Annotated in this window: 55 protein-coding genes and 1 tRNA gene (2 of these 56 running past the window's edge); 30 read left to right on the top strand and 26 right to left on the bottom strand. The window is 64.0% G+C overall.

The genetic code is table 11. The features are described 5' to 3' along the window. From thrS to NCS03_RS06090, 8 genes are all read left to right on the top strand, one after another. Positions 1 to 1,576 carry the 3' portion of a threonine--tRNA ligase gene (gene thrS / locus NCS03_RS06055; protein ID WP_008350308.1) on the top strand. Its footprint begins 332 nt before the window's first position, so the window shows 1,576 of its 1,908 coding nt (coding positions 333-1,908); its start codon lies beyond the left edge, outside the window; it ends in the stop codon at positions 1,574 to 1,576. A gap of 47 nt (positions 1,577 to 1,623) precedes the next feature. Beyond that, the gene (gene infC / locus NCS03_RS06060) at positions 1,624 to 2,151 is read left to right on the top strand and encodes a translation initiation factor IF-3 (protein ID WP_075583511.1); all 528 of its coding nucleotides are present in this window, start codon (positions 1,624 to 1,626) and stop codon (positions 2,149 to 2,151) included. 234 nt (positions 2,152 to 2,385) lie between these two features. Next, complete coding sequence (gene rpmI / locus NCS03_RS06065) at positions 2,386 to 2,583, top strand: 50S ribosomal protein L35 (RefSeq protein ID WP_004191477.1); 198 nt, start codon at positions 2,386 to 2,388, stop codon at positions 2,581 to 2,583. Positions 2,584 to 2,608: 25 nt separating this feature from the next. After that, the gene (rplT, locus tag NCS03_RS06070; protein ID WP_008350196.1) at positions 2,609 to 2,968 is read left to right on the top strand and encodes a 50S ribosomal protein L20; all 360 of its coding nucleotides are present in this window, start codon (positions 2,609 to 2,611) and stop codon (positions 2,966 to 2,968) included. Positions 2,969 to 3,171: 203 nt separating this feature from the next. Further along, positions 3,172 to 4,185, top strand: a complete 1,014-nt coding sequence (gene pheS, locus NCS03_RS06075; RefSeq protein ID WP_250439586.1) for a phenylalanine--tRNA ligase subunit alpha — start codon at positions 3,172 to 3,174, stop codon at positions 4,183 to 4,185. Positions 4,186 to 4,262: 77 nt separating this feature from the next. Then, the gene (gene pheT, locus NCS03_RS06080) at positions 4,263 to 6,695 is read left to right on the top strand and encodes a phenylalanine--tRNA ligase subunit beta (RefSeq protein WP_250528927.1); all 2,433 of its coding nucleotides are present in this window, start codon (positions 4,263 to 4,265) and stop codon (positions 6,693 to 6,695) included. Between the two features lie 65 nt (positions 6,696 to 6,760). Beyond that, positions 6,761 to 7,165, top strand: coding sequence for an integration host factor subunit alpha (locus tag NCS03_RS06085; RefSeq protein ID WP_008350190.1), 405 nt, complete (start codon positions 6,761 to 6,763; stop codon positions 7,163 to 7,165). An 89-nt stretch (positions 7,166 to 7,254) separates the two neighbouring features. Next, a complete protein-coding gene (locus NCS03_RS06090; protein WP_008350188.1) occupies positions 7,255 to 7,635 on the top strand; it encodes a MerR family transcriptional regulator in 381 nt (126 codons plus the stop codon). Between the two features lie 166 nt (positions 7,636 to 7,801). Here the strand turns inward: NCS03_RS06090 and NCS03_RS06095 are convergent, their stop codons facing one another. From NCS03_RS06095 to NCS03_RS06110, 4 genes are all read right to left on the bottom strand, one after another. Next, positions 7,802 to 8,149, bottom strand: coding sequence for a hypothetical protein (locus NCS03_RS06095; protein ID WP_250496803.1), 348 nt, complete (start codon positions 8,147 to 8,149; stop codon positions 7,802 to 7,804). 330 nt (positions 8,150 to 8,479) lie between these two features. Continuing rightward, positions 8,480 to 8,556: transfer RNA gene (locus tag NCS03_RS06100), tRNA-Pro, on the bottom strand. An 89-nt stretch (positions 8,557 to 8,645) separates the two neighbouring features. Continuing rightward, positions 8,646 to 9,056, bottom strand: coding sequence for a hypothetical protein (locus NCS03_RS06105; RefSeq protein WP_250528928.1), 411 nt, complete (start codon positions 9,054 to 9,056; stop codon positions 8,646 to 8,648). Between the two features lie 141 nt (positions 9,057 to 9,197). Continuing rightward, a complete protein-coding gene (locus NCS03_RS06110) occupies positions 9,198 to 10,088 on the bottom strand; it encodes a LysR family transcriptional regulator (RefSeq protein WP_250528929.1) in 891 nt (296 codons plus the stop codon). A gap of 103 nt (positions 10,089 to 10,191) precedes the next feature. Between NCS03_RS06110 and NCS03_RS06115 the strand changes: the two genes are divergently transcribed. After that, positions 10,192 to 10,632, top strand: a complete 441-nt coding sequence (locus NCS03_RS06115; RefSeq protein ID WP_034472040.1) for a DoxX family protein — start codon at positions 10,192 to 10,194, stop codon at positions 10,630 to 10,632. On the opposite strand, the gene NCS03_RS06120 is transcribed toward NCS03_RS06115, so the two are convergent. Together NCS03_RS06120 and NCS03_RS06125 are read right to left on the bottom strand one after the other, a co-directional pair. Then, a complete protein-coding gene (locus NCS03_RS06120; RefSeq protein WP_250456421.1) occupies positions 10,612 to 11,535 on the bottom strand; it encodes a LysR family transcriptional regulator in 924 nt (307 codons plus the stop codon). The two genes, NCS03_RS06115 and NCS03_RS06120, sit on opposite strands and share 21 nt — an antisense overlap. A gap of 34 nt (positions 11,536 to 11,569) precedes the next feature. After that, positions 11,570 to 12,388, bottom strand: a complete 819-nt coding sequence (locus NCS03_RS06125; RefSeq protein WP_250519401.1) for an IclR family transcriptional regulator — start codon at positions 12,386 to 12,388, stop codon at positions 11,570 to 11,572. Positions 12,389 to 12,599: 211 nt separating this feature from the next. Between NCS03_RS06125 and NCS03_RS06130 the strand changes: the two genes are divergently transcribed. The 6 genes from NCS03_RS06130 to pcaC are packed head-to-tail and all read left to right on the top strand — an operon-like array spanning position 12,600 to position 17,752. Next, positions 12,600 to 13,292, top strand: coding sequence for a 3-oxoacid CoA-transferase subunit A (locus NCS03_RS06130; RefSeq protein WP_008350174.1), 693 nt, complete (start codon positions 12,600 to 12,602; stop codon positions 13,290 to 13,292). Positions 13,293 to 13,308: 16 nt separating this feature from the next. Then, positions 13,309 to 13,965, top strand: coding sequence for a 3-oxoacid CoA-transferase subunit B (locus NCS03_RS06135; RefSeq protein ID WP_250439590.1), 657 nt, complete (start codon positions 13,309 to 13,311; stop codon positions 13,963 to 13,965). Between the two features lie 22 nt (positions 13,966 to 13,987). After that, complete coding sequence (gene pcaF / locus NCS03_RS06140; RefSeq protein WP_175979962.1) at positions 13,988 to 15,190, top strand: 3-oxoadipyl-CoA thiolase; 1,203 nt, start codon at positions 13,988 to 13,990, stop codon at positions 15,188 to 15,190. A 4-nt stretch (positions 15,191 to 15,194) separates the two neighbouring features. Further along, on the top strand, positions 15,195 to 16,550 hold the full coding sequence (locus NCS03_RS06145) for a 3-carboxy-cis,cis-muconate cycloisomerase (protein WP_250521065.1): 1,356 nt from the start codon (positions 15,195 to 15,197) through the stop codon (positions 16,548 to 16,550). 27 nt (positions 16,551 to 16,577) lie between these two features. Then, on the top strand, positions 16,578 to 17,366 hold the full coding sequence (gene pcaD / locus NCS03_RS06150) for a 3-oxoadipate enol-lactonase (RefSeq protein WP_250528930.1): 789 nt from the start codon (positions 16,578 to 16,580) through the stop codon (positions 17,364 to 17,366). A gap of 2 nt (positions 17,367 to 17,368) precedes the next feature. After that, a complete protein-coding gene (pcaC, locus tag NCS03_RS06155; protein ID WP_008350165.1) occupies positions 17,369 to 17,752 on the top strand; it encodes a 4-carboxymuconolactone decarboxylase in 384 nt (127 codons plus the stop codon). Positions 17,753 to 17,816: 64 nt separating this feature from the next. Here the strand turns inward: pcaC and NCS03_RS06160 are convergent, their stop codons facing one another. Continuing rightward, on the bottom strand, positions 17,817 to 19,103 hold the full coding sequence (locus NCS03_RS06160) for a DUF3443 domain-containing protein (protein ID WP_250528931.1): 1,287 nt from the start codon (positions 19,101 to 19,103) through the stop codon (positions 17,817 to 17,819). A gap of 10 nt (positions 19,104 to 19,113) precedes the next feature. Then, positions 19,114 to 19,344: a DUF2844 domain-containing protein gene (locus NCS03_RS06165; RefSeq protein WP_250528932.1), complete on the bottom strand. Its 231-nt coding sequence runs from the start codon at positions 19,342 to 19,344 to the stop codon at positions 19,114 to 19,116. 645 nt (positions 19,345 to 19,989) lie between these two features. Between NCS03_RS06165 and bamC the strand changes: the two genes are divergently transcribed. Further along, on the top strand, positions 19,990 to 21,198 hold the full coding sequence (gene bamC, locus NCS03_RS06170) for an NlpB/DapX family lipoprotein (protein WP_034472024.1): 1,209 nt from the start codon (positions 19,990 to 19,992) through the stop codon (positions 21,196 to 21,198). Positions 21,199 to 21,658: 460 nt separating this feature from the next. Further along, positions 21,659 to 21,949 (top strand): putative quinol monooxygenase, encoded by a 291-nt coding sequence (locus NCS03_RS06175; protein ID WP_008350158.1) that lies wholly within the window; start codon positions 21,659 to 21,661, stop codon positions 21,947 to 21,949. A 17-nt stretch (positions 21,950 to 21,966) separates the two neighbouring features. Here NCS03_RS06175 and NCS03_RS06180 read toward each other — a convergent pair whose 3' ends face one another. The 3 genes from NCS03_RS06180 to NCS03_RS06190 form a co-directional block, all read right to left on the bottom strand. Further along, positions 21,967 to 22,227, bottom strand: coding sequence for a hypothetical protein (locus NCS03_RS06180; protein ID WP_008350156.1), 261 nt, complete (start codon positions 22,225 to 22,227; stop codon positions 21,967 to 21,969). Positions 22,228 to 22,380: 153 nt separating this feature from the next. Further along, positions 22,381 to 23,991, bottom strand: coding sequence for a malate synthase A (aceB, locus tag NCS03_RS06185; protein WP_175979967.1), 1,611 nt, complete (start codon positions 23,989 to 23,991; stop codon positions 22,381 to 22,383). A gap of 18 nt (positions 23,992 to 24,009) precedes the next feature. Next, positions 24,010 to 24,849, bottom strand: coding sequence for a haloacid dehalogenase type II (locus NCS03_RS06190; protein ID WP_250528933.1), 840 nt, complete (start codon positions 24,847 to 24,849; stop codon positions 24,010 to 24,012). Between the two features lie 138 nt (positions 24,850 to 24,987). Here NCS03_RS06190 and NCS03_RS06195 point away from each other — a divergent pair, with 138 nt between their 5' ends. Both NCS03_RS06195 and NCS03_RS06200 read left to right on the top strand, forming a co-directional pair. Next, a complete protein-coding gene (locus NCS03_RS06195; RefSeq protein WP_034472020.1) occupies positions 24,988 to 25,890 on the top strand; it encodes a LysR family transcriptional regulator in 903 nt (300 codons plus the stop codon). A 132-nt stretch (positions 25,891 to 26,022) separates the two neighbouring features. After that, positions 26,023 to 26,457, top strand: coding sequence for a universal stress protein (locus tag NCS03_RS06200; RefSeq protein ID WP_008350148.1), 435 nt, complete (start codon positions 26,023 to 26,025; stop codon positions 26,455 to 26,457). An 87-nt stretch (positions 26,458 to 26,544) separates the two neighbouring features. On the opposite strand, the gene aceA is transcribed toward NCS03_RS06200, so the two are convergent. From aceA to NCS03_RS06215, 3 genes are all read right to left on the bottom strand, one after another. Continuing rightward, a complete protein-coding gene (gene aceA / locus NCS03_RS06205) occupies positions 26,545 to 27,852 on the bottom strand; it encodes an isocitrate lyase (RefSeq protein ID WP_034472017.1) in 1,308 nt (435 codons plus the stop codon). Positions 27,853 to 28,226: 374 nt separating this feature from the next. Then, a complete protein-coding gene (locus tag NCS03_RS06210) occupies positions 28,227 to 29,873 on the bottom strand; it encodes a DEAD/DEAH box helicase (RefSeq protein WP_250528934.1) in 1,647 nt (548 codons plus the stop codon). 474 nt (positions 29,874 to 30,347) lie between these two features. Next, entirely contained in the window at positions 30,348 to 30,617 is a 270-nt protein-coding gene (locus NCS03_RS06215) for an acyl-CoA-binding protein (RefSeq protein WP_008350142.1), read from the bottom strand. A gap of 178 nt (positions 30,618 to 30,795) precedes the next feature. Between NCS03_RS06215 and tsaB the strand changes: the two genes are divergently transcribed. Genes tsaB through NCS03_RS06235 form a run of 4 tightly spaced genes read left to right on the top strand, consistent with a single transcriptional unit; the run spans position 30,796 to position 33,929 of the window. Then, the gene (gene tsaB, locus NCS03_RS06220; RefSeq protein WP_174447729.1) at positions 30,796 to 31,575 is read left to right on the top strand and encodes a tRNA (adenosine(37)-N6)-threonylcarbamoyltransferase complex dimerization subunit type 1 TsaB; all 780 of its coding nucleotides are present in this window, start codon (positions 30,796 to 30,798) and stop codon (positions 31,573 to 31,575) included. Beyond that, positions 31,572 to 32,066, top strand: coding sequence for a ribosomal protein S18-alanine N-acetyltransferase (gene rimI / locus NCS03_RS06225; RefSeq protein WP_008350138.1), 495 nt, complete (start codon positions 31,572 to 31,574; stop codon positions 32,064 to 32,066). Before tsaB ends, rimI begins: the two co-directional genes overlap by 4 nt. Continuing rightward, entirely contained in the window at positions 32,053 to 32,946 is an 894-nt protein-coding gene (locus tag NCS03_RS06230) for a uracil-DNA glycosylase (protein ID WP_250439596.1), read from the top strand. The genes rimI and NCS03_RS06230 overlap by 14 nt, the downstream gene beginning before the upstream one ends. Beyond that, positions 32,946 to 33,929, top strand: a complete 984-nt coding sequence (locus NCS03_RS06235) for a DUF1853 family protein (RefSeq protein WP_250528935.1) — start codon at positions 32,946 to 32,948, stop codon at positions 33,927 to 33,929. Before NCS03_RS06230 ends, NCS03_RS06235 begins: the two co-directional genes overlap by 1 nt. A gap of 11 nt (positions 33,930 to 33,940) precedes the next feature. On the opposite strand, the gene thiD is transcribed toward NCS03_RS06235, so the two are convergent. Genes thiD through lplT form a run of 4 tightly spaced genes read right to left on the bottom strand, consistent with a single transcriptional unit; the run spans position 33,941 to position 37,543 of the window. Beyond that, positions 33,941 to 34,747: a bifunctional hydroxymethylpyrimidine kinase/phosphomethylpyrimidine kinase gene (thiD, locus tag NCS03_RS06240; protein ID WP_033537258.1), complete on the bottom strand. Its 807-nt coding sequence runs from the start codon at positions 34,745 to 34,747 to the stop codon at positions 33,941 to 33,943. Positions 34,748 to 34,757: 10 nt separating this feature from the next. Beyond that, entirely contained in the window at positions 34,758 to 35,405 is a 648-nt protein-coding gene (gene thiE, locus NCS03_RS06245; RefSeq protein ID WP_250501988.1) for a thiamine phosphate synthase, read from the bottom strand. A 1-nt stretch (position 35,406) separates the two neighbouring features. Continuing rightward, entirely contained in the window at positions 35,407 to 36,222 is an 816-nt protein-coding gene (gene thiM / locus NCS03_RS06250) for a hydroxyethylthiazole kinase (protein WP_034472006.1), read from the bottom strand. A gap of 13 nt (positions 36,223 to 36,235) precedes the next feature. Further along, positions 36,236 to 37,543 carry a lysophospholipid transporter LplT gene (lplT, locus tag NCS03_RS06255; RefSeq protein ID WP_008350127.1) on the bottom strand — a complete coding sequence of 436 codons (1,308 nt, stop codon included), beginning with the start codon at positions 37,541 to 37,543 and terminating at the stop codon, positions 36,236 to 36,238. Positions 37,544 to 37,824: 281 nt separating this feature from the next. On the opposite strand from lplT, the gene alr reads away from it, so the two are divergent. The 3 genes from alr to NCS03_RS06270 all read left to right on the top strand — a co-directional run bounded on the left by alr (position 37,825) and on the right by NCS03_RS06270 (position 40,747). Then, complete coding sequence (gene alr / locus NCS03_RS06260) at positions 37,825 to 38,895, top strand: alanine racemase (RefSeq protein ID WP_008350124.1); 1,071 nt, start codon at positions 37,825 to 37,827, stop codon at positions 38,893 to 38,895. Between the two features lie 40 nt (positions 38,896 to 38,935). After that, complete coding sequence (gene radA / locus NCS03_RS06265; RefSeq protein ID WP_250496810.1) at positions 38,936 to 40,321, top strand: DNA repair protein RadA; 1,386 nt, start codon at positions 38,936 to 38,938, stop codon at positions 40,319 to 40,321. 162 nt (positions 40,322 to 40,483) lie between these two features. After that, complete coding sequence (locus tag NCS03_RS06270) at positions 40,484 to 40,747, top strand: DUF2866 domain-containing protein (protein WP_008350121.1); 264 nt, start codon at positions 40,484 to 40,486, stop codon at positions 40,745 to 40,747. Here the strand turns inward: NCS03_RS06270 and NCS03_RS06275 are convergent. After that, positions 40,744 to 41,766, bottom strand: a complete 1,023-nt coding sequence (locus tag NCS03_RS06275) for a CaiB/BaiF CoA transferase family protein (RefSeq protein ID WP_008350119.1) — start codon at positions 41,764 to 41,766, stop codon at positions 40,744 to 40,746. The genes NCS03_RS06270 and NCS03_RS06275 overlap by 4 nt on opposite strands. Positions 41,767 to 41,781: 15 nt before the next feature. Then, positions 41,782 to 43,722 carry an ATP-binding cassette domain-containing protein gene (locus tag NCS03_RS06280; protein WP_250528936.1) on the bottom strand — a complete coding sequence of 647 codons (1,941 nt, stop codon included), beginning with the start codon at positions 43,720 to 43,722 and terminating at the stop codon, positions 41,782 to 41,784. A gap of 155 nt (positions 43,723 to 43,877) precedes the next feature. On the opposite strand from NCS03_RS06280, the gene NCS03_RS06285 reads away from it, so the two are divergent. Continuing rightward, entirely contained in the window at positions 43,878 to 44,369 is a 492-nt protein-coding gene (locus tag NCS03_RS06285) for a glutathione peroxidase (protein WP_250439607.1), read from the top strand. A gap of 6 nt (positions 44,370 to 44,375) precedes the next feature. On the opposite strand, the gene cls is transcribed toward NCS03_RS06285, so the two are convergent. The 6 genes from cls to dapC all read right to left on the bottom strand — a co-directional run bounded on the left by cls (position 44,376) and on the right by dapC (position 50,625). Beyond that, the gene (gene cls, locus NCS03_RS06290) at positions 44,376 to 45,866 is read right to left on the bottom strand and encodes a cardiolipin synthase (protein ID WP_033537247.1); all 1,491 of its coding nucleotides are present in this window, start codon (positions 45,864 to 45,866) and stop codon (positions 44,376 to 44,378) included. A gap of 129 nt (positions 45,867 to 45,995) precedes the next feature. After that, positions 45,996 to 46,880 carry a 50S ribosomal protein L3 N(5)-glutamine methyltransferase gene (prmB, locus tag NCS03_RS06295; protein ID WP_250528937.1) on the bottom strand — a complete coding sequence of 295 codons (885 nt, stop codon included), beginning with the start codon at positions 46,878 to 46,880 and terminating at the stop codon, positions 45,996 to 45,998. Positions 46,881 to 46,910: 30 nt separating this feature from the next. After that, positions 46,911 to 48,047: a succinyl-diaminopimelate desuccinylase gene (gene dapE, locus NCS03_RS06300; RefSeq protein WP_250496811.1), complete on the bottom strand. Its 1,137-nt coding sequence runs from the start codon at positions 48,045 to 48,047 to the stop codon at positions 46,911 to 46,913. A 95-nt stretch (positions 48,048 to 48,142) separates the two neighbouring features. After that, positions 48,143 to 48,514 (bottom strand): ArsC family reductase, encoded by a 372-nt coding sequence (locus tag NCS03_RS06305; RefSeq protein WP_008350107.1) that lies wholly within the window; start codon positions 48,512 to 48,514, stop codon positions 48,143 to 48,145. Positions 48,515 to 48,516: 2 nt separating this feature from the next. Beyond that, complete coding sequence (gene dapD, locus NCS03_RS06310) at positions 48,517 to 49,356, bottom strand: 2,3,4,5-tetrahydropyridine-2,6-dicarboxylate N-succinyltransferase (protein WP_175979978.1); 840 nt, start codon at positions 49,354 to 49,356, stop codon at positions 48,517 to 48,519. Between the two features lie 51 nt (positions 49,357 to 49,407). Next, positions 49,408 to 50,625, bottom strand: a complete 1,218-nt coding sequence (dapC, locus tag NCS03_RS06315; protein WP_175979979.1) for a succinyldiaminopimelate transaminase — start codon at positions 50,623 to 50,625, stop codon at positions 49,408 to 49,410. A 193-nt stretch (positions 50,626 to 50,818) separates the two neighbouring features. Between dapC and NCS03_RS06320 the strand changes: the two genes are divergently transcribed. From NCS03_RS06320 to NCS03_RS06330, 3 genes are all read left to right on the top strand, one after another. After that, positions 50,819 to 51,793: a DMT family transporter gene (locus NCS03_RS06320; protein ID WP_034472151.1), complete on the top strand. Its 975-nt coding sequence runs from the start codon at positions 50,819 to 50,821 to the stop codon at positions 51,791 to 51,793. A 124-nt stretch (positions 51,794 to 51,917) separates the two neighbouring features. Beyond that, positions 51,918 to 55,433, top strand: coding sequence for a chromosome segregation protein SMC (smc, locus tag NCS03_RS06325; RefSeq protein ID WP_250528938.1), 3,516 nt, complete (start codon positions 51,918 to 51,920; stop codon positions 55,431 to 55,433). Between the two features lie 175 nt (positions 55,434 to 55,608). Further along, on the top strand, positions 55,609 to 55,783 hold the start of the coding sequence (locus tag NCS03_RS06330) for a cell division protein ZipA C-terminal FtsZ-binding domain-containing protein (protein WP_250528939.1). 1,085 nt of this gene lie beyond the right edge of the window; the window shows 175 of its 1,260 coding nt (coding positions 1-175); it begins with the start codon at positions 55,609 to 55,611; the stop codon falls past the right edge of the window.

Consider the following 55,783-nt stretch of genomic DNA (forward strand, 5'->3'; position numbering starts at 1 on the left):
GTTCACGCCCGAAGATCTCGAAAAGATCGAGAAGCGCATGCAGGAGCTCGCGAAGAAGGACGAGCCGGTGTCGCGCCGCGTCGTCTCGCGCAACGAGGCCGTCGAGTACTTCAAGAGCATCGGCGAGGCGTACAAGGCCGAGATCATCGAATCGATTCCGGAAAGCGACGAGATCCGGCTTTACGCGCACGGCAATTTCATCGACCTGTGCCGAGGCCCGCACGTGCCGTCCACCGGCAAGCTCAAGGTTTTCAAGCTGATGAAAGTCGCGGGCGCGTACTGGCGCGGCGATTCGAAGAACGAGCAACTGCAGCGCATCTACGGCACCGCGTGGACCAAGAAGGAAGACCAGGAGCAGTACCTCCACATGCTGGAAGAAGCCGAGAAGCGCGATCACCGAAAGCTCGGCAAGCAGCTCGACCTGTTCCATCTGCAGGACGAAGCGCCGGGCATGGTGTTCTGGCATCCGAAGGGCTGGTCACTATGGCAGCAGGTCGAGCAGTACATGCGTCGCCGCGTGAACGAAGCCGGCTATCTCGAAATCAAGACTCCCATGGTGATGGACCGTTCGCTGTGGGAAGCATCGGGGCACTGGCAGAACTATCGTGAAAACATGTTCACGACCGAGTCGGAAAAGCGCGACTACGCGATCAAGCCGATGAACTGCCCGGGCCACGTCCAGGTGTTCAATCACGGCTTGCGCTCGTACCGCGACTTGCCGCTGCGTTACGCGGAGTTCGGTTCGTGCCATCGCAACGAGCCGTCGGGCGCGCTGCACGGTCTGATGCGCGTGCGGGGCTTCGTTCAGGACGATGCACATATCTTCTGTACCGAAGATCAGTTCATCGCGGAATCGATCGCGTTCAACACGCTCGCGATGAGCGTGTATAAGGATTTCGGCTTCGATCACATCGACATCAAGCTGTCGCTGCGTCCGGAACAGCGCGCCGGCACCGATGAAACCTGGGATCGCGCGGAGCAGGGCCTGCGCGAAGCGCTGACCGCGTGCGGCCTGCAGTGGGAAGAGCTCGCGGGCGAGGGCGCGTTTTACGGTCCGAAGATCGAGTATCACATCAAGGATGCGCTCGGCCGCTCGTGGCAATGCGGCACGCTGCAGCTCGACATGGTGCTGCCGGAGCGTCTCGGCGCGGAGTACGTGGCGGAAGACAACAGCCGCCGCCGTCCGGTGATGCTTCATCGCGCAATCGTCGGATCAATGGAGCGTTTCCTCGGCATTCTGATCGAGCATCATGCCGGCGCAATGCCGCCGTGGCTCGCGCCGATCCAGGCCGTTGTGCTGAATATTGCTGAAAGTCAGGCCGAATATGCCGGAAATCTGGCTCAATCGTTGCAAAAACAAGGGCTTAGAGTAGAGTCCGATTTGCGCAATGAGAAGATTAGCTATAAAATACGCGAGCACACGCTGCAAAAGGTGCCGTATTTGCTGGTCGTCGGCGACAAGGAGCGTGATGCACAAACCGTAGCCGTGCGTGCTCGTGGCGGTGTCGATCTGGGCGTGATGCCGGTCGACGCATTCCTCGAACGTCTGCAGCAGGAAGTGCGGGCGTTCAAGTAAGTCACTCGCAGCGCGGCTTGTTTTTTCATTTTTAGAGGAAACGTAACATCGCTACTGATAAGTCGTCACATCGCATCAATGGTGAGATTACCGCGCCGGAAGTGCGTTTGGTCGGAGTGGACAACGAGCCGCTCGGAATCGTGAAACTGGCCGAGGCGTTCCGTCAATCGGAGCAACTCGACGTGGATCTCGTCGAAATCGCGCCGCAGGCTTCGCCGCCTGTCTGCCGTTTGATGGATTACGGCAAGTTCAAGTATTCGGAAGCGAAGAAGCAGCACGAAGCGAAGTTGAAGCAGAAGATCGTGCAGGTGAAGGAAGTCAAATTCCGCCCCGGCACGGATGACGGTGACTACAACGTCAAGCTGCGCAACCTCACGCGCTTCCTCGAAGACGGCGACAAGACGAAAATCACGTTGCGTTTCCGCGGTCGCGAAATGGCGCACCAGGAAATCGGCATGCGTATGCTCGAGCGCCTGAAGTCCGATCTGGACGAATATGGCCAGGTCGAGCAGATGCCGAAGATGGAAGGGCGTCAGATGATCATGGTGCTTGCCCCGAAGAAGAAGGGCAAGTAACCGAACAGCAGTAGGGCGATGGATCGCGCGCCGTCGAAAGGCGGTCGGCGCGGCATTGCCGGCGGTTTCAGGCCGGCGTCATTTCGGTGACGCCGGTCATGAAAAGCGGCGGTTCTTCACCGAACCGTTCGCACACAAGTGGAGCGTGGGTTTCGAAGGGCGGGAAGGGGTTCGCGGGCAGTATCGGCGGATCATCCGCACACCCATGACCATCTAATAAACTGGAGTTGTTTCATGCCGAAGATGAAGACCAAGAAGAGTGCTGCAAAGCGCTTCGTGGTGCGTCCGGGCGGTACCGTCAAGCGCGGTCAGGCCTTCAAGCGCCACATTCTTACCAAGAAAACCACCAAGAACAAACGCCATCTGCGTGGCGCCACGGCCGTTCATGATTCCGATCTGAACTCCGTCCGCGCAATGCTGCCGTTCGCCTAACCTCATCTAACTTAAGGAGAGCAACATGCCTCGAGTAAAACGTGGGGTTACCGCACGGGCCCGTCACAAGAAGATCATCCGTCTGGCCAAGGGTTACCGCGGCCGTCGCAATAACGTCTATCGCATCGCCAAGCAGGCGGTCATGCGCGCAGGCCAGTACGCCTACCGCGATCGCCGCAACAAGAAGCGTGTGTTCCGCGCACTGTGGATCACGCGTATCAACGCGGCGGTGCGTCAGCACGACATGACCTACAGCGTGTTCATCAACGGCCTGAAGAAGGCTTCGATCGAACTCGACCGCAAGGTTCTGGCTGACATGGCTGTGTTCGACAAGGCTGCTTTTGCTGCGATCGTGAAGCAGGTGAAAGCCGCCGTTGCAGCCTAATTGCGAAATTAGTACTGCGTGGTTCGCCTCCTCGTCGCCGCATCGTAGAAATACGTTGACGGCGGCGCGAAGGCAGAAAACGGGGCTCTCACCGAGCCCCGTTTTTGTTGGTCGGACGGTTTTGCGCATCTCATGCCCATCGTGGAGCGTGGATGAGCAAAACCGAACCTCAGATTGAATTTCGACGCTAAAAGATGGGATCAATGGATCTGGACCAGATTGTCGCCAACGCGAAAAGCGCCTTTGAACACGCCGCCGATACCACCACGCTCGAAAACGAGAAGGCACGGTTCCTGGGCAAGTCCGGCGCGCTGACCGAATTGCTGAAGGGATTGGGCAAGCTCGATCCGGAAGCGAAGAAGACAGAAGGCGCGCGCATCAATCAGGCAAAGCAGCAGGTTGAAGCCGCGCTGAACGCGCGCCGTCAGGCGCTGGCCGACGCGCTGCTGAATCAGCGTCTCGCGTCGGAAGCCATCGACGTCACGCTACCGGGACGCGGCGCGGGTGCGGGCACGCTGCATCCGGTGATGCGTACGTGGGAGCGCGTCGAACAAATCTTCCGCACGATCGGTTTCGATGTCGCCGACGGTCCGGAAATCGAGACCGACTGGTACAACTTCACGGCGCTGAACAGCCCGGAGAACCATCCGGCGCGCTCGATGCAGGACACGTTCTACGTCGACGGCAAGGACGCGGATGGCCGTCCGCTTTTGCTTCGCACGCATACGAGCCCGATGCAGGTGCGCTACGCGCGCATGAACAAGCCGCCGATCAAGGTGATCGTGCCGGGCCGCACGTATCGCGTGGACAGCGACGCCACTCATTCGCCGATGTTCAACCAGGTCGAAGGCCTGTGGATCGAAGAGAACATCAGCTTTGCGGATCTGAAGGGCGTCTACACCGATTTTCTGAAGAAGTTCTTCGAGCGCGACGACATTCTCGTGCGCTTCCGTCCGTCGTATTTTCCGTTCACGGAGCCGTCCGCCGAGATCGACATGATGTTCGAACACGGCAAGAACGCGGGCAAATGGCTGGAAATCTCAGGCTCGGGGCAGGTGCATCCGACCGTCATCCGCAACATGGGCCTCGATCCGGAGCGTTATATCGGCTTCGCGTTCGGCAGCGGCCTCGAGCGCCTGACGATGCTGCGCTACGGCGTGCAGGATCTGCGTCTGTTCTTCGAGAACGATCTGCGTTTCCTGCGTCAGTTCGCGTAAAGCACTTAGCGCCCGCGGCGATCGCTTCTCGATAAGCGGCGATCGTGAGACTCCAAACATTTCGAACGTAGACACACATGCAATTCCCAGAATCCTGGCTCCGCAGTTTCGTCGATCCCAAGCTCTCCACCGACGAACTCGCGCACGCGCTGACGATGGCCGGCCTCGAAGTCGAAGACCTGCGCCCGGTCGCGCCGCCGACCAAGAAGATCGTCGTGGGCCAAGTGCTCGAAGTCGCCAAGCATCCGAACGCCGACAAGCTCAACGTCTGTCAGGTCGATGCGGGCACGGGCGAGACGCTCAATATCGTGTGCGGCGCGCCGAACGTGTCGCCGGGCATCAAGGTGCCGGTCGCGCTGATCGGCGCCGTGCTGCCGCCGGCCGAAGCGGGCGGCGAGCCTTTCGCGATCAAGCCGACGAAGCTGCGCGGCGTCGACAGTCAAGGCATGCTGTGCTCCGCACGTGAGCTCAAGCTGTCGGAAGATCACAGCGGTCTCTTGATCCTGCCGACCGATGCCAAGGTCGGCCAGGACATCCGCGAGGCGCTCAATCTCGACGACACCGTCTTCGAAATCAAGCTCACGCCGAACAAGGCAGACTGCCTGTCGGTGTTCGGCGTTGCGCGCGAGACGGCAGCGATCACCGGCGCGCCGCTCAAGCAACCGGACATGCCGGCCGTCGAAACGAAGCTCGACGAAAAGCTGCCGGTCAAGGTGCTCGCGCCCGATCTGTGCGGGCGCTTCTCGGGCCGCGTGATTCGCGGCGTGAACGCCCGCGCGAAGACGCCCCAATGGATGGTCGAGCGTCTGGAACGTGCGGGCCAGCGCAGCATCTCCGCGCTCGTCGACATCTCCAATTACGTGATGCTCGAACTCGGCCGTCCGACGCACGTGTTCGATCTCGACAAGATTCACGGCGGGATCGAAGTGCGCTGGGGCAAGAAGGGCGAGTCGCTGAAGCTCCTGAACGGCAACACCGTCGAGCTCGATGAAACCGTCGGCGTGATCGCCGACGATCGTCACGTCGAAAGTCTCGCGGGCATCATGGGCGGCGACAGCACGGCCGTCTCGCTCGACACCACCAACATCTATCTCGAAGCCGCGTTCTGGTGGCCGGACGCGATCCGCGGCCGCGCGCGCAAGTACAACTTCTCGACCGATGCGGCGCATCGCTTCGAGCGCGGCGTCGATTATTCGACGACCGTCGAGCATATCGAACGCATCTCGCGCCTGATCCTCGACATCTGCGGCGGCGAAGCGGGTCCGGTCGACGATCAGATCGTGAACGTGCCGGATCGCAATCCGGTGTCGATGCGCGTGTCGCGCGCGCATCGGATCATCGGCGTCGAGATCGGCGCGGAAGAGATCGCGCAGATCTTCACGCGTCTGAACCTCGCGTTCGAGCGCGACGGCGACACCTTCAAGGTCACGCCGCCGCCGTATCGCTTCGATATCGAGATCGAGGAGGACCTGATCGAGGAAGTCGCGCGCATCTACGGTTTCGAGAAGATTCCGGCGCGCCCGCCGGTCGCGCGCAGCGAGATGCGCATCACGAACGAAACGAAGCGCTCGGTCCATACGCTGCGCCACGAAGTCGCCGCGCGCGACTACTCGGAGACGGTGAACTTCAGCTTCGTCGACGCCGAGTGGGAGAAGGACTTCGCCGGCAACGATAATCCGATCAAGCTGCTGAACCCGATCGCGAGCCAGCTCTCGGTCATGCGTTCGACCATGTTCGGCAGCCTGATCGAAGTGCTGCGTCATAACCTGAATCGCCGCGCAGACCGCGTGCGCGTGTTCGAAGCGGGGCGCGTGTTCCATCGCGACGCAACGGTTAAAGCGGGCGAACTGACGGTCGAAGGCTTCGCGCAACCGAAGATGATCGGCGGGCTCGCGTATGGTCCGGTGGTCGAGGAACAGTGGGGCGTGGCCACGCGCAACGTCGACTTCTTCGACGTGAAGGGCGATGTCGAAGCGCTCTTCGCGCCCGTCGTGCCGCGCTTCGTTAAGGCGGAGCATCCGGCGTTGCATCCGGGACGCAGCGCGCGCATCGAGGTGGCGGGGCGCGCGGTCGGCTGGATCGGCGAACTGCATCCGCGCTGGCTGCAAAAGTACGACCTGCCGAACGCGCCGATCCTCTTCGAAATCGACGCCGACGCGTTGATGGATCGCGCATTGCCGGCGCCGTCCGAAGTGTCGAAATTTCCGCCGGTGCGTCGCGATATCGCGATTGTCGTGGATCAAAACGTGGCGGTTCAGGCGCTGCTCGACGAGCTCGAAAGCGCGCGCGCGGAAGCGGCGTGCAGGTACGTCACGAAGGTTGCCCTTTTCGATGAATTTCGTCCAAAATCAAATACTTCCGGTGGCTTGGGAGCGCATGAGAAAAGTCTTGCCTTCCGTGTAACGTTGCAAGATACTGGCGGCACGCTTCAGGACGAAACGGTCGATACGGCTATCAAAACGCTGGTGGATCGCCTGGCTCGAGTACACGGCGCGCGGTTGCGCGGATAGCCTTCAGTTGGCCCTTTCCGTCTTAATCGCCAAGTCTTAAATATGGCAAGCGCCGTTTTACCGATATGAACCAAATGAACTCGAGTGATTTCGAAGCCCTTCTTTCGGCGCAGCGTAGCGCCATGACCCGAGATATTCCGACCTCGAGCGCGCCCGGCGATACGCCGACGCTCACCAAAGCCGAGTTGGCGGAGATGCTGTTCGACCATGTCGGTCTGAACAAGCGCGAAGCCAAGGACATGGTCGAAGCCTTCTTCGAAGTCATCCGCGATGCGCTGGAGAGCGGCGAGAGCGTCAAGCTTTCCGGCTTCGGCAATTTCCAGTTGCGCGACAAGCCTCAGCGTCCCGGCCGCAATCCGAAGACGGGCGAGGCCATTCCTATCGCCGCGCGGCGGGTCGTCACGTTTCATGCAAGTCAGAAGCTGAAGGCGCTGGTCGAAACGGGAGCGGAGACCGATCTCACTCGCTGATTTCCCGGTGGCGCGCGAATGACTCGCGCGTCGCGTTGCTTGGCCACCGTGCTTCAATCGACATCACTTATAACGATGGTTGATCGACGATGGAAAAAGTCGTCTTGCCTCCGATCCCCGCCAAGCGATACTTCACGATTGGCGAAGTCAGCGAGTTGTGCGGCGTCAAGCCTCACGTGCTGCGCTATTGGGAGCAGGAGTTCACGCAGCTGAGGCCGGTGAAGCGGCGTGGCAATCGCCGCTACTATCAGCATCACGAAGTCTTGTTGATCCGGCGCATCCGCGAGTTGCTGTACGAGCAGGGCTTCACGATCAACGGTGCGCGTAACCGGCTCGATTCGCAGGGACGTGCAATCGACGACGATGCGGACATGGCCGAGACGCAAGTGTCGGCGCAAGCGCAACCGGGCGTCGATGTCGAGCAGTTGCGCAAGGATATTCTTCAGGTGATCGATCTTCTCGGCGGATGAACGCCGTCCGATTCAAAGTCCCGATGCCGCGAGTTCTCGCGGCATTTTTTTTGTCCGTCCCACGCTGTAATTACCGGATGCGTCGCAAGGCATCGTGGCCGCCGATGTAGCGAAGGTCTACCAGCCGCCGTCGAGGAGTCGATGACCGGACAGACCCTGCCCGCGGTTAAGACTTGACGCCTACGCGGAAGCGTTTTTTCGGACCGGCTGCTTGCGAGGCCGGCAACTTGGTCTTGACCGACCAATAGACGATGCTCGGTCCGACGCCCCATGGCGGATAGATGCGCCAGTCATCGACGCCATGGTGGAAGAAGTAAAGCGCGAAGCATCGGCCTGGCCTCGTCGCGCGAACGGAGATATAGCGGCTGCCGCCGGGATAGATGCGCCCGAAGCGCGTGACGCGCGCGCCGCTTCCCGGACCGAACCATCTCGCGACTTCCGCGCGCAGGGCGGAGCAGGTTTGGCCGCATCGGCTGCGCCGCGCTCTGGCGGACGCTGGGACAGACAAAGGCATGGGGCGCCGTTCCTTATGTGTCACCTTAAGATTAGGGCTTAAATTACTGACACACAAGTGTTTTTTGGGCTTTTACGTCTGAATATTGGCGGACGGCGCCGCGTTTTTGCGCGCGTGTCGTCCATGACGAATGGCTTCAGACGGTCATGCCCATCGTCGCGGCCGTTTTGGTCAGCGCTTCTTCATCGGCGCCGACTTTAAGCATTGCATCGGCGAGGTGGTAGTCGAGCTGCGCACGCCCTTGGAGAAACGCGGGCGATGCGTCATCGATGACCCGCGAGGGGCCAAGAAAAAAGGCTCTCCGGCAGAAGCCGGAGAGCCTTCAATTTCTGGTCGGGGCGAGAGGATTTGAACCTCCGACCACCTGCACCCCATGCAGGTACGCTACCAGGCTGCGCTACGCCCCGAAAGAGCGAAAGTATATCAGAGAGAAACGAATAGTAGAACTGCTTCCAACAATTTCGCTGTTGCACTCACAAAATTCACTCGCAATGCGTCAGAGCGTCAGTTCCGACTGCGTGTACGGCGACGTCTGGATCTTCACCGAATCCTCGCGCTCGGCCGACGCCCGATCAGGCGAGACTTCCAGCGCGAAGCGCTGACGCCTGCGGAACCTCAAAGCCAGAAGCAACGAAATCGCGCATGGAATCAGATAGGTGGCGATGCGCTCCGTCCACGCGATGCGCGATCCGAAAGTGTCGTACGGCGTGCGCTCATCGAAGCCGGCGGACGCAAAGATCATCGTCAACGTGAAGTCCAGCACCATGGCGGCGCCGCACAGACACAGAAAGATCAAGGCGCCGTTCCACTTCAGAGCGCGTTCGCTCGCATTCAACGTGCGGCAGACGAAGAGCGTCACGCCCAGCAAACTCAGGATAAAAATCAAGGGAAGCCACGGAAAATGCATGTCGCGCGCCTCGCGTATGGGTAGAAGGGACGATCCCGGCGGCGCGCAAGATGGATTTATGTTGCGTCTGGAGCGCCCGCTTCCGGAAGCGAGCGCGATGATTACACGCAAGTCTCGACGCAAAAATAAGAGTAATCCTAATCAGATTGGCCGATCGGCCAGCGACTCCGACAGGAAATCGATGAACGTCCGCACCTTCGTCGTCATGTATTTGCGGCTCGTGTACACCGCATACACGGACGGCGCGAACGCCGAATAGCTCGGCAGCACGCGCACGAGCGAGCCCGACGCCAATTCCGGCTCGACGATCCACGCCGGAAAGTATGCGAGCCCGAGTCCGGCGCGCACGAGCTGTAGCGCCATCGACGTATCGTTGGTCTTGAACACCGCCTGGTTCTTCACGGTAAACGCGCCGTCCGGACCGGTCAACGTGACGGAATCGATATTCGTGTAGGTCGGCAACACGAAGCGATGACGCGCGACATCATCCGGATGACGCAGCTTGCCGTGCTGTTCGAGATACGCGCGCGAACCCGCGAGCACGAACGGCATCTTGCACAGCGGCCTGACGATCAGCGAGGGCGAAGGCTCCGACGTGGCGCGAATCGCCATGTCGTAGCCTTCCTCGACGAGATCGACGAAGCGATTCTCCAGCCGCAGATCGACGAGCACGCCCGGATAGCGCGCCTGATACGCGACAAGCAGATCCGCGAAGTTGCGATTGGCGAACCAGCCTGGCGCGGTGACCTTGAGCACGCCTTGCGGCTCCGCCGTCTGCACGCCGACGGCGGCTTGCGCGGCCTGCAGGATGTCGAGCGCCTCGCTGCATTGCTCGTAGTAGACGTTGCCGGCTTCCGTGAGACTCAGGTGACGCGTCGTGCGGTTCAGGAGACGCACGCCGAGCTGGCGCTCCAGATTGGCGACGTGCTTGCTCGTCATCGCGGTCGAAATGTCGAGCCGTTCAGCAGCCTTCACGAAGCTGCCGGCCTCGACGACTTCGCGGAACACGCGCAAGCTGGTGAGAGCATCCATCGATCATTTCCTGCCGGGAAACAAAACGCTAATGTTAGCCGGATTTATCGACCGACGATGTCTGCCTAAACTGCAGGCAACCTACCTTCACTGGAGTTTTGCGATGTCTGCGACACACACTCGACCATCCGCGGCCAACGCGTCGGCGCTCGCCGGCTACGCTCACGCGCTGCTGCGCATCGTCGCTTCGTATCTGCTGCTCACGCATGCGAGCGCGAAGCTGTTCCATGTTCCGCACATCGCGATGTTCGACGGTCTGCCGCTCGTCTCGCTGCTCGGCGTGGCGGGCGTCATCGAATTGATCGGCGGCGTGCTCGTGCTGATCGGCCTGTTCACGCGGGCGGCGGCGTTCGTGTTGTCGGGCGAACTGGCGTTCGCGTACTTCATCGGGCACGCGCCGAAAGGAAACTTCCTGCTGCCGCTATTGAATCAGGGCGAGCCGGCCGTGCTGCTGTCGTTCATCTATTTGTTCATCGCGGCGGCGGGGCCGGGCGCGTGGAGCATCGACCGGCGACGTCGAGCATTACTTCGGCCACTCGTCTAGCTCGTCGTTGAAGAGCGAAGCGACGATGCCGCGCAGCCACATCGTGCGCGCATCGTTGTGAAACTTGCGATGCCAGTGCTGCTTCAGATCGAAGCGGGGCAACGCGAGCGGCGGCTCGGCGAGCGTGATCGACGCATGCTCGGCGACATACGCGAAGCCGATCGCATGCGGCACCGTCGCGATCAGATCGGTGCGCGACAGGATGAACGGCAGGCTCATGAAGTGCGGCGTTTCGAGCACCGCGCGCCGGCGCACGCGTTCCTTGTCGAGATAATTCTCCAGCACTTCCTGGCTGCGGCCTTCCGCGCGCACGACCGCGTGGCCGCATTCCATGAAGCGTTCGAGCGTGAGCGGCTGGTTCGCGAACGGATGATCGCGCCGCATCAGACAGATGAACCGGTGCGAGAAAAGCCGCTGCTGAAAGAAGTTGTTGCCGCGCAAGTCCGGAAAGTAGCCGACCGCCAGATCGATATCGCCGGCTTCAAGCCCGCGCTCCACATCGCCATGCGACGCCGACACCGAGCGCAGATTCGCGTTCGGCGCTTCCTTCGCGAAGGCCTGCAAGAGGCGCGGCAGAAAGACGATCTCGCCGACATCGGAAAGCGCGATCGAAAACGTCTCCGTGCTCGTCGAAGGATCGAAGTGCTGCCGGTCGAGCAGGCCGCGTTCGATGCGCGCCAGCGCCTCGCGCGCCGCGGGCACGAGCGCGATGGTGCGCGGCGTCGGCTCCATGCCGCGCGAGGTGCGCACGAAGAGCGGATCGTTGAAGTACTCGCGCAGACGTGCGAGCGCGGTCGACACGCGCGGCTGACTCACCCCGAGCCGCTCGGCGGCGCGGCTCACGTTGCGCGTCTCCTCGATGGCGACGAGGTACGGAATCAGGTTGAGATCGAGATCGTTCATTTCGGAACCGCCGTCTCCTCGCGTCGATACGGCGTCATCCGCGCCGCGCGACCATGTCCGACACGCGCTGCGCCGCTTCCTGCAGCGGTTCGAGAAACGCCTTCACCATCTGCTTTGCGTTCTTGCGCTGCGCGTTGCCGCTGATGTTCAGCGCCGCGATCACGCGGCCTTGCCGGTCGCGGATCGGCGCGGACATCGAAATCAGTCCTTCCTCCAGTTCCTGATCGACGATTGCCCAGCCCTGGCGGCGCACCGCGGCGATGGCTTCCTTGAGCGCGCCCTTGTCGACGATCGTGCGCGGCGTGCGCGCGACGAGCGAACTCGCATCGAGCGCTTCGTCGAGGCGCACTTCGTCGAGCGCGGCGAGCAGGACGCGGCCCATCGACGTGCAGAACGCAGGCAGACGGCTGCCGATCGACAGATTCTGCGTGATGATCTTGTGCGTCGGCACGCGCAGCACATAGACGATTTCCGCGCCGTTCAGCACGGCCGCCGAGCAGCTTTCGTGCACTTGCTCGACGAGATCTTCCATTACCGGTTCGGCCAGATTCCAGAAGGGCATCGACGTCAGATAGGCGAAGCCGAGGTCGAGAATCTTCGGCGTCAACTGAAAGAGACGCCCGTCGGCCTCGACATACCCGAGCGCCTGCAGCGTCAGAAGGATGCGGCGCGCGCCGGCGCGCGTAAGGCCGGTGGCCGCCGCGACATCCGTCAGCGTCTGCGCGGGGCGGTTCGCATCGAACGAGCGGATGACAGCGAGCCCGCGCGCGAACGACTGCACGTAGGCATCGCCGGGGCGCGCCTGCGCGTCTTGCGGCTCGGCATCCGGATTGAGCGTGGCTGAATTCTTCATAAGGCCTGTGATGAAAGCGCGAACGGGCGGTCGAGGCGAAGTTCGAGCTCGGTGAAAACCCCCACTTCGCGCATGCTTCGTTGACACGACAACGAATGCGGGACTAACATGCCGATGTTCGCTAAACGAATCCATGTTCGCATGACGAACATTTCAGCGCAAGTGTGCTGACGAGCAGGTAAACCCCAGTTCGAGACAGACAGGAACGGCAATGATCAACAAGATTTTCGATTCGCTCGCCTCGGCCGTCGCCGACGTCCACGACGGCGCGACCATCATGATCGGCGGTTTCGGCACGGCGGGCATGCCGTCCGAGCTGATCGACGCGCTCATCGAGCAGGGCGCGCGCGGGCTCACGATCGTCAATAACAACGCCGGCAACGGCGACACGGGACTGGCCGCGCTGCTGAAGGCGAAGCGCGTGCGCAAGATCATCTGCTCGTTCCCGCGTCAGACGGACTCGCATGTGTTCGACGCGCTCTATCGCGCGGGCGAAATCGAGCTGGAACTCGTGCCGCAGGGCAATCTGGCGGAACGCATCCGCGCGGCGGGCGCGGGCATCGGCGGATTTTTCACGCCGACGGGCTACGGCACGAAGCTCGCCGAAGGCAAGGAAACGCGCGTGATCGACGGCCGGCACTACGTGCTCGAAGCGCCGCTGCACGCGGATTTCGCGCTCGTGAAGGCATATAAGGGCGATCGCTGGGGCAATCTGGTCTATCGTAAAACTGCGCGCAACTTCGGTCCGATCATGGCGAGCGCCGCGAAAACGGCCATCGTGCAGGTCTCGAAGGTCGTCGCGCTCGGCGAGCTGGACCCCGAAAACATCGTGACGCCGGGCATTTTCGTGCAGCGCGTCGTCGAAGTACCGCAAGCCGTGCATCAAGCCGAACTCGCCGCTTAAGGAAGGACGAAAAGCCATGAAGAAACTCACTCGTGACGAAATGGCCAAGCGCGTGGCCGCGGACATTCCCGAAGGCGCGTACGTGAACCTGGGCATCGGCGTGCCGACGCTCGTCGCCAATCATCTCGCGGCGGACCGCGAGATCTTCCTGCACAGCGAAAACGGCCTGCTCGGCATGGGCCCGGCGCCCGCCAAAGGCGAGGAAGACGACGAACTCATCAACGCAGGCAAGCAGCACGTCACGTTGCTGACCGGCGGCGCGTTTTTCCATCACGCCGATTCGTTCGCGATGATGCGCGGCGGCCATCTCGACTTCTGCGTGCTCGGCGCCTTCCAGGTTTCCGCGACGGGCGATCTCGCGAACTGGCACACCGGCGCGCCCGACGCGATTCCGGCTGTCGGCGGCGCGATGGATCTCGCGATCGGCGCGAAGCAGGTCTACGTGATGATGGAACTGCTCACCAAGCAGGGCGAGAGCAAGCTGGTCGACGCCTGCACGTATCCGGTGACGGGCGTCGCGTGCGTGAATCGCGTGTACACGGATCTCGCCGTGTTCGACGTGACGCCGGAAGGCTTCGTCGTGCGCGAAATCGTCGACGGCCTGTCGTTCGAAGAGTTGCGGAAGCTGGCCCAGGTGCCGCTGCAATACGCGCCGCTGACCGAAGCAGCCTGAGAGAATTCTGGAGACATTGAAGATGAAAGAAGCTTTCGTATGTGATGCCATCCGCACGCCGATCGGTCGTTACGGCGGTTCGCTGTCCTCCGTGCGCGCCGACGATCTCGGCGCCGTGCCGCTGCGCGCGCTGGTCGAGCGCAACAAGGAAGTGGACTGGGAAGCCATCGACGAAGTGATCTACGGCTGCGCGAATCAGGCGGGCGAAGACAACCGCAACGTCGCGCGCATGTCGGCGCTGCTGGCCGGTTTGCCGGTCGGCACGCCGGGATCGACGGTCAATCGCCTGTGCGGCTCGGGCATGGACGCGATCGGCGTCGCGGCCCGCGCGATCAAGGCGGGCGAGACGAGCCTGATGATCGCGGGCGGCGTCGAAAGCATGAGCCGCGCGCCGTTCGTGATGGGCAAGGCGACGAGCGCGTTCTCGCGTTCCGCAGAAATCCACGATACGACCATCGGCTGGCGCTTCATCAATCCGCTGATGAAGAAGCAGTACGGCGTCGATTCGATGCCGGAAACCGCCGAAAACGTCGCGGACGACTACAAGATCAGCCGCGCCGATCAGGACGCGTTCGCGCTGCGCTCGCAGCAGAAGGCGGCGCGCGCGCAAAAGGACGGCACGCTGGCGCAGGAAATCGTCGCGGTGACGATTCCGCAGAAAAAGGGCGATGCGCTCGTCGTCGACAAGGACGAGCATCCGCGCGAAACGAGCCTCGAAGCGCTCGCGAAACTGAAGGGCGTCGTGCGTCCGGACGGCTCGGTGACGGCGGGCAACGCGTCGGGCGTGAACGACGGCGCGGTCGCGATGCTGATAGCCGACGAGGAAAGCGCGAAGCGCAACGGCCTCACGCCGCGCGCGCGCATTCTGGGCTTGGCCACGGCCGGCGTGCCGCCGCGCGTGATGGGCATCGGTCCGGGTCCGGCCTCGCAGAAGCTGCTTGCGCGTCTCGGCATGACCATCGACCAGATGGACGTGATCGAGCTGAACGAAGCGTTCGCGTCCCAAGGTTTGGCGACGCTGCGCATGCTCGGCGTCGCCGATGACGATCCCCGCGTCAATCCGAACGGCGGTGCGATCGCGCTCGGCCATCCGCTGGGCGCGTCCGGCGCGCGGCTCGTCACGACCGCGAGCTACCAGTTGCATCGCACGGGCGGACGTTACGCGCTTTGCACGATGTGCATTGGCGTCGGCCAAGGCATCGCGATGATCATCGAGCGCGTCTGATCACATGTTTTCATCGACCGGACGTTTGACCGATCTCATTTGCGGCAACGCAGCCGCGAACGAGATCTGGTCGCCGCGCGCGACCGTGCAGGCCATGCTCGATGTCGAAGCCGCGCTCGCGCGCGCATCCGCGCGGCATGGCGTGATTCCGTCGGGCGCGGTGGATGCGATCGTCGCCGCCTGCGATGCCGATAACATCGACGCCGATGCGCTGATGACCGGCGCCGCGGCGGGCGGCAATCTCGCGATTCCGCTCGTCAAGCAACTGACGGCCGTCGTGAAGGCGCGCGACGCCGAAGCAGCCAAGTACGTGCATTGGGGCGCGACGAGTCAGGACATCATCGATACGGGCGTCGTGCTGCAATTGCGCGCGTTTCTCGATCTGATCGATGCGGATCTGCGCTCGCTCTCCGATGCGCTCGCCACGCAGGCGCAAGCCCACAAAAACACGCCGATGATCGGCCGCACCTGGCTTCAGCAGGCGCTGCCGATCACGCTCGGCCTGAAGTTCGCGCAATGGCTCGATGCAGTGACGCGTCATCGCGAGCGCCTCGGCGAACTGAGGTCGCGCGCGCTCGTGCTGCAATTCGGCGGCGCGGCGGGCACGCTCGCGAGTCTGCGCGACAAGGCCTTGCCGGTCGCGGCATCGCTTGCGCAGGACCTGAAGCTGGCGCTTCCCGCGTTGCCGTGGCACACGCAGCGCGATCGCATCGCGGAAACCGCGTCGTTTCTCGGCATGCTGACGGGCACGCTGGGCAAGATCGCGCGCGATGTCTCGCTGATGATGCAGACCGAGCTCGGAGAAGTCGCCGAACCGGCGGCCGCAGGCAAGGGCGGATCGTCGACGATGCCGCACAAGCGCAATCCAGTCGGCTGCGCGGCCGTTCTGACCGCCGCGACGCGCGCGCCGAATCTCGTCGCGACGATCTTCGCGGGCATGGTCCAGGAGCACGAGCGCGCGCTCGGCGGCTGGCAGGCCGAATGGGAAGCGTTGCCCGATCTCGCGCGTCTGACGGCGGGCGCGTTGTCGAACATCGTGGGCATCGTTCCGTCGATGGAAGTCAATGTCGAACGGCTCGCACGCAATCTCGACGTGACCAACGGACTGATTCTCGGCGAAGCGGTGATGCTCGCGCTCGGCGACGCAATCGGCAGGCTCGACGCGCACAAGCTCGTCGAAGGCGCGTCGAAGGCGTCGGTGGCGAACGGCACGTCGCTCTTCGACGAACTCTGCTCGAACGAAACCGTCACGCGTCATGTTTCGCAGGATCAACTGAAATCGCTGCTCGATCCGGCGAATTACGTCGGACAGGCGCAGGCGTTCGTCGATGCCGCCATCGCGAACGCTCACTCGAAATAAGCAGGAACACACAGGAGCGGTAAAAACATGCCTCTTGCCGAAGTCAACGGAACACGGATTCACTATCGCATCGACGCGACGGCGGGCGACAACGCGCCGTGGCTCGTGCTGTCGAATTCGCTCGGCGCCGATGTCTCGATGTGGACGCCGAACATCGAGGCGTTCGCCGCGCGCTATCGCGTCGTGCGCTACGACACGCGCGGCCACGGTCATTCGGACGTGCCGCCGGGCCCGTACACGATCGATCAGCTGATCGGCGACGTGATCGGCCTGATGGATCATCTGAAAATCGAGCGCGCGAACTACTGCGGCCTGTCGATGGGCGGGCTGACCGGCATCGGGCTGGCGGCGCGTCATCCGGAGCGCTTCTCGCGCGTGGTATTGTCGAACACCGCCGCGCTGATCGGCTCGGACGCCGTGTGGACGCCGCGCGCCGCGAAAGCGCGCGAGCCGGGCGGCATGCCCGCGCTGACCGACGCCGTGATCGCGCGCTGGTTCACCGCGCCCTTCATCGAGCGTGAGCAGCTCGAACTCGCGAATATCCGCGACGTGTTCCGCCACACCAACGGCGACGGCTACGCGTCGAACTGCGAGGCGATCCGCGACGCCGACCTGCGCGGCGAAGCGAAGACCATCGCATTGCCCGTGCTTGTGATTGCGGGCACGCACGATCTGTCGACGACGGCCGAGCAGGGCCGCGAGCTCGCGGGTTATATCGGCGGCTCGCGCTACGTCGAACTGGACGCGGCGCATCTGTCGAACATCGAAAAGCGCGACGACTACACGCGCGCCGTCCTCGACTTCCTCGGAGAATAAAGATGACCGACGACGAACGTTACGAAGCCGGGATGAAAGTGCGCCGCGCGGTGCTGTCCGACGCGCACGTCGACCGCTCGCTTGCAAACCGCACCGAGCTGACGACCGAATTCCAGAACTTCATCACGCGCTATGCGTGGGGCGAAATCTGGACGCGCGACGGCCTGCCGCGTCACACGCGCAGCCTCATCACGATCGCGATGATGGTCGCGCTCAATCGCAGCGAAGAACTCGCACTGCACTTGCGCGCCGCGAAGAACAACGGCGTCACGCAAGACGAGATCAAGGAAGTGCTGTTGCAAACGGCGGTCTACTGCGGCGTGCCGGCGGCGAATTCGGCGTTCCACCTCGCGCAGAAAATCTTCGACGAAGAGAGCAAGGCGTAGTCGCGACGCGGAACCGATAAAAACCGTCTCCGGGAAACCGGAGACGGTTTTTTCGTTTGCGGACTCAGAACGCGTAGAACGGTCCCGGTCCTGCGGGCGTCGGGCGTCCTGCGAGCGCCGTGAACACGCGCCGTCCGTAGAAGAAAGGCAAGCCCCAGTCGAAGAAGCCGCTCGCGGAGCCGGCGAGATTGTCGAAGGCGAAGTGGCCGGTGCCGAACAAGGCCGTCGATTGCGCGATGGTGAAGCTCACCGCGCTCTGCGCGCCGCTCGACGAACGGATCGTCGCGGCGATCGTCGTCGGCGTCGACGGGCAATACCACGCGCCGCACTTCGCGAGCGTCGCCGACGGGAAGAAGACGCCGTTCGATCCGCTATCGATGAAGCTCGAACCGTACTGGCTGCCGCCGAAATCCGTCGTGACGTAGCCGGACAGCGAACTCGCCTTGAGCACCGTGGCCGAGCCGAGCAGATTGTTCGACTGCGAGCCGATGCCGAAGGTCATCGTCCCCGTGACCGCCGATGCGCCGCTATCCGGCACGTCGGGCAGCTCGATCAGCACGCCGTTGTTGTCCGACGCGAAGTTCGCGACCGGATTGGTCACCTGCTGCGCGACCGCCAGCTTGCTCGCGGTGCAGTTGCCCGAGATGCAGCTGTAGTACCAGCGCGGCATCGCCGAGGTCGCGCATCCCGCGCCGCAGTCGGCGGTGAACGGTCCGACGCCGAGGATGCCGTTGCCGCGCAGGCTCGACGCGGAGAGCATCGGCAGGCCGGACTGGCTGCAGTCCTGCGCCGCGTTGCCTGCGGCGGAGTCGGCGATCAGTTGCACGGAAGTCGAGCGCGCGACCTGGCTCGCGAGCCGGACATCGGCCGTGCGGACCGCGCCCCACGTATAGCCTGAGCCGAACACGGCGCATTCCGCGATGATCGCGCTCTGGCTGCCGCCCGCGACGAGCGGCAACGCGATCGACGGACTGAGTGCGGACGCCAGCACTCTCAAGCCGTGCGAGCCGGTATCGACCTGAATGTCGTCGATGGTCTGGCATGTGTCCGTGCCCGGCACGCAGATCGTCACGCTGGTTTGCAGCATGTTGCGCGTGTTGGTCGGCGTGCTGGAAACATGGATGATCTGGACGTTGGGCGTCGTCGATTGCGCGACGGTCGTGCCGGTGGATGGGGACGACGCCGCGCTCGCGGGCGTCGCGGCGCTGGCCGTCTGGGGCGCGCTGGCCTGGTGAGGCGACGCGGCGGCGCTGCCGTTCGAGCCGCCGTCCGAACCTCCGCCGCCGCCGCAGGCGTGAAGCAGAACGCAAGTGCCGAGTGCGGCGATCGAGAGAAGGGCGCGTGGGTTCATGGCGGGCCTCTTACTGAATGTCCGTTGCGCTCACGCCCGGCGGCAGGGCGCTCGCAAGCCATGCGCGGCCGATGAATTCGCGCAGCCGCATGCGATTTTCGACGACGAGATCGCCCGCGGCGACATGCGCCGCATGCAGGCCCGCATCGCCGACCGACGCGCTCGCGCCTTGCCTGAACGTCTCGAAATGGCTGCCGAGCAGCGTGCGGACGTCCGGCATCGCCGGGCCGCGCCAGGACACCGCGTACACCGTGCCGCCCAATCGACATACTCACGCACGACGATGCCGTCGGCATCGGTCGTTTCGTGGAATTTCACGAGGCCGCTCTGCGCCTGATGCACGACATCGCCCTGCGATGCGCTCGACGCGCGCCCGGCGGCACCGAGCTGCGCGTGGGCATTAGCCGACGCGCCGATCGCCAGAATGGTCAGGCACGCGGTCGCGTAGTGAGGAATTCTGATTTTTCTCATGACGTTCTCTCCGTTAATTAGGACTCTTCTTATTTTCGAGATGCGATTTTAGGAGGAAGTCAGAAAAAACTGATACACATCGATGTTTCCGCGCGAAAGGGGCGGATGGGCGTAGGAGAAAAAGAAGTCGCTATGAATCAAAAGGTTACGCAGATCGAAAAGCCGAATTGCCGCTTTTCGCGATTGTCATAAATTGTCAATTCGATGCGGAGCGGCTTAAATGGAAGTTTGAGGCGCGCCTTTTGGCTGCGCGTAGTCTGCTTTCGTCATTGAAAGGCAACGTTTAATGGGCGCGCTGCGCAGCCTTGCCGGAAGCCGTCGTGACCTCTTTTTTGTCACGGCGCACGGCGGACCGGTAAAATAACGGGTTGATCCACGGAAGAACGCCCGTGGCGTAGCGGAAGGACTTCTCCAAATGACAGATTTTCGTGTAACGAAGCGGATGGCTGCGCTTTTCGCGGTGGCCGGAATCGTGGCGGGATGTGGCTCGTCCAATCCCAACGCGTTCAACTACAAGAGCGATCAGCGTTCGAAACAGGTGTCTCTCGCCGTGCCGCCGAACCTGCTCGACGAAGCGGCCGATCAGCGTTCATTGCCGCCGCAGGGCGGGCAGGCATCGCTGTCCGATCTGCAGCAGATTCAGAAAGTCGCACCGAACGCGCCCACGGTGGTTCCGCCGGTGTCGGGCATGCGCGTTCAGCGCGACGGCACCGAGCGCTGGCTCGTCGTCGATGGCAAGACGCCCGATCAGGTGTGGCCGCAGGTCCGCCGTTTCTGGCAGGAGCAGGGCTTTCTGCTCGTCGTCGATCAGCGCGACAAGGGCGTGATGGAAACGGACTGGAACGAAACCCATCCGCAGATTTCCGACGGCCTGATCCGCGACACGCTCGCCAAGGCAACGGGCAACTCGTATGTCACGGCCGAGCGCAACAAGTACCGCACGCGTCTCGAAGCGGCGCCGAACGGCGGCACGTATGTGTTCATCAGCCAGAAGGGCATGCGCGAGGCGCTGACCGGCGTGAACAATGACACGAGCCAGTGGCAGGCCCGCCCGAACGATCCCGCGCTCGAGAACGAATACCTCAAGCGCCTGATGTCCTCGCTCTCACTGGCCGACCAGCGGGCGGCTTCCGGCGGCGCAACGCCGCTCGACGCCCCGGCCGCCGGTGCTGCGGGCGCGCAAGCCGCGAAGGGCGGCGATGCGAAGGCGGCGTCGGTCGCGGCGCAGAACGCCGCGTACGCGGGCAATTCGCCGATCCGCAACGAAGTCGTGCCCGAGGCCGCATCGTCGCAACTGACCTTGCCGGAAGCGTACGACCGCGCGTGGTTGCGCGTGGGCATCGCGCTCGATCGCGCCAACTTCACGGTGGACGACCGCGACCGCAGCAAGGGCGTCTATTACGTGCGCTACGTCGATCCGACGGACAAGTCGTCGGCGGAACAAGGCTTCTGGAGCCAGGTGTTCCACGGCCGCAAGGAAATGAAGGCGAAGCAGTATCAGGTCAACGTGCGCGCCGTCACCGAGCAGCAAACGCGCGTGGCGATCGTCGACGACAAGGGCGAAGTCGATTCGTCGCCGCAAGCTCGCCAGATCATGGCGCTGCTCGCCGACCAGATCAGCTGATCGTTTTCCGCGCCGATCCCCAGAAACCGCCTCCTTCGCGAGGCGGTTTTTTTACGCTGCCGATGCCGCCGCCAAGCGCGCAAACGATTTTTTCAGCGCGCACGGAAATGCGAGCGACGCGTAAATATTGCGCAGACAATTCTTTCTATCGGGAAATGTGCGCAAAAGCTTATAGAAATGAACGCCCGGACAGTACATTGCATCAGTGGCGTAAATCACCCGCCGGAAGTTCCACGAAGCGCGCGTATCACGCACGTTGTACCTGACAAACAGACGATTGGTTCGCGCTGCGCGAACCCCGATGGCCCCGTCGCCTATCCTCGTAGGGCGACGGTTTTTGCCCGCGTTTCTCTTGGAACGCGGGCTTTTTCTTTGGCTTGCAGATCGGGCGTTTTCGGCGACATGCGCGATGCGCGGTTATGCTCGTGCTTCCATCGTTCAAGTAAGAAAGGAGAAGCTCATGTCGGAAGTTGCCGTCGTCGCGATCTTTGTTGCCAAACCGGGCAAGGAAGAGGAACTGAGGGAAGTGCTGGAAGCGAACGTCGAGCCGACGCGCAAGGAGGCGGGTGCGCTGCAATACGACTTGCACCGCGACCTGAAGGAGCCGCGGCGCTTTATCTTCGTCGAGCGCTGGGAGAGCGAGGCCGCGCTCGCGAAGCACGGCGAAACGGCGCACATCCAGACGTTCCGCGCCAAATCGCCGGACTTGTGCGAGCACGGCGAAGTCCGTGTCGCGAGCAAGATTCTCTGACGGACCGGACAGCGCTTTTAATGCGTTTCTTGCGGGACGTCGAGGATCAGGATGATGGTCCAGTCGGCGTCGCCGTCGTGATGATACTGGCGCTCCGCGACGATGAACGGCTGCTGCTTGCCGGACGGTCCGAGGAACAGCACGTCGCCTTCCATCGGCAGGCATTCGACGGGCGGCAGCGCCAGATACGAGTCCTTGTTCGCGTTGCGCGGCATCAGTTTTTCGATCTTGCGCGATGCCGCTTCGGTCCATTCGATATCGAGCTGGATATTGCTCATGCTGTCGTTCGCACGATGAGTGCGCTCCACGGTTGAATCGTTGAAAAGACGATGCGCAATGTAGCACACGCCGTGCGCGATCCATGCGGCGTGCCAGACGAAAAAACGGCCCGAAGGCCGTTTTCCGTTCGTGCGCGAGACGGCACGAAACGCTCAAATTTCCTCGTACAGCGGCAGCGTCAGAAACTCGGTGAAGTGCGCCGAAGTCGACATTTCCTCGAAGATTTTCGCCGCGCGTTCGTAGGGCTTCGTGTCCGCGCCCGACGCGCTGACCGCCTGCTTCACCTTCTCCAGTTCGTCGATGGTGATCTCGCGCACCATCGATGCCGTGACCTTGCGGCCGTCGTCGAGCTTGCCCTTCGGCGAGCGGATCCATTGCCACACCTGCGAGCGCGAGATTTCGGCGGTCGCGGCGTCTTCCATCAGATTGTGGATCGGCACGCAGCCATTGCCCGCGAGCCATGAACCGAGATAGTGGACGCCGACGTTCACGTTGTTGCGCAAGCCCGCTTCGGTGATCGGCTCTTCCGGACGGAAGTCGAGCAGATCGTGCGCCGTCACCTGCACGTCGGTGCGCTGCTTGTCGATCTGGTTGGGCTTGTCGCCGAGCACCTTCACGAACTCTTCCATCGCGACCGGCACGAGGCCCGGATGCGCGACCCAGCCACCGTCGTAGCCGTCGGAGGCGTCGCGCGCCTTGTCGGAGCGCACGCCGCCCATCGCTTTGTCGTTCGCGGCCGGATCGTTCTTGATCGGAATCAGCGCCGACATGCCGCCGATCGCCGGCGCATTGCGTTTGTGGCATGTCTTCAAAAGTTCGAGCGCATAGGCGCGCATGAAGGGCGACGTCATCGTGATCTTCGCGCGGTCGGCGAGGCAGAAGTCCGTGTCGTTCTTGAACTTCTTGATCGCCGAGAAGATGTAATCCCAGCGGCCCGCGTTGAGACCCGAGCTATGCTCGCGCAGCTCGTACAGGATTTCGTCCATCTCGAACGCGGCGAGAATCGTTTCGACGAGCACCGTCGCGCGAATCGTGCCGCGCGGGATGCCGATGGCCTCCTGCGCCGCGACGAAAATGTCGTTCCACAGACGCGCTTCGAGATGGCTTTCCATCTTCGGCAGATAGAAGTACGGACCGCTGCCGCGCGCGATCAACTCCTTCGCGTTGTGAAACAGGAAGAGCGCGAAATCGAAGATGCCGCCCGACACGCGCTCGCCATCGACGGTGACGTGCTTTTCGTCGAGATGCCAGCCGCGCGGACGCACGATCAGCGTCGCGATCTTGTCGTTGAGCTTGTACGACTTGCCGTTCTGTTCGAGCGAAATCGTACGGCGCACGGCTTCCTTCAGATTGACCTGGCCGACGATCTGGTTGTCCCAGTTCGGCGCATTCGAATCCTCGAAGTCGGTCATGTAGGAATCCGCGCCGGAGTTGAGCGCGTTGATGATCATCTTGCGCTCGACCGGACCGGTGATCTCGACGCGACGGCATTGAAGATCTGCCGGCAGCGGCGCGACCTTCCAGTCGCCTTCGCGGATCGATTTCGTTTCTTCGAGGAAGCTCGGGCGCTCGCCCGCATCGAGACGCTTCGTGCGCTCGACGCGCGCCGCGAGCAATTGCTGGCGGCGCGGCTCGAACTGGCGATGCAGCGACGCGACGAACGCGAGCGCTTCGGGCGTCAGGATGGTCTCGTAGCCGGGCTTGATATCGGCTGAGATGGCCATGCCTTTCGGAAGCGAAAGCGGATTCGATGGATGCGTCATGGTTTTCTCCTTGGTCGGTCAGACGGTTTTGCTAGTGGTTGTGCGTGAAGCGTTGCGCTGCCTGCTTTTCGGCTGCGTGATCCGGCGAGAGTTGGCGACGGCGCGCACCGCGCCGCCTTCGATGAAAGCGATGAGATCGGCCATGCCGCGGCCGCTGCCGTGCGGCGCGACGCCCAGTTCCTCGGGCGGCAGCGCGGCGCGGTTGATCCAGAAAGTCGTGTAGCCGAACCATGTTGCGCCGGCGACCTTCCAGCCGTTGCTCGACGCGAATACGATGTCGCGCGCGCTGGCGTCGAAGGCTCGGGTGCCGAGCGCGTAGGCGGCGGGCGCGGGCTGGTAGGCGCGCGCTGCATCGACCGACAGAACGTAATCGAAGAGGCCGCTCATGCCGGCGCTTTTCACGGCGATGTCGAGCATCGGCGGATTGCCGTTCGACAAAATCGCGAGCGGAATGGCGAGGCCGTCGCGCAACGATCTGAGCGCGGGCAGCGTGTCGGGGAACGCGGAAAGGCACGCGTATTCGTCCATCAGGCGCTTCTCGGCGGCGCTCGTGAGCGCATCGGCGAGGTTCAGGCGTGCAGCCGCGTGGCGCAGCGCATCGATCGTGACTGTCCAGAACGGCTCGTAGTGCGCGCCCGACGGATCGGCGAGCGTGCGCAGTTGCGTGTACTCGATCTGCTTGCGGCGCCAGAGCTTCGAGAGTGCGTCGCCGTGGCCGGGAAAGAGCTGCTCGGCCGCCGCGACGACCGAGTGGACGTCGAAAAGCGTGCCGTAAGCGTCGAAGATGACTGCGCGGGGGAGCTTGGACAACTCGCGGGAAAATTCGCTGGACGATGCGTGTGTCGTTATGGCCGACATAGCCTTGCGCTCCGTTTAGAGGTCGGAATCGATTGTATTCGTGATCTAAGTGATGGAAAAAGCACCGCAGCATCACTTGATCTTTTACTTTTACTTACCTAATCTGTGGTTCAACACCGATATTGACGACGAACGCGCATGGATCGATTCAAGCAGATAGAAACCTTCGCTTCGGTCGCGGCGAAGGGCAGCCTGTCGGCGGCGGCACAGGCGGAGGGCATCGCGCCGGCCGTCATCGGACGCAGGCTGGATGCGCTCGAAGAGCGGCTCGGCGTGAAGCTGCTCGTGCGTACGACGCGCCGAATCACGCTGACCTTCGAAGGCTCCGCGTTTCTCGAGGACTGCCAGCGCATCATCAACGACATGCAGAACGCGGAGGCGAGCGTCTCGGCGGGCGGCGTGAAGGCGAGCGGGCATTTGCGCGTCTCGGCGCCGGCGGGCTTCGGACGGCGTCACGTCGCGCCGCTCGTGCCGAAGTTCACGACCTTGCATCCGGACGTTTCCGTGAGTCTCGATCTGACCGACCGCATGGTCGATCTCGTCAACGAAGGCTTCGACTGCGCCGTGCGTCTCGGCGAGTTGCCGGATTCGTCGCTCGTCTCGTTGAAGCTCGGAGAGAACCGGCGCGTGTGCGTCGCGTCGCCGGAGTATCTGGAAAAACGTGGCGAGCCCGCCGATCTCGCCGCCCTCGCGCATCACAATTGCCTGGCACTCGGCGCGTCGGCGAATCAGCAGCGTGGCTGGGTGTTCGAGCAGGACGGCAAGGTTGTCACGATCAAGGTTTCCGGCACGATGGAATGCTCGGACGGCGCCGTGCTGCACGAATGGTGTCTCGAAGGCCGCGGTCTCGCGTGGCGCTCGTGGTGGGAAGTCGGCGATGACATCGACGCTGGCCGCCTCGTCAGCGTGCTCGATGCGTACGCCGCGCCGCCGATCGGCATTCACGCGGTGTTTCCGCAAAGGCGGCATCTGCCGTTGCGCGTGCGATTGTTTCTCGATTTGCTCAAACATACCTATAACGCGACGGGATATTGGGGTTGACTGCGAGCCGGTGAAAGCTTCGGAATCCTATGCGCGGCGTCGCATCGCCGCGCGGGTACATCGAAATTGCTCTGCGCCGGCGCCCGTTACTACAATGGAATCACGCACCATCAACTTACGGGGGAGGACGCCATGTTCAAACACATCCTCGTGCCGACCGACGGCTCGGAGCTATCGCAAAAGGCCATCGACGGCGCGATCGATCTTGCGCAATCCGTCGGTGCGCGCATCACGGCTTACGCGTGCCTGCCTCAGTATCCGTATTCGCCATTCGCCGATGTCGCCGTCGAGCCGCCCGACGATTTTCACGCCCGCGCCGAGAACGAAGCACGCGAACATCTGCGCGCGGTCGAGCGCGCCGCGGAAAGCGCCGGCGTGCCCTGCACGAGCGTGACGAGCATCGACGCCGCGCCGTATATCGGCATCATCGAGGCGGCGGAGCAAAACGGTTGCGACGTGATCCTGATGGCGTCGCACGGACGGCGCGGTCTCGGCAGTCTGCTGATCGGCAGCGAAACGCAGCGCGTCCTGACGCATACGAAGATTCCGGTGATCGTGTATCGCTAGCGAGCGGCGTTCCCCGGCGCGTGGCTGCGCGCGCCGGGACCGCCGCTTCTTTTCACCACTCTCCCTGATTCGCCTGCTGAAGCCGTATTACGCGACCTTCTTGTCGAAGAACTGCTCGTCTTCGGTCGAGCCGTGCAGGGCGGTCGTCGATGCTTCCTTCTCGACCGTCTGCGTGACCGCGTCGAAGTAGCCGGTGCCCACTTCGCGCTGGTGCTTGACGGCCGTGAAGCCCTTGTCGGCGGCGGCGAATTCGGCCTGCTGCAATTCGACGAACGCGCTCATCTGCGAACGGGCGTAGCCGTGCGCGAGGTTGAACATCGAATAGTTCAGCGCGTGGAAGCCGGCCAGCGTGATGAACTGGAACTTGTAGCCCATCGCGCCCAGTTCGCGCTGAAACTTGGCGATGGTCGCGTCGTCCAGATTCTTCTTCCAGTTGAACGACGGCGAGCAGTTGTACGACAGCATCTTGCCGGGGAATGCCTTGTGGATCGCCTCGGCGAACTTCTTCGCGTATTCGAGATCCGGCTTGCCCGTTTCGCACCAGACGAGATCGGCGTAGGGCGCGTAGGCGAGGCCGCGCGAAACTGCCTGCGCGAGACCCGGCTTCGTGCGGAAGAAGCCTTCCACCGTGCGCTCGCCGGTGAGGAACGGCTTGTCATTGTCGTCGATGTCGGACGTGACGAGATCGGCGGCTTCGGCGTCCGTGCGGGCGATGAGCACCGTCGGCACGCCGCACACGTCCGCGGCCAGCCGCGCGGCCGACAGCTTCGCCACATTCTCGCGCGTCGGCACGAGCACCTTGCCGCCCATGTGACCGCATTTCTTGACCGACGCCAGTTGGTCCTCGAAGTGCACGCCCGCGGCGCCGGCTTCGATCATCGCCTTCATGAGTTCGAACGCGTTCAGCACGCCGCCGAAACCCGCTTCGGCATCGGCGACGATCGGCGCGAAGTAATCGATATAGCCTTCATCGCCTGGATTCTTGCCTTCCGACCATTGAATCTGATCGGCGCGGGTGAGCGTGTTGTTGATGCGCTTCACGACGAGCGGCACCGAATTCGCCGGATACAGCGACTGGTCGGGATACATTTCACCCGCGACGTTGGCATCTCCCGCCACTTGCCAGCCCGACAGATAGATCGCCTTGAGGCCGGCCTTGACCTGCTGCATCGCCTGATTGCCGGTCAGCGCGCCGAGCGCGTTGACGAACGGCTCGTCGTTGATCGATGCCCACAGCCGTTCGGCGCCGCGTCGCGCGAGCGTGTGCTCCGGCTGCACCGAGCCGCGCAGACGCACGACGTCATCCGCCGAGTAGCCGCGCTTGATGCCCTTCCAGCGCGGATCGGTTTCCCATTGCTGCTGGAGTTGCTGGGCTTGTTGTTGACGTGAGGTCATGGCGAATCTCCCTGAGACTGGACTGATGTTCCTGAATCGCATGAGCGGCGCCGAATCGGCGTTCTGCGTTTGCTCAACTCTTATATAAGAGTCTAGGCTAATGCGATTTTCCGAAACACCTCTCTGACAGAGATTTCGAGTTTATTTTCCTTGTTAAAAATCAACGAGATACGATCGGAATATCGTATTGCGGAACGGCGTTTTCTATCTTGCAACCGCCGGTTTTGTGCCGCGCAGCACCGCTTTTGCGACGCAAAAGAGCATTGCGCATGGTGAAATATGGCGACGGGGCGAAAAAAAAACCGATGCACGAGGCATCGGTTTTTCTTTTCGCAACGGGGAAGCGGTATCAGGAACCGCTTCCCGCAAGCAGCTTAGCTGCCGCGGCGCGGGGCGCGCGGGCCGTCGTTACGGCGTGCGCTGTAGCCGTCGCGCGAGCCGTAGCCGCCTTCGCGATTGCCACCGCGATAGCCGCCGTCGCTGTTGCCGCCACGGTAGCCGCCATCGCTGTTGCCGCCGCGATAACCGCCGCCATCGCGATAACCGCCTTCGCGAGAACCTGCATTCGACTTGTTGCCATAACCGCCGGCGTTGCCCGGACCGTAACCACGGCCACTGCTGCCGCCGCCGCCATTGCCACCGAAGCGACGGCCACCGCCGTTACCGCCCGGACGGCCACGGCCGCCGCCGAAACCACCCTTCGGCGGCGCCTTGCGCGGTTCGAAGCCTGCGACGACGTTCACCGGCAGCGGCGCGCGCACGAAACGCTCGATGCGCTTCAACGCGCCCATTTCGGCGTAGTGCACGAGGCTCACCGCCGTGCCGCTGCGGCCAGCACGGCCGGTACGGCCGATACGGTGCACGTAGTCTTCCGCGAACTTCGGCAGGTCATAGTTGAAGACGTGCGTGATACCCGGAATGTCGATGCCGCGCGCGGCGACGTCGGTCGCGACCAGCACGCGCACGCGGCGCTCGCGCAGCGCGCGGATCGTCCGGTTGCGCGCGCCTTGCGGCAGATCGCCGTGCAGCGCGGCGGACTCGAAGCCCGCGTCGGCGAGACGGTTGGCGATCAGATCGGCGTCGCTCTTCGTCGCCGTGAATACGATCGCCTGATCCAGGCCTTCGCCGCGCAGCAGATGATCGAGCAAGCGGTCCTTGTGATCGCGGTCATCGACGTAATGCACGGTCTGCGCGATGTTGCTCTTCGCTTCGAGCTTCTGGACGATCTCGATGCGCTCCGGATCCTTCAGCAGCCGGCCGGTCAGCGACGTGATCTTGCTGTCGATGGTCGCGGAGAAGAGCAGCGTCTGACGCGAGGCGGGCGTCGCGTCGACGATCGTCTCGATGTCTTCGATGAAGCCCATGTCGAGCATGCGATCGGCTTCGTCGAGCACGAGCATGTTGAGTTCCGACAGGTCGATGCGGCCGCGTTCCAGATGGTCGATCAGGCGGCCCGGCGTCGCGACGAGAATCTCAGGGTTCTTCGCGAGGAGCATGAGCTGCTGGCCGTACGCGACACCGCCCAGAATGCTGACGGTGCGCAGGCGGCGCAGATGCTTGCCGTACGTGGTCGCGGCGGTGGAAACCTGCATCGCGAGTTCGCGCGTCGGCGTGAGCACGAGCAGCTTCGGGCGCGCGATCGGCTGCGGACGGCGGCCACGCGCTGCGTTCGGGTCGCGCGGCGCGCGCGGCTGTTGCGCTTCCAGCTTTTGCAGTTGCGCGAATTTTTCGATGGCGGGCAGCATGAACGCGGCCGTCTTGCCCGAACCGGTCGGGCTGGAGACGAGCAGATCGCGGCCGGCGAGCGCGGCGGGAATCGCGCGCTGCTGCACGGGCGTCGGGGATTCGTAGCCCGCAGCGGTCAGCGCGGACACGATATCGGCGGAAAGGCCGAGCGATTCGAAAGTGGGGCCGGCGGGCTTGTCGGCGGGTGCGTCGGTGGCCGGGGTATCGGCCGAGGGGGTGATGCCAATGTTTGCTGCGAGATTGTCCAACGGGCTAGCGGTGAAGCTCGAAGTCATGTCGATCCTTGAAACGAGGAATAAGGCGTCGGCGCCAATCGGCATACCCAGGTCGTTGGATTCAGCGAGCGAAGAAACAGCGAGCAAATCGAAAAACGTAGGCTACTCGCGCGAACGTGCGGCGAGTATCTTTGTTAGAAGCTGTATCGGATACGGCAGGCTCGATCGTTCCGAAGAGAACGACGGGCGCTGACGTCAGCCTGATGCATGACGGGCCGAGAAACGTGCTGCGCGCAAATGCGACGCAAAGGCCTGGCAGGAAGGGGACAGTTTCTAAACTGGATTGGAGCGAAACGCTACGAAGCGCCTTGCTGCGTGGGACTTGCCGGAAGGCTCGCCACCCGCAATCGAGCGCTGACCGCTAGTATATCGGAATTTGCTGCACTGCGCCACATTTTGACGCATCGCCGCGCCATCTTCGGGCATCGGACGGCGCGGCCGGTCCGCTGGAACTGGCCGACGCCGGCCGGAACCTCAGGCCGCCTCGCCCCGCTTGAGCGATTCGACGAGTTCGACGTAGCGTGCCTTGGCGTCGTCGGCGGGCGTGCCTTGCAGCGCGGCCCACGCTTCGTATTTGTATTTGCCGGCGATATCCGTGAAGCCCGGCTTTTCGCCTTGCACGTCGCCGATGCTCGCCTGCTTGAAAAGCGCATAAAGCCGCAACAGCGTGAGATTGCCGGGACGCTCGGGCAGTTGAGTGACGTCGGACTGGGCTTGGGCGAATTGCTGATCGATGTCGGTCATGCGTTCTCCGTTGTTATCGAGATGGACCGGACGATCTTAGCAAGCGAGACACGCGAGCCCGGTCGAGGCTTTCCTCCAACCGAGGACGCCTTCCAGACGCCTTGCGGACGCGAATTGGATCGACCGCGTATCGCCGATCACGCGAATCCGGCGCATGTCCCGCATTACAATACCGGCTATGACACGCACCGTTTTGCTCGCCCTCGACACCTCGACGGAATTTTGCTCCGTCGCGCTCCTGCTCGCCGACAGCGCTTTCGCCGCCACTCCGAACTCCGCCGCGCCTCAATACGTGAACGGCGACACGCGCGTGTGGTTTCGCCACGAGGCGACCGGCGCCGTGTCGAGCACGCGCCTTTTGCCGGCCGTGCGCGAGCTTTTCGCCGACGCCGGGCTCGCGCTCGCCGACTGCGCGGCGATCGCATTCGGCGCGGGCCCGGGCTCGTTCACCGGCTTGCGCACGGCGACAGGCGTGGCGCAAGGCCTGGCGTTCGGTTTGAACGTGCCGGTCGTGCCGGTGAGCACGCTGCTCGCCTGCGCGGAGCACGCGCGCCTGAACGATCCGTCGATCCCGGCGCGCGTGCTAGCGGCGCTGGACGCCCGCATGGATGAAGCGTACTGGGCCGATTTCGAATTCGATGCCGCCGCCGGCGACTGGCGCACGCTGCATCCGGCCGCGCTCGATGCGCCCGGCGCGCTGCCTCTGCCCGACGTGCCGTTCGCGCTCGCGGGCAACGCCGCGTCCGCATTCGGCGATCGTCTGCCGGCGCTCGCCGCCGCCGCGCGTGTCGATCGCGAGGCGCTGCCGCACGCGTTGCCGGTCGCGCTCATCGGCTTGCGGGACTGGCGGGCTGGGCGCGCGGTCGCACCCGAACACGCCGCGCCCGAATATGTGCGCGACAAGGTCGCACAGACGACGGCCGAACGCATGCAGGCTCGCGAGGAGGCGCTTCGGTGAGCGGCGTGCTGCTGGCCGATCGGTATCTCACACCGATGACGGAAGCGGACCTCGACGAAGTCGCCGCGGTCGAAAAGCTCGCCTACGAGTTTCCGTGGAGCCGCGGCAATTTTCAGGATTCGCTGCGCAATGGCTATTTCGGCGTGTGTCTGCGCCATGTGACCGGCACGCTGATCGGCTATTGCGTGCTGATGCCCGTCGTCGACGAGATGCATCTGCTCAATCTGTGCGTCGCACCGTCTGCGCAGCGGGCGGGGGCGGGTCTGACGCTTCTGCGCGAAGCGGTCCGCATCACGCGCGCGGAGAAGCTCGAAGGCGTGCTGCTCGAAGTGCGGCCGTCCAATCCGCGCGCGATCCAGCTCTACGAGCGTTTTGGCTTCGCGGCCATCGGACGCCGCAAGAACTATTACCCCGCGCGGCATCGCTCGCGCGAGGACGCAATCGTCATGCGTCTGTCGTTTACGGAGGAGACTGCGCATGGCGCTCGATGAAATGCTGATCGAAGAGTTGGGAATCGGGCCGGTCTGGGTACGGCGTGGGCTTGCGCCCGCGCCGAAGGTCGAGGAAGAGCGCACGCCTGAAGCGATCGCCACGATGGCGGAAGCACCCGCGCCCGTCGTCGTCGACATGCGGCCGGAGCCGAAGCCGCTCCAGTCCGCACAGCCCGAATCCGACGCGCCGCCGCTCGACGCCTACGACGATCTCCCCTGGACCGACGAAACGCCGCTCCATGTCGAGCCCGCCACCGCGGAAGCCCCGAGCGACATCCACACGCTCGGCTGGGATGCGCTCGCCGAACGCGTCGCGAACTGCGAGCGCTGCCGTTTGTGCGAGCGCCGCACGAACACGGTCTTCGGCGTCGGCGATCGCGAAGCCGACTGGATGCTGATCGGCGAAGCGCCGGGCGAGAACGAGGACAAGCAAGGCGAGCCGTTCGTCGGCCAGGCGGGCAAGCTGCTCGACAACATGCTGCGCGCGCTCACGCTGTCGCGGCAGACGAACGTCTATATCGCGAATGTCATCAAGTGCCGGCCGCCCGGCAACCGCAATCCCGAGCTCGACGAAGTCGCGCGCTGCGAGCCGTATCTGCAACGGCAGGTCGAACTCGTGAAGCCGAAGGTCATCGTCGCGATGGGACGCTTCGCCGCGCAGAGTCTGCTGAAGAACGAGGCGAGCATCGCATCGATGCGCGGACGCGTGCACGAGTATCGTGGCGTGCCGGTGGTCGTCACGTATCACCCGGCTTATCTGCTGCGCAGCCTGCAGGACAAGTCGAAGGCGTGGGCCGATCTCTGCCTCGCGCGCAATACGTATCGCGAGGCGCTCGCCGCGCTCGGCGTCGAGCAAGGAGCAGAGAAGGGCGGCGTCTGATGACGGCCCGGGCGAGCGATCTCACGCGTCTCGTCGATCGTTTCGGCGACGTCACGGTTCGCGATCTCGCCTGGCTTCTGTTCGCTCCCGATCTGCTGCGCGAAGGCGACGCCGCGCTCGCGCATCCGTTCGCGTCGACAGCGGAGCGCGACGCGACGCTCGTGTGGCTGAAGGCGCTCGATGCCGCGCCGCAGCCGCTGCACGATCACGCGCGCGATCCGAAGTTCACGCGCCTCGGCATCTACGCCGAGAGCCTCATCCGCTTTTTTCTCGAGCACGGTCCGGCGGCGCGCCTCATCGCGGCGAACGTGCCGTTGCGGCAACAGCGGCGCACCATCGGCGAATGCGATTTCCTGCTCGAATCGGCGGATGGCGCGCGGCTGCACTGGGAGCTGGCGGTGAAGTTCTACCTGCATATCGACGATAGCGACGGCGATGCGGCGCGCGCGGCGCGTCTGTCGAACTACGTCGGGCCGAATCTGCAGGATCGCTTCGATATCAAGCACGAGCGGCTTCTCACGCATCAACTGGCGCTGACGCGGCGCGCCGAGTTCGCGTTGCTCGGCTTCGACGGTCCGTGGCAGGCGCAGTTGTTCATCAAAGGCCGGCTTTTCTATCACGGGCACGGCGGCGACGAGGTCGTGCCCGCGCGCGAAATAGGGGAGCACCATCTGCGCGGATGGTGGCTGACGGCGTCGGAATGGCGCGACGCGCGCTCGAATGCGTCGGACGATGAGCGCGCGTGGGTCGTGCAGCCGCGCATGGCGTGGCTCGCGTCGCGGCGGCTCGATGCGGATTCCGCCGAAACGCTGATCGCGGAATCGGATGCGATTCGCGCGCGTCTCGAAGGCACGATCGCGCCGACGATGGTTGCCGCCTACGCGCGCGACGAAGCGGGAAATTTCGTGGAGGAATCGCGAGGCTTCATCGTGCCGGACGACTGGCCGGAGCGCGCGCGGGCGTTCGCCGCGTCGGCGGAGTGATCACCGGCTGATCACCACCAGCGGAAAAAATGATGCACCGGACCGACGCCATGACCGACGTCGAGCCGCACGCTCGCTTCGATCGCGCCGGTCAGATAGCGCTTAGCCTCGGCGGTCGCGCTCGCAAGATCGTCGGTTTGCGGAATCAGCGCCGCGATCGCCGACGACAGCGTGCAGCCCGTGCCGTGCGTGTTCTTGAGCGGCACGCGCGCGCCGCCGAGCCTCAGTGCGCCCGCCGCCTCGATCAGCCAGTCGGGACTGTCGTTCGATGCAAGGTGGCCGCCTTTCATCAGCACGGCCCGCGCGCCGAGCGCGCGCAAGGCTTCGCCCTGACGGACCATCGCGTCTTCGTCGGCGGCGCTTTCTTCGCCTAACAGCGCCGCCGCTTCCGGCAGATTCGGCGTGACGAGCGTCGCGAGCGGCAGCAATTCGTCGCGCAACGCGACAACGGCTTCCGGCGCCAGCAGCGCGTGATTGCTCTTCGAGATCATCACGGTGTCGAGCACAACATGTTTCGGCCGATGGCGCTTGAGCGCCTCGGCGACCGCGCGCACGATGCCCGCGTTCGCCAGCATGCCGATCTTCACGGCATCGATGCGGATGTCGTCGAACACGGCGTCGAGCTGCGCCGCGATGAACGCGGGCTCCGGCGCGTGAACGGCTGTCACGCCGCGCGTGTTTTGCGCGGTGAGCGCCGTGATGACGCTCGCGCCGTACGCGCCGAGCGCGGAGAACGCCTTCAGATCGGCCTGAATGCCCGCGCCGCCGCCCGAGTCGGAGCCGGCGATCGTGAGGACGTTCGGAATGGTTTTCGTGATTGCCATGAGCTTAGATGCGTGACTGTGCGATGGTCGCGGCAAGCGCCGAGGCCGCCGTGCGCGGATCGGCCGCCTTGCAGATCGCCGACACCACCGCGAGACCGGCCGGCTTCGCGCGCATGACGTCTGCGGCGTTATGCGCCTGAATGCCGCCGATCGCGACGGTCGGCACATGCGCGGCCGCGCAGATTTCAGCGAGACCCTCGATGCCGCAGGGCGTGGAGGCGTCGGTCTTGGTCGGCGTCGCGTACACCGGACCCGCGCCGAGATAATCGACGACGCCCGCGCGTTTCGCCGCGTCGGCGGTTTCATCGAGATTCGATACCGACAGGCCGATCAGCGCGTCCGGCCCGAGCAGTCGGCGCGCGACATCGGCGGGCAGATCGCGCTGGCCGATATGCACGCCATCCGCGCCGACAGCCAGCGCGACATCGACATGATCGTTGACGACGAACGGCACGCCGTGCGCGCGCGTGATCGGCAGCAGATCGCGCGCGAGATCGAACCACGCGCGCTTGTGCCACTCGGGCGCGCGCAGTTGCACGATGGTCGCGCCGCCTTCGAGCGCGGCGCGCGCGACACGAACCGCCGCGTCATGACCGCCGCACTGCACGGGATCGAGCACGAGATAGAGCGAGAGATCGAACGAAGCGCGCATGTCAGCCGGCAACGATGTCGCGCTGCACGAGCGTCTTGCCGAACGCGGCTTCATCGAGCGATGCGAGCCGGTCCAGATACGCGACGGCGAAGCTGCCGGGCAGCGCGGCGTCGCGCGCGGCGAGTTCCCCCGCGATGGTCGAATAGGCGATGGCGGCGACGGTCGCGGACCAGAACGCGTCGCGATCCGGCGCCGCGCCGACGAACGCGGCCACCGTCGCGGACAACGCGCAGCCGACGCCCGTCACGCGCGTCATCAAGGGCGAGCCGTTCGACATCGCGATGACGCGGCGGCCATCGGTCACGTAATCGGTCTCGCCCGTGACCGCGACGACGGCCTGCGTCTTCAGCGCGAGCACCTGCGCGGCGTCGAGCGCGGCATCGGTGGCGGCGGTGCTGTCGACGCCGCGTCCGCTCGCTGCGCCCCCCGACAAGCTGATGATCTCCGACGCGTTGCCGCGGATCACCGCAGGCTTCGCATCGAGCAGATCGAACGCAAATTCCGTGCGAAACGCGAGCGGCCCGACCGCGACCGGATCGAGCACCCACGGCGTGCCCGCGCTGTTGGCGGCCTCGACGGCGGCGCGGATCGCGCGGCTCTGCGGCACGTCGAGCGTGCCGAGATTGACCGACAGCGCATTGGCGACGGCCGCGAATTCGCCGACTTCCTCGCGCGCGACGACCATCGCGGGCGCGGCGCCGATCGCGAGCAGCACGTTCGCGGTGAAGTTGGTGACGACGAGATTCGTGAGGCAATGCACGAGCGGCGCGCGTTCGCGCACGCGGGTGACGAAGGAAAAGAGATCGGCGGCAAGCATGATGCGAAGAGGGTCAGTGCCGCGCTTCGCCGATCAGCGCGACCGAATCGAACGCGCGCTGATTGGCCTGATGCCGTCGCATCACGAAGTACATCATGAGACACACGAACGAGCCGAACAGCACGATGACGAACTGGATCGGCACGTCGAGCCACACGAGCACGGCGTAGAGGCACAGCATGACGAGCACCGACAGGTTTTCGTTGAAATTCTGCACGGCGATGGAATGCCCGGCGGAAAGCAGAACGTGCCCGCGATGCTGGAGCAGCGCGTTCATCGGCACGACGAAGAAGCCCGACAGTCCGCCGACGATCATCAGGAACACATATGCGATCAGCAGATAGCCGGGGAAGTGCATCTTGCCGAAGTAGATGCCCCAGTGCGCGGGAAAGAGATGGCGCGTGTAGAAGGCCATCAGCATGACGGCGAGTCCCATGACGATGCCTACCGGCAGCACGCTGAGCGAGCGCTTGAGCGGCACGCGCGCGGCCGCGAGCACCGCGCCCGCCGCGACGCCGACCGCGATCACCGCCTGCAGGATCGCTGCCTGCGAGAGCGTCATGCCGAGCGACACTTCGGCCCATTTCAGCACGATGAACTGCAGCGTCGCGCCTGCGCCCCAGAAGAGCGTCGTGACGGCGAGCGAGATCTGGCCGAGCTTGTCGCGCCAGAGCACGAGAAAGCAGTCGGCGAAATCGGTGATGAGCTTGAGCGGCCGCGTCTCCTGCTTCGGATAGCGCGCGCCGGTGTCGGGAATGCGCAGATTGAAGATCGCGGCGATCACGTACATCAGCATGATGACGAGCATTGCGGCTTCGGCGGGCGTGTTGATGCGCGGAATGTGCAGCGACAGCAGATGACTGGCGATATGCGGACTGATGAGCGCGCCGCCCATGACCGTGCCGAGGATGATCGAGCCGACCGTCGTGCCTTCGATCCAGCCGTTCGCGGCGACGAGCCGATCGGCTGGCAAGAGCTCGGTCAGAATGCCGTATTTCGCGGGCGAATAGGCCGCCGCGCCGAACCCGACGATGCCATACGCGAGCAACGGATGCGCGCCGAAGAGCATCGTCACGCAGCCCACGACCTTGATCGAATTGGTCACGAACATGACGTGGCCCTTGGGCCGGGAATCCGCGAAAGCGCCGACGAAAGCCGCGAGAATCACATACGACAGGACGAAGAACAGCTTGAGCAGCGGCGTCATCCAGTTCGGGGCGTGAAGGTCTTTCAGCAGTGCAATGGCAGCGATCAGTAGAGCGTTATCGGCCAGCGATGAGAAAAACTGCGCGGCCATGATGGTGTAAAAACCTTTTTTCATCTGATCCGAAGCTTTCCTCACTGCGGGTGATCCGCCCCGGGCACCGGTCGTGCACTCGGGCTTATGCCTTTCGAAATGGGTTGTGTGCACGGCTTTATAACACGAAAATAGGCGCATTCTGACTAGCAGTAATCTCGATCGCGCCAGAAATGACGCGCCTGTGTTCGTGATTCCTCATAACATACTGATTCGCAAGGCGTCCCGGTCGGCGCAGCAGGACGCGTCCCGCTCGCGTATGCTGGCCTTTTAGACCGCACTCGTTGCAATTCCACCAAACGCTCATGCCGCGCCCCCTTTCAGCAACAATTCACACCGCCGCGCTCGCCAACAACCTGGCCGTTGCACGCAAGTACGCCCCGAAATCCAAGATCTGGGCCGTCGTCAAGGCCAATGCATATGGCCACGGTCTCGCCCGGGCGTTCCCCGGTTTGCGCGCAACGGACGGCTTTGGCCTTCTCGACCTCGAAGAAGCCGCGAAGTTGCGTGAATTGGGGTGGGCCGGGCCAATTCTTTTGCTCGAGGGCTTTTTCCGGCCGACCGACATCGACGTGATCGACCGCTATAGCCTCACCACGGCCGTGCACTGCGACGAGCAGTTGCGGATGCTGGAAATGGCGCGGCTGTCGAAACCGGTCAACATTCAGTTGAAGATGAACAGCGGCATGAACCGGCTCGGCTATACGCCCGAGAAGTTCCGCGCCGCGTGGGAGCGCGCGCGCGCCGTGCAGGGCGTCGGCCAGATCACGCTCATGACCCATTTTTCCGATGCCGATGGCCCGCGCGGCGTCGCGCATCAACTGGAAGCGTTCGAACGCGGCGCGGAAGGCATCGCGGGCGCGCGCAGTCTCGCAAACTCGGCGGCGCTCTTGTGGCACCCGGGCGCGCACTTCGACTGGGTGCGGCCCGGCATCATGCTGTACGGCGCATCGCCGTCGGGCGTGACCGCGGATATCGCCGATACCGGCCTCAAGCCCGCGATGACGCTCCAGTCCGAGCTGATCGCCGTGCAGACGGTCGACGCGGGGAGCAGCATCGGTTATGGCTCGACGTATACAGCGGGAACGTCGATGCGCATCGGCGTGGTCGCGTGCGGCTACGCGGACGGCTATCCGCGCGTGGCGCCCGAAGGCACGCCCGTGATCGTCGACGGCGTGAGAACGCGGCTCGTCGGCCGCGTGTCGATGGATATGCTGACCGTCGATCTGACGCCGTGCCCGAACGCCGGCATCGGTTCGCGCGTGGAACTGTGGGGCGCGAATCTGCCGATCGACGATGTCGCGAGCTCGGCCGGCACGATCGGCTACGAACTCATGTGCGCGATCGCGCAACGCGTGCCGGTGCGCGCGGAATAACAACACGAAATCAACAACAAGAAATCAGGCAAGGCTTCGAGTGGCAAAAGTAGCGAAGGCAAAAACGCTGTATGTGTGCAGCGAATGCGGCGGGGAATCGCCGAAGTGGACCGGCCAGTGCGCCGCATGCAACGCGTGGAACACGCTGACCGAATCGGTGGCGCAGACGGCGTCGAACCATCGCTTCCAGGCGCTCGCGAAGCGTTCGCCGGTGCGCAAGCTCGCGGAAATCGAGGCGTCGGACGTGCCGCGCTTCACGACGGGCGTCGGCGAATTCGATCGCGTGCTGGGCGGCGGGCTCGTGCCGGGCGGCGTCGTGCTGATCGGCGGCGATCCGGGCATCGGCAAATCGACATTGCTACTGCAATCGCTCGCCGAAATCGCGCGCGAGCGGCCGGCGCTCTACGTGAGCGGTGAGGAATCCGGCGCGCAGATCGCGCTGCGCGCGCAGCGGCTCGGACTGATCGGCGGCGCGAGCGCCGCGGGCGATCTCGCGCTGCTTGCGGAAATTCAGCTCGAAAAGATCCAGGCGACCATCGATGAGCAACGGCCTGAAGTCGCCGTCATCGACTCGATTCAGACGATCTACTCGGAAGCGCTGACGTCCGCGCCCGGCTCCGTCGCGCAAGTGCGCGAGTGCGCGGCGCAACTCACGCGCATCGCCAAGCAGACGGGCACGTCGATCATCATGGTCGGCCACGTGACAAAAGAGGGCAGCCTCGCGGGACCGCGCGTGCTGGAACACATCGTCGATACCGTGCTGTATTTCGAAGGCGACACGCACTCGTCGTTCAGGCTCGTGCGCGCGTTCAAGAATCGCTTCGGCGCCGTCAACGAGCTCGGCGTCTTCGCCATGACGGAAAAGGGCTTGCGCGGCGTCGCCAATCCGTCGGCGCTATTTTTGTCGCAGCACGAGCAGAGCGTCGCGGGTTCGTGCGTGCTCGTGACGCAGGAAGGTTCGCGGCCGCTACTCGTCGAAGTGCAGGCGCTCGTCGATACCGCGCACGTGCCCAATCCGCGCCGGCTCGCGGTCGGGCTGGAACAAAACCGGCTGGCGCTGTTGCTGGCGGTGCTGCATCGGCACGCGGGAATTGCGTGTTTCGATCAGGACGTGTTCCTGAACGCGGTCGGCGGCGTGAAGATCACCGAGCCCGCCGCCGATCTCGCCGTGCTGCTCGCGATCCACTCGTCGATGCGCAACAAGCCGCTGCCGAAGGGTCTCATTACGTTCGGTGAGGTGGGCTTGGCGGGTGAAATCCGGCCGTCTCCGCGCGGGCAGGATCGCCTGAAGGAAGCGGCGAAGCTAGGCTTTTCCGTCGCGCTGATTCCGAAGGCGAACGCGCCCAAGCAGGCCATCGACGGTCTGAAGGTGATCGCCGTGGACCGCATCGAGGAAGCGATCGACCGCGTTCGCGACCTCGAATGATTTCGCGATCGGACCCTTCGTAACGGCGTGTAAAAATCCCGTTGCGCAATGTAACCCAACGGACGCGCGGTTTTCCTATCCTTACAGGGCTACGGACCCGGCCAACTTCGCCAAGGGCATTTCAACACGCGAAGTGACCGGAAGGATCGAGAGGACCACGCATTGAAACACGCTAATTCAGCCCGGCCGAAGCCCGCTTTCCACCTGCGCGGATGCCGCGTCTCCGCGCCGCTTCAGCAGCCTTGGGGCAGCGGCTGCCGGATCGTCGAATGGATCGACGAGCAAGGCCAGATCTCGCGTCGCGTCGTCGCGGCCGATGTCACCGAGGATCAAGTCGTCGCGACCATTCGCGAGCATGTGACGGGCCGCAAGCATGTGCTCGTCGACGACGAACGTCAGCCGCGTCAGGTCTTGCCGCGGCGTTAGGCGCTTCTGAAAAGCGGGTGTGCCGCCGCTTCGGCAGGCGTCAGCACGGGCGCGACGCAGCAATCGAGCGGCTCCAGCAACGTCATCCATTCGTCGCGCGTGCGTTCGCGGAAAATCGCGGCAAGCTGCGCGGACAAGTCTGCCGCGTCCGCACCGCCGATCGCCTGTCCGAGGCTCCAGTGCCGCGTCGCCCAATCGGGACGGCCGAGCGCTTCGCACAAGGTCTGCCAAAACTTCAGCTCCAGCGCGCCGACCGCGACGAAACGGTCATCGCGCGTGCGATACACGTCATAGCAGGGCGCGCCGCCGTTCAGCAGGCCAGCGCCCGCGCGCGTCGTGGCTTCGTCGGCATTGGCGAGCGCGATATGCGCCATCACGTTGTGCGCGTGCGCCGCGTGCGTCATCGACACATTCAGGCAACGTCCTTCGCCGCCGCGCGCGACGTGCCACGCCGCCGCCAGTATTTCCATGACCGCCGAAAGCGCGCCGCCGAGCAGATCCGCCAGCTGGAAATTCGGCGCGATGGGGGTGCCGTCGCGCGCCGTGAGCTGATCCAGCACGCCCGCATACGCGATGTAGTTCAGATCGTGTCCGGCCTTCTGCGCGAACGGTCCCTCGCTGCCGAAACCGGTGATCGCGCAATAGACGAGCTTCGGATTTGCCTCGCGCAGTACGTCGTAGCCGACGCCCAGCCGCGCCATCACCGAAGGTCGAAAGCTCTCGACGAGCACGTCTGCATCGCGCGCAAGTTCGATCAATTTCGCGCGGCCTTCGTCCGTTTTGAGATCGAGCGTGAGCTGCCGCTTTCCGCGATTGACGATGCGATAAAACGCGCTCGGCGTGCCGCTTTGCCGATCGGCTTCGCTTTGCAGCATCGTGCGGGTGTAGTCGCCTTCGCCCGGCGGCTCGATCTTGAGCACATCGGCGCCGAGTTCCGCGAGCCGTAGCGTGGCGATGGGGCCGGGTAGAAGCCGCGTCAGATCCAGCACGCGCAGGCCGGTGAGGGAAGGCGTCGTCAAGTTGTCGATCTCCTGTTATGAGCCGATCTGCTCCAGTTCCTCGTGCGCTTCGAGCCACTCCATTTCGAGCGTTTCGAGGCGCGCATTCACTTCGCCCTGGCGTCGGATCGTCTCAGTGAGTTTCGCTTTCATCGGCGCTTCGTAGCTCGCCGGATCGGCGACGAACGCATCGAGTGCCGATTTTTCCGCGTTGAGCTTTTCCATCTCTTTCTCGATCTTGGCGATGCGCGACTTGAGCGGCTTCGTCAGATGCGCAAGCTTTTGCCGTTCCTGAGCTTCCTGCCGGCGCTGTTCCTTGCGATTAAGCGCGCTGTCGGACGCCTCGCCCGAGGCCGCGGCGCTCGCTTCCTTCGCCGCCGCGCGCGTTTCGGCGGCGTGCTGCAGAAGCCAGTCGCGGTAGTCGTCGAGATCGCCGTCGAACGGACTCAGGCGATGCTTCGCGACGAGCATGAACGTGTCGGTCGTCGCGCGCAGCAAGTGCCGGTCGTGCGACACGAGTATGAGCGTGCCTTCGAACTGCGCGAGCGCCATGGTCAGCGCGTGGCGCGTTTCGAGGTCGAGGTGGTTGGTCGGCTCGTCGAGCAGCAGCAGATTCGGCTTTTGCCAGATGATGAGCGCCAGCGCGAGCCGCGCCTTCTCGCCGCCGGAAAAGGGCGCGATCCTCGCGGTCGCCATGTCGCCGGAGAAGTTGAAGCTGCCGAGAAAGTCGCGCAGTTCCTGCTCGCGCGTGTCGGGTGCGAGGCGCGCGAGATGCTGGAGCGGGGAATCGTCCGGGCGCAGCGTTTCCAGTTGATGCTGCGCGAAATAGCCGATCTGCAAGCCTTTGCCCTGCCGGACGTCGCCGGAAAGCGGTTCGAGCGTCTGCGCGAGCGTCTTGATGAGCGTCGATTTCCCCTGACCGTTCGCGCCGAGCAAGCCGATGCGCTGGCCGTTCTGGATCGACAACGTCACGCCTTCGACGATTGGAATCTCGCCGCCCGCGTCGTTGTGATAGCCGCAACGCACGCTCTCCATGACCATCATCGGATTCGGCGCGGCGTCGGGCTCGCGGAATTCGAACGTGAAGGGCGAGGTTGCGTGCGCGGGCGCGATCAGCTCCATCTTCTCCAGCGCCTTCACGCGGCTTTGCGCCTGCTTGGCTTTGGTCGCCTTGGCCTTGAATCGGTCGATGAAACTCTGCAGATGCGCGACTGTCCTTTGCTGCTTCTCGTACGCGCTTTGTTGCAGCGCGATCTGCTGCGCGCGCAGCACTTCGAACTGGCTGTAGTTGCCGCCGTAGCGCTTCACCTGACGATTTTCCAGATGGAGCGTGACGTTGCAGACCGAATCGAGGAACTCACGGTCGTGCGAGATCACGACGAGCGTGCCCGCATAGCGCCCGAGCCAGTCTTCCAGCCAGACGATGGCGTCGAGGTCCAGGTGGTTGGTCGGTTCGTCGAGCAGCAGCAGGTCGGACGGACACATCAGCGCCTGCGCGAGATTCAGGCGCATGCGCCAGCCGCCCGAGAAGCTCGACACCGGCTCGCGCGTCTGCTCGAGCGTGAAGCCGAGACCGAGCAGCAGCGTTTCGGCGCGCGCGGGCGCCGTGTAGCCGTCGGCATCGGCGAAGGCGGCGTGGGCTTCCGCTTCGGCCGCGCCGTCATGCGCGGCGGACGCGGCCACGATGCGCGCCTCGATCGCACGCAGATGCGTGTCGCCGTCGAGCGTGTAGTCGAGTGCGCTGCGATCCACGGCGGGCGTTTCCTGCGCGACGTGCGCGATGCGCCACGACGGCGGCATCGAGAAATCGCCGCCGTCCGCGTGCAATTCGCCGCGCAGCACGGAAAAGAGCGTCGACTTGCCCGCGCCGTTTGCGCCGACGAGACCGGCCTTCTCGCCCGGATTGAGCGTGAAGCTCGTGTCTTCGAAAAGCGGCTTGGTGCCGCGGGACAGGCTGAACTGGTTGAAGCGGATCACGTCGGAATGGCGGCGAAAAGGGCGCGGCTTTGAGGGAAAGCGCTATTTTAGACCGGACCGATTGCGCGGCAGGGGTCGGCCGTTCGGCTAATGGCGGGCGAACGCGCGACGGGTTAGCATCGCGTGACTTTCATCGAATTTTTCCGGAGCACGCCATGAGCACAGCCAGCGAAGGCATCTACGGCTTCTCGGCCGAAACACTCGACGGCGCGACCGTCAGCCTCGACAAGTACCGCGGCAAGGTTCTGCTCATCGTGAATACGGCGAGCGAATGCGGATTCACACCGCAGTACCAGGGTTTGCAGGAGGTTTATCGACAGTACGCGGCGCGCGGTTTCGAGGTGCTCGGCTTTCCGTGCAACCAGTTCGGCAAGCAGGAACCGGGCGATGCCGGGCAAATCGGCGCTTTCTGCGAGCAAAACTACGGCGTCACGTTTCCGATGTTCGCGAAGATCGAGGTGAACGGCTCCAACGCGCATCCGCTCTACAAGTATCTGAAGGACAAGGAACCGGGCCTGCTCGGCATCGAAGCGATCAAGTGGAATTTCACGAAGTTTCTCGTCGATCGCAGTGGCAAGGTCATCAAGCGCTATGCGCCGCAGACCAAGCCGGAATCGATCACCGACGACATCGAAAAGCTGCTCTGACGCCGCTCAGAGAATCGGCGAGAAAAGCCGCGCGACGTGCATCGCCATGCGACGCCAGAAGGCCTTGCCGCGATAGTCATTGGCGTCGATCTCGAACGAATGCGCGAAGTCGGCGAGCAGCATGGTTTCCACTTCGCTAGCGAACGCGCGATCGACGGTCAGCACCGTGATCTCGAAGTTCAGGCGAAACGAGCGATTGTCGAGATTCGCGCTGCCGATCGACGCGGCGATGCCGTCGACGAGCACGACCTTCTGATGCAGAAATCCCGGCTTGTAGCGGAAGATGCGAACGCCCGCCTGCACGAGGTCGTACGCATAAAGCCGTGACGCCGCGAACACCACGCGATGATCGCGCCGGCTCGGAATCAGGATGCGTACGTCGACGCCACGCATCACGGCGAGCCGCAGCGCCGAGAACACGGCTTCGTCGGGAATCAGATAGGGCGATGTGATCCAGATGCGCTCGCGCGCCGCGTTGATCGCCTCGACAAAGAAAAGCGAACAGGTTTCCTGTTTGTCCGCCGGGCCGCTCGACAGCACCATGCAGTGCATGTTCTCGCCGGAATGCGGCGCGGGGCCGAGTTCCGGCAGGCGTTGCGTCGCCCAGTACCAGTCTTCGGTGAACACGAACTGAATGCTCGCGACCGCCGGGCCGCGCACTTCGATATGCGTGTCGCGCCACGGCGAAAGCCGCGGATTGCCGCCGAGATATTCGACGCCCACGTTGTGCCCGCCGACGAACGCGCATTTGCCGTCCACCACGACGATCTTCCGATGATTGCGGAAGTTGATCTGGAAACGGTGCACGAACTTGCGGGTGGCCGCGAACGGATGCGCCTCGACGCCGCCCGCCCGCAGCGCATTGACGTAGCGATGCGGCAGGTCGAAGCTGCCGATACTGTCATAGAGGAAGTACACGCGCACGCCGGCCTGAGCTTTCTTGATGAGCGCGTCCTTGAGCATTTCGCCGAGCGCATCGGCGCGCACGATGAAGAATTGCACGACCACATAGCGTTCGGCGCCGGCGATCGCTTCGAGAATCGCGGCGAACGTCGCGTCGCCGTTGATGAGCACGCGGGCCGAGTTGCCGCGCAAGAACGGCATGCCGGACAGGCGCTGCAGCGTGCGGATCGTCGGATTGCCGAGATAAGCGGCAGGCCCCGGCGCGATTTCGCCGCGCGCGCCGGTGGAATCGACGAGCGGAGCGGCTTCGGGCGCATCGCTGCGGGCGCCGGAATCCCATTCGGCAGGCTTCGAACGGCTGCGCAGGATCTCGATTTCCAGCCGCCGTTCGTCGATATAGCCGGCGAACTTGCTGCGGCCGAGGAAGAGATACGGGATCAGCGTGAAGTAGGGCATCGCGACGAGCGACACGGCCCACGCGACCGCGCCTTGCGACGTGCGTGTGTTGATGACGGCATGGATCGCGGCGATCACGCCGAGCACATGCGCGGCCATCACCAGCGTGCCGAGGTGAAGCCAGTCGGATGCTTGCATAGACGCGGGAAGGAGCTAAGGGCTTGGCTAATGGCGATTTGCCATATTACCCAACCCTTCCACGCGAAGTGTCAGCGATCGTTGCAGCGCTTGCGCCGCCGCAACGACCGCTCACGGAGAAGCGGACGCTCAGGCCGGAAGGTCGGCGGCCTGGATGAGGAACACGTTGTCGTCGCCGGCGCTCGTCGAGAGCCAGACGAGATCGAGGCCGCCGAGCGCGGCTTCGACATTCGGGCGCTCATTGCCGATCTCGACGACGAGCACGCCGTCCTCGGTCAGCCACTTGCCCGCGTCGCGCACGATGCGCCGTACCACGTCCATGCCGTCCGCGCCGCCCGCGAGCGCGAGCTCGGGTTCGTGGCGGTACTCTGCCGGCAGCGCCTGCATCGCGTCCGCGTTGACGTACGGCGGATTCGTGATGATGACCTCGTAGCGCGCCTCGGGAAGCGGCGCGTACAGGTCGCCTTCGTAGAGGCTCACGCGCTCTTCCAGACCGTAATCGTCCACATTGCGGCGCGCGACCGCGAGCGCATCGGCGGAAATGTCGACGGCATCGACATCGGCGTTTTCGAAGGCCTGCGCCGCGAGAATCGCGAGGCAGCCCGAGCCGGTGCACAGTTCGAGCACGCGCGTGACCTGATCCGGATCGGCCACATACGGCTGCAAGCCGTCCTGCAGCAACTCGCCGATGAACGAGCGCGGCACGATCACGCGTTCATCGACGTAAAAGCGGCGGCCGTGCATCCACGCTTCCTGCGTGATGTACGCGGCGGGAATGCGTTCCTTCGCGCGGCGCTCGATGACTTTCATGACCGCGTCGATCTCGTGGTCGAGCAGGCGCGCGTCGAGGAACGGATCGAGCGTGTCGAGCGGCAGATGCAGCGTATGCAGGATCAGATACGCGGCTTCGTCGTAGGCATTGGACGAGCCGTGGCCGAAGGACAAGCACGCTTCGGTGAAACGCGAGACGCCGAAGCGCAGCAGGTCGCGCACGGTGGTGAAGGGCAGCGCCATCGAAGGCTCCTTTTTATTGTCGGATTTGAATTAGGCGATCAGTGCTTCGAGCACGCGGCGGTACACGTTCTTCAACGGTTCGATGAAGCGCACTTCGACATGCTCGTCGATCTTGTGGATCGTGCCGTTCGGCGGGCCGAATTCGACGACCTGATCGCAGATTTGCGCGATGAAGCGTCCGTCGGACGTGCCGCCCGTGGTAGACAGCTCGGTGCGCACGCCGGTTTCATCGGCGATGGCTTTTTCGAGCGCGTCGGACAGCGCACCGCGCGGGGTGAGAAACGGCAGGCCGCTCACGATCCACTGCAGGTCGTATTCGAGGCCGTGCTTGTCAAGGATCGCGTGGACGCGGCTTTGCAGGCTCTCGACCGTGCTCGCGGTCGAGAAGCGGAAGTTGAACATCAGGTCGGCATGACCGGGAATGATGTTGGTCGCGCCGGTGCCCGAATGCAGGTTCGACACTTGCCAGGTTGTCGGCGGGAAATATTCGTTGCCGTCGTCCCATTTTTCGGCGACGAGCTCGGCGAGCGCGGGCGCGAGCAGATGCACCGGATTCTTCGCGAGATGCGGATACGCGATATGCCCCTGCACGCCCTTGACGACGAGCTTGCCCGTCATCGAGCCGCGCCGGCCGTTCTTGACCATGTCGCCGAGCGTGACGTTCGAAGTCGGCTCGCCGACGATGCAGTAATCGAGCCGCGTGCCGCGCGCCTTCAGCGCTTGAACGACCTTGATCGTGCCGTCGGTCGCGGGGCCTTCTTCATCGCTCGTGATGAGAAACGCGAGCGTGCCGCGATGTTCCGGATGCTGCGCGACGAATTCCTCGCTCGACACGACGAACGCCGCGAGCGACGCCTTCATGTCCGCCGCGCCGCGACCGTAGAGTTTGCCGTCGCGATGCGTCGGGGTGAAGGGCGGCGAGCTCCACTGTTCGAGCGGGCCGGTCGGCACGACGTCGGTATGGCCGGCGAAGGCGAGCAGCTTGCCGCTTGCGTCCGTGCCGCGCCTGACGGCCCACAGGTTCGTGACGCCGCCCGATTCGATCGTTTCGCATTCGAAGCCGATCGCCGCGAGCCGCTCGATCATGAGCGCCTGGCAAGCCTTGTCGTCGGGCGTGACGGATGCGCGTTCGATCAGCGCTTCGGTAAGGGAAAGGGTGCCGGACATGGTTCTTTTTCCACAGCGATAAAAAATGCCGGCGCGCGGGCCGGCACTCGTAGCAAGCTCGCGATGACCGTCGGATTCACAGTCATCGCATCGGCTCAGGCAAAGAGCGTTTCGTACTGCTCGGCGGAAAATCCGAGCGTCTTCACGCGTCCGTTCACCACCACGACCGGCCGCTTGATGATCGACGGCTTGTGGATCATCAGCGCGATCGCGCCGTTGGTCGTGTCGGCTTCGGCCTTGTGCACGTCCGACAGGCCGCGCCACGTCGTGCCGCGCTTGTTGATGAGCTGATCGAGCGATACGTCCTTCAGCCAGTCCTGAACCAGCTTCTCGTTCACGCCGGCTTTCTTGAAGTCGTGAAACTCGAACGGCACGCCGTGCTCTTCCAGCCACACGCGCGCCTTCTTCACCGTGTCGCAGTTCGGAATGCCGTAGACGACAGTCGTCGGGGTGGATCCGCGTGCCAAAATCAGTCGCCTCGCAGCAGTTCGTTCAGGCCGACTTTCGCGCGCGTCTTGGCGTCGACCTTCTTCACGATGACCGCGCAGTACAGGCTGTGCGAGCCGTCCTTCGACGGCAGGTTGCCCGCGACGACGACCGAGCCCGCCGGAATGCGGCCGTACGTGACTTCGCCGGTTTCGCGATCGTAGATCTTCGTCGACTGGCCGAGATACACGCCCATCGAGATGACGGAATTCTCTTCGACGATCACGCCTTCCACGACTTCCGAACGCGCGCCGATGAAGCAGTTGTCCTCGATGATGACCGGGTTCGCCTGCAGCGGCTCCAGCACGCCGCCGATGCCCACGCCGCCCGACAGGTGCACGTTCTTGCCGATCTGCGCGCACGAGCCGACGGTCGCCCACGTATCGACCATCGTGCCTTCGTCGACATATGCGCCGATGTTGGTGTAAGACGGCATCAGCACGACGTTCTTCGCGATGAACGAGCCGCGGCGCGCGATGGCCGGCGGCACGACGCGGAAACCGCCCGCCGCGAAGTCTTCGGCCGTGTAGTTCGCGAACTTCGAGGGCACCTTGTCGTAGAACTGCGTGTAGTTGTAAGACCCGCCACCGGCAGGCATCGGCGCGTTGTCTTCCAGTCGGAACGACAGCAGCACGGCCTTCTTGAGCCACTGATTCACGACCCAGTCGCCATCGCGCTTTTCGGCGACGCGCATCTGGCCTTTGTCGAGCTGCTCGATCGCATGCGCGACGGCTTCGCGGACTTCGGCGGGCGCGGCCTTGGGCGACAGCTCGGCGCGGTTTTCCCAGGCGGTATCGATGATGCTCTGAAGTTGTTGCGACATAGTTGGTATCAAGGATGGGTAGTTGGGCCGGCTACGTTTCAGAACCGTTTGTCAGGAACTGAGCGTGCGGCAGAATTCGACGATGCGGCGAGCGCCTTCGACACATTCCCCGGTTTCAGCGACGAGCGCGATGCGCACGAAACCTTCGCCGGGATTCGTGCCGTGCGCCGTGCGAGCGAGAAAGGAGCCCGGCAGAACCGTCACATTATAGTCGGCGTAAAGGCGTGCAGCGAACTGGGTATCGGTGAGCCCGGTGCCCGAAACGTTCGCCCAGAGGTAGAACGCGGCGTCGGGCAAACGCACGTCGAGGACGTCCGCGAGCATCGGCGTGACCGTCTGGAATTTTTTCAGATACTGCGCGCGGTTGTCGCGCACGTGCGTTTCATCCTGCCACGCGACGATGCTCGCGCGCTGAAACACCGTCGACAGCGCCGCGCCGTGATACGTGCGATAAAGCAGGAAGTCCTTCAGGATCGACGCATCGCCCGCGACGAAGCCCGAACGCATGCCCGGCACGTTCGAGCGCTTGGACAGGCTCGACAGCATCACGAGACGGTCGAAGTTGCGATTGAGCAGCCGCGCGGCTTCGAGGCCGCCGAGCGGCGGATTGCTTTCGTCGAAATAGATCTCCGAATAACACTCGTCCGATGCGATCACGAAGCCGTGCCTGTCCGACAGCGCGAAGAGTTCGCGCCAGTTTTCGAGCGTGAGCACGGCGCCCGTCGGGTTGCCCGGCGAGCAGACGTAGAGCAGTTGCGTGCGCGCCCAGATCTCTTCGGGCACCGCCGAGTAATCGCACGCGAAGTTGCGCGCCGGATCGCTGTTGACGAAGTACGGCTCGGCGCCCGCGAGCAGGGCCGCGCCTTCGTAGATTTGATAGAACGGGTTCGGACAGAGTACGATGGGCGGTTCTGCGGCCTTGTTCGTGCGGCTGTCGATCACGGTCTGCGCGAGCGCGAAAAGCGCCTCGCGCGAGCCGGAGACAGGCAGCACTTCGGTTGCCGGATCGATCGATTCGAGGCCGTAACGCTGCATCACCCATGCCGCGATCGCGCGGCGCAACGGCTCGCTGCCGAGCGTCGCCGGGTAGCTCGCGAGGCCGTCGAGCGAATCGATCACCGCATCGCGGATCAGCGCGGGCGTCGGATGCTTCGGCTCGCCGATGCCGAAGCTGATCGGCGTGAATCCCGCGCGCGGCTCGATGCCCTTGAAGAGCAGACGAAGCTTTTCGAATGGATAAGACTGAAGTTTCTCGAGAAGTGGATTCACGGCGTGACCGGTAAGCAGTGAGCGATGCGCGCGAGGCGAGAAGCGCCTCCGAGCGCGGCAATCGGAAGAATCGAACGGACGTGAAACGAACTCACGATTATAGCGCGTGGCGTCGCGCCGGAAACGGCGGGCGGCGCGCGCCACGAAGGACGAAAACACGAGTGATGCCGGACGCAATGCAAGGACCATCTCGATGACGAGCAGCGTGCGCAACGCATGGCCGACGCTCGCAATCATGCTCGGCGCGTCGGTGTGGGGCCTTGTCTGGTATCCAATGCGGATGCTTGCCGCCATGGGCCTCTCCGGCACGGCCGCGAGCGCGACGACGAGCGCCGCCGCGTGCGTCTTCGTGCTCGTCGCGAAACGCCGCTCGATCAGTACGCTGTCGTGGCACTGGCTGCTCGTCGGGCTCGGCGTGGCCGCGGGCGTGACCAATATCGGTTTCGTGTGGGGCGCGATCCACGGTCAGGTGATGCGCGTGCTGCTGCTCTTCTATCTGACGCCCGCGTGGACCGCGATCTTCGCGCACTTCATCCTGAAAGAGCGTCTCACGCGCGCCGACGCCGCGCTCTCGCTCCTCTCGCTCGCGGGCGCGGTCACCATGCTCTGGTCGCCCGAACTCGGCATGCCGCTGCCGGCCGATCTCGCCGAATGGTCGGGTCTGATGGGCGGCATGGGCTTCGCGATGAGCAACGTGCTCGTCGTGAAAGTCACCCGTACGCTGCCCGCGATGAAGCCCGAGATGCGCACGGCGGTGATCTTCGGCGGCGCGGCGCTCATCGCGTCCATCGTCACGCTGTTCGAGCCGATGCCCGCGCCGCCCGCAGCCGCTCTCTTGCCGACCGTGAGCCTGATCGTGATCGGGCTGGGCGTCGTGCTCGCCGGCAACAACATGATCGTGCAACTCGGCCTCGCGCGCGTGCCGGCCAATCGTGCGTCGATCATCATGCTGTTCGAACTCGTCGTCACGGCGCTGTCGGCTTGGCTCTTCGCAGGCGAAGTCCCCGGCGCGCGAGAATGGGCGGGCGGCGCGTGCATCGTCGTTGCATGCGTGCTGTCGGCGTGGGTGCATCGGCCGCGGGCAGCGCGCTCGCCTTCGTCCGCAGCGTCCGACATCGCGATAGAAGTGCCGGAAAGCAAAAAGAAATCGACTCGCGCGATGGTATGATGGAGTCCGCTTTCGCCGGGCCAGTTGATGGTGCTTCACTGCCGCGCGGCCGGGAAACGACGGGCCGCGCTGCGGCCTGTCCGCCATATATCCTCCGTCACTCATTCAAAACAGCGATATCGCCGTGCGTCTGACCTCGATAAAACTCGCTGGCTTCAAGTCCTTCGTCGATCCCACGCATTTCCAGGTCCCCGGCCAACTGGTCGGCGTCGTCGGGCCGAACGGCTGTGGCAAGTCCAATATCATCGATGCCGTGCGCTGGGTGCTCGGCGAATCGCGCGCCTCCGAGTTGCGCGGCGAATCGATGCAGGACGTGATCTTCAACGGATCGACGGCGCGCAAACCCGGCAGCCGGGCTAGCGTCGAACTCATTTTCGATAACGGCGACGGCCGCGCCGCCGGTCAATGGAGCGCCTACGGCGAAATCGCCGTGAAGCGCGTGCTCACGCGCGACGGCACTTCCAGCTACTACATCAACAATCTGCCCGCGCGCCGTCGCGACATCCAGGACATCTTCCTCGGCACGGGTCTCGGCCCGCGCGCCTACGCGATCATCGGGCAGGGCATGATCGCGCGCATCATCGAGGCGAAGCCCGAAGAGCTGCGCGTGTTCCTCGAAGAAGCCGCGGGCGTGTCGAAGTACAAGGAGCGCCGCCGCGAGACGGAGAACCGTCTGCATGACACGCGCGAGAACCTGACGCGCGTCGAAGACATCATCCGCGAGCTGTCGACGAACCTCGAAAAGCTCGAAGCGCAGGCGGTCGTCGCGACGAAGTACAAGGAACTGCAGGCCGAAGGCGAAGAGAAGCAACGCCTTCTGTGGCTCTTGCGCAAGAAGGAAGCGGGCAACGAAGCCGAGCGTCAGCAGCGCGCGATTCGCGAGGCCCAGGTCGAGCTCGAAGCGCAGACGGCGCGTCTGCGTGAAGTCGAAGCGCAACTGGAAACGCTGCGCGTCGCGCACTACAGCGCGAGCGACGCGATGCAAGGCGCGCAAGGCTCGCTCTACGAAGCCAATGCCGAAGTGAGCAGGCTCGAAGCGGAGATCCGCTTTATCGTCGAGTCGCGCAATCGCGTGCAGGCGCAGATCGCCGCGCTCACCGCGCAGCGCGAGCAATGGCAGGTGCAGGCGCAAAAGGCGCGCGACGAAATCGATACCGCGACCGAAGCGCTCGCCGAAGGCGAAGAAAAGGCCGCGATCGCGCAGGAAAATGCCGCCGCGAAACACGACGCGCTCCCCGCGCTCGAAGCGCGCTGGCGCGACGCACAAGCGCAATTGAACGAAGAACGCGCGGGCATCGCGCGCGCGGAACAGGCGCTCAAGCTCGAAGCGGCGCATCAGCGCAACGCGGATCAGCAGCTTCAGCAATTGCAGCAGCGTCAGGAGCGTCTGAAGAGCGAGGCGAGCGGTCTGGACGCGCCCGACGAAGCGCATCTCGAAGAGTTGCGCATGCAGCTCGCGGAAAACGAAGAGATTCTCGCCGAAGCACAAGCGCGTCTCGCCGATGCGCAGGAAACCGTGCCGCGTCTGGACGCCGAGCGCCGCGCCGCGCAGGAACGCGTGCAGAAGGAAAGCGCGCAGATCCATCAGCTCGAAGCGCGTCTCGCCGCGTTGAAGCAGCTTCAGGAAAGCGTGCAGACGGAAGGCAAGATCCAGCCGTGGCTCGACAAGCACGAGCTCGGCGCGCTGCCGCGTCTGTGGAAGAAGCTGCACGTCGAGACCGGCTGGGAAGCGGCGCTCGAATCCGTGCTGCGCGAGCGTCTCGCCGCGCTGGAAGTATCGAATCTGGATTGGGTCAAGGCGTTCGCCACGGATGCGCCGCCCGCCAAGCTCGCGTTCTACTCGCCGCCCGTCGCGGGCAAGCCGGTCGACGCGCCGCAAGGCTTGCGCTCGCTGCTGTCGCTCGTGCGCATCGACGATCCGGGCCTGCGCGCCGTGCTCAACGAATGGCTCGCCACGACTTTCGTCGCCGACGATCTCGCGCAGGCGCTCGCTTCGCGCAATCAGTTGCCGGATGGCGCCGCGTTCGTCGTGAAGGCGGGGCATATCGTGACGCGCGTGGGCGTGCAGCTTTACGCGTCGGATTCCGAGCAGTCGGGCATGCTCGCGCGTGCGCAGGAAATCGAGAATCTGACGAAGCAGGTGCGCGCGCAGGCTTTGCTGTCCGATGAAGCCAAGGCCAACGCCGTGCGTGCCGATGCCGCCCACACGCAAGGCTCGCAGACGCTCGCGGAAGCGCGCGCCGCCGCTGAACGCGCGACGCAGCGCGTGCACGCGTTGCAGATGGACGTGCTCAAGCTCACGCAGGCGCACGAACGCTATACGCAGCGCAACACGCAGATCGGCGAGGAGCTCGAAGAGATCGCCGCGCAGATCGACGAGCAGCGTGCCTTGCGCGCCGAATCGGAAGCCGCGTTCGAACGTCACGATGGCGAAATCGCGCAATTGCAGGCGCGTTTCGAAGACAACCAGCTTGCGTTCGAGTCGCTCGACGAGGAACTCACGAACGCGCGCTACGAACTGCGCGAACTGGAACGCGCCGCGAGCGATGCCAGCTTCGCCGTGCGCGGCCTCGCCGCGAAGATCGACGAATACAAGCGCAATATCGAGACGGCGCACGATCAGAGCGAGCGCATCGCGGGCACGCTGGAAGACGCGCGCGCCGAACTCGAAACCATCAACGAACAGACCGCGCAGACCGGCCTGCAGGACGCGCTCGAAGTGCGCGCGGCGCGCGAGGAAGCGCTGCATGCGGCGCGCGTCGAACTGGACGATCTGACCGCGCGTCTGCGTCAGGCCGACGAGCAGCGCCTCATGGCCGAACGTTCGCTGCAGCCGCTGCGCGACAAGATCAACGAGTTGCAACTGAAGGAGCAGGCGGCGCGCATCAGCGGCGAACAGTTCGTCGAGCAGTTGCAGGCAGCCGGCGTCGATGAAGCCGAGCTCGCCGAAAAGCTCACGCCGGACATGAAGCCGTCGTATCTGCAGGGCGAAGTCACGCGGCTGAACAACGCGATCAACGCGCTCGGCCCGGTCAACATGGCCGCGCTCGAGGAACTCGCGGCAGCGACCGAGCGCAAGCATTTCCTCGACGCGCAGTCCGCGGATCTGAACGACGCCATCGGCACGCTGGAAGACGCGATCCAGAAGATCGATCAGGAAACGCGCGCGCTGCTGCAAGGCACCTTCGACGAAGTGAACCGTCACTTCGGCGAACTGTTCCCGCGCCTTTTCGGCGGCGGTCAGGCGAAGCTCATCATGACCGGCGATGAAATCCTCGACGCCGGCGTGCAGGTCATGGCGCAGCCGCCCGGCAAGAAGAATTCGACGATTCACCTGCTTTCGGGCGGCGAAAAGGCGCTGACCGCGACCGCGCTCGTGTTCGCGATGTTCCAGTTGAACCCTGCGCCGTTCTGTCTGCTCGACGAAGTCGACGCGCCGCTCGACGACGCCAACACCGAGCGCTTCGCGAACCTCGTGCGCGCGATGTCGGCCAAGACGCAGTTCCTGTTCATCTCGCACAACAAGATCGCGATGGAAATGGCGCAGCAACTGATCGGCGTGACGATGCAGGAGCAGGGCGTGTCGCGCATCGTCGCGGTGGACATGGAAGCGGCGGCGGGCTTCGCGCAGAACGGCTGAAGCATCGCGCTCGCGAGAGTTTGATTGAGTGAAAGGGCCGGACGAGGTTTCCGGCAGCGTGCGTCAAGGCGCGGAGTGGCGCGCATCGGCCAGGCGGCGGCGAGAAGCCGGAACGCGGCGATGCGCGCGACAGATCGCGCGGCGCTTCGTAACTTAAAAGAATGATGGAGCCTGCATGGACGAGTTGACACTCGGTTTGATTGGAGCCGGAGCCGTGGTGGTGGGCGGCGTGGTCGTGTACAACGCGTGGCAGAGCGCGAAGGTGCGTCGCAAGATGCCGCGTCCGATGCCGGACGAAGCGGCGGATGCGCTCGCGCGCCAGGAAGCGGACGATGAGCAGCCGTTCATCG

Source organism: Caballeronia sp. ATUFL_F1_KS4A (assembly GCF_023630905.1).
GTDB lineage: Bacteria > Pseudomonadota > Gammaproteobacteria > Burkholderiales > Burkholderiaceae > Caballeronia > Caballeronia zhejiangensis.

Excerpts from the sequence above, each read along its gene's own strand:
- rpmI (WP_004191477.1), top strand. The coding sequence starts at position 2,386 with ATGCCGAAGATGAAGACCAAGAAGAGTGCTGCAAAGCGCTTCGTGGTG.
- rplT (WP_008350196.1), top strand. The coding sequence starts at position 2,609 with ATGCCTCGAGTAAAACGTGGGGTTACCGCACGGGCCCGTCACAAGAAG.
- pheS (WP_250439586.1), top strand. The coding sequence starts at position 3,172 with ATGGATCTGGACCAGATTGTCGCCAACGCGAAAAGCGCCTTTGAACAC.
- pheT (WP_250528927.1), top strand. The coding sequence starts at position 4,263 with ATGCAATTCCCAGAATCCTGGCTCCGCAGTTTCGTCGATCCCAAGCTC.
- NCS03_RS06085 (WP_008350190.1), top strand. The coding sequence starts at position 6,761 with ATGAACCAAATGAACTCGAGTGATTTCGAAGCCCTTCTTTCGGCGCAG.
- NCS03_RS06090 (WP_008350188.1), top strand. The coding sequence starts at position 7,255 with ATGGAAAAAGTCGTCTTGCCTCCGATCCCCGCCAAGCGATACTTCACG.
- NCS03_RS06095 (WP_250496803.1), bottom strand. The coding sequence starts at position 8,149 with ATGCCTTTGTCTGTCCCAGCGTCCGCCAGAGCGCGGCGCAGCCGATGC.
- NCS03_RS06105 (WP_250528928.1), bottom strand. The coding sequence starts at position 9,056 with ATGCATTTTCCGTGGCTTCCCTTGATTTTTATCCTGAGTTTGCTGGGC.
- NCS03_RS06110 (WP_250528929.1), bottom strand. The coding sequence starts at position 10,088 with ATGGATGCTCTCACCAGCTTGCGCGTGTTCCGCGAAGTCGTCGAGGCC.
- NCS03_RS06115 (WP_034472040.1), top strand. The coding sequence starts at position 10,192 with ATGTCTGCGACACACACTCGACCATCCGCGGCCAACGCGTCGGCGCTC.
- NCS03_RS06120 (WP_250456421.1), bottom strand. The coding sequence starts at position 11,535 with ATGAACGATCTCGATCTCAACCTGATTCCGTACCTCGTCGCCATCGAG.
- NCS03_RS06125 (WP_250519401.1), bottom strand. The coding sequence starts at position 12,388 with ATGAAGAATTCAGCCACGCTCAATCCGGATGCCGAGCCGCAAGACGCG.
- NCS03_RS06130 (WP_008350174.1), top strand. The coding sequence starts at position 12,600 with ATGATCAACAAGATTTTCGATTCGCTCGCCTCGGCCGTCGCCGACGTC.
- NCS03_RS06135 (WP_250439590.1), top strand. The coding sequence starts at position 13,309 with ATGAAGAAACTCACTCGTGACGAAATGGCCAAGCGCGTGGCCGCGGAC.
- pcaF (WP_175979962.1), top strand. The coding sequence starts at position 13,988 with ATGAAAGAAGCTTTCGTATGTGATGCCATCCGCACGCCGATCGGTCGT.
- NCS03_RS06145 (WP_250521065.1), top strand. The coding sequence starts at position 15,195 with ATGTTTTCATCGACCGGACGTTTGACCGATCTCATTTGCGGCAACGCA.
- pcaD (WP_250528930.1), top strand. The coding sequence starts at position 16,578 with ATGCCTCTTGCCGAAGTCAACGGAACACGGATTCACTATCGCATCGAC.
- pcaC (WP_008350165.1), top strand. The coding sequence starts at position 17,369 with ATGACCGACGACGAACGTTACGAAGCCGGGATGAAAGTGCGCCGCGCG.
- NCS03_RS06160 (WP_250528931.1), bottom strand. The coding sequence starts at position 19,103 with ATGAACCCACGCGCCCTTCTCTCGATCGCCGCACTCGGCACTTGCGTT.
- bamC (WP_034472024.1), top strand. The coding sequence starts at position 19,990 with ATGACAGATTTTCGTGTAACGAAGCGGATGGCTGCGCTTTTCGCGGTG.
- NCS03_RS06175 (WP_008350158.1), top strand. The coding sequence starts at position 21,659 with ATGTCGGAAGTTGCCGTCGTCGCGATCTTTGTTGCCAAACCGGGCAAG.
- NCS03_RS06180 (WP_008350156.1), bottom strand. The coding sequence starts at position 22,227 with ATGAGCAATATCCAGCTCGATATCGAATGGACCGAAGCGGCATCGCGC.
- aceB (WP_175979967.1), bottom strand. The coding sequence starts at position 23,991 with ATGACGCATCCATCGAATCCGCTTTCGCTTCCGAAAGGCATGGCCATC.
- NCS03_RS06190 (WP_250528933.1), bottom strand. The coding sequence starts at position 24,849 with ATGTCGGCCATAACGACACACGCATCGTCCAGCGAATTTTCCCGCGAG.
- NCS03_RS06195 (WP_034472020.1), top strand. The coding sequence starts at position 24,988 with ATGGATCGATTCAAGCAGATAGAAACCTTCGCTTCGGTCGCGGCGAAG.
- NCS03_RS06200 (WP_008350148.1), top strand. The coding sequence starts at position 26,023 with ATGTTCAAACACATCCTCGTGCCGACCGACGGCTCGGAGCTATCGCAA.
- aceA (WP_034472017.1), bottom strand. The coding sequence starts at position 27,852 with ATGACCTCACGTCAACAACAAGCCCAGCAACTCCAGCAGCAATGGGAA.
- NCS03_RS06210 (WP_250528934.1), bottom strand. The coding sequence starts at position 29,873 with ATGACTTCGAGCTTCACCGCTAGCCCGTTGGACAATCTCGCAGCAAAC.
- NCS03_RS06215 (WP_008350142.1), bottom strand. The coding sequence starts at position 30,617 with ATGACCGACATCGATCAGCAATTCGCCCAAGCCCAGTCCGACGTCACT.
- tsaB (WP_174447729.1), top strand. The coding sequence starts at position 30,796 with ATGACACGCACCGTTTTGCTCGCCCTCGACACCTCGACGGAATTTTGC.
- NCS03_RS06230 (WP_250439596.1), top strand. The coding sequence starts at position 32,053 with ATGGCGCTCGATGAAATGCTGATCGAAGAGTTGGGAATCGGGCCGGTC.
- NCS03_RS06235 (WP_250528935.1), top strand. The coding sequence starts at position 32,946 with ATGACGGCCCGGGCGAGCGATCTCACGCGTCTCGTCGATCGTTTCGGC.
- thiE (WP_250501988.1), bottom strand. The coding sequence starts at position 35,405 with ATGCGCGCTTCGTTCGATCTCTCGCTCTATCTCGTGCTCGATCCCGTG.
- thiM (WP_034472006.1), bottom strand. The coding sequence starts at position 36,222 with ATGCTTGCCGCCGATCTCTTTTCCTTCGTCACCCGCGTGCGCGAACGC.
- lplT (WP_008350127.1), bottom strand. The coding sequence starts at position 37,543 with ATGAAAAAAGGTTTTTACACCATCATGGCCGCGCAGTTTTTCTCATCG.
- alr (WP_008350124.1), top strand. The coding sequence starts at position 37,825 with ATGCCGCGCCCCCTTTCAGCAACAATTCACACCGCCGCGCTCGCCAAC.
- NCS03_RS06285 (WP_250439607.1), top strand. The coding sequence starts at position 43,878 with ATGAGCACAGCCAGCGAAGGCATCTACGGCTTCTCGGCCGAAACACTC.
- cls (WP_033537247.1), bottom strand. The coding sequence starts at position 45,866 with ATGCAAGCATCCGACTGGCTTCACCTCGGCACGCTGGTGATGGCCGCG.
- prmB (WP_250528937.1), bottom strand. The coding sequence starts at position 46,880 with ATGGCGCTGCCCTTCACCACCGTGCGCGACCTGCTGCGCTTCGGCGTC.
- dapE (WP_250496811.1), bottom strand. The coding sequence starts at position 48,047 with ATGTCCGGCACCCTTTCCCTTACCGAAGCGCTGATCGAACGCGCATCC.
- dapD (WP_175979978.1), bottom strand. The coding sequence starts at position 49,356 with ATGTCGCAACAACTTCAGAGCATCATCGATACCGCCTGGGAAAACCGC.
- NCS03_RS06320 (WP_034472151.1), top strand. The coding sequence starts at position 50,819 with ATGACGAGCAGCGTGCGCAACGCATGGCCGACGCTCGCAATCATGCTC.